Raw genomic sequence first — 43,194 nt, 5'->3', positions numbered from 1 at the left:
GCTTTTCATCTGGCTGACGGGCCGGTTTGTAAGCCGTTGTGCCGTGTCAGTGGAGGCGCAGTATAGGGATTTTCTGGACGCTGACAAGCATAAAATTCAAAAAACCTATCGTTCGCTCACTTTACAATCAACACGCCATCACAAAGCTTAATGTCGCCTGGTTTTTAAACAAAAACGAGCCCCAAAGGGCTCGTTTTATCTTTTTTGTGACTTACTGCACTGCCACTATATGATCATCTTTAACTTCTAGATGAACCATTTTTCCTGGAATCAGTTCCCCAGACAGGATTTGCTGAGCCAGCGGGTTTTCAATCTGCTGCTGGATAGCTCGTTTCAAAGGTCGTGCACCATATACTGGGTCGTAACCATTCTCGCTAAGCAGCTTCAATGCATCATCAGAGATAGTGACTTCATAGCCACGATCTTCAAGACGTTTATACAAACGTTGCAATTGAATCTGCGCAATAGAAGCAATATGTTGCTCACCCAGTGGGTGGAATACAACGACTTCATCTATACGGTTAACGAACTCTGGGCGGAAATTCTGGCTGACAACACCAAGAATCAGATCCTTCATATGACCATAGTCCAGATCGCCGAAGCGTTCCTGAATCAAATCTGAACCCAAGTTAGAGGTCATTATCACAACCGTATTACGGAAGTCGACTGTTCTCCCCTGCCCGTCAGTTAGACGCCCATCATCTAGTACCTGTAATAAGATGTTGAATACGTCCGGGTGTGCTTTCTCTACTTCATCCAACAAGATGACAGAGTAAGGACGGCGACGAACCGCTTCTGTCAGATAGCCACCTTCTTCGTAACCGACGTATCCAGGAGGCGCACCGACCAAACGCGAAACCGAGTGTTTTTCCATAAACTCGGACATATCGATACGCACCATCGCGTCATCGCTATCAAACATAAAGTTAGCCAGCGTTTTGCACAGTTCAGTTTTACCCACACCGGTTGGCCCAAGGAACAAGAACGAACCAATTGGGCGGTTCGGGTCGGACAAACCTGCACGGCTGCGACGAATTGCGTTCGATACGGCTTCTACAGCTTCATTCTGCCCGATAACACGGGTATGAAGTTGCTGCTCCATACGTAGAAGTTTATCGCGCTCACCTTCGAGCATGCGAGCAACAGGGATCCCCGTCCAGCGCGCCAACACATCTGCAATTTCTACATCGGTGACTTTGTTACGCAGCAGACGCATTGTTTTGCCTTCATTCTGCGTTGCAGCCGCAAGCTGTTTCTCAAGCTCTGGGATTTTCCCATATTGCAGCTCGGACATTCTGGCAAGGTCACCAACACGGCGAGCTTGTTCAATGGCAATTTTCGCCTGCTCCAGCTCCGCTTTGATCGTCTGCTCACCAGAAAGTGAAGCTTTCTCAGCTTTCCACTCTTCTTCCAGCACTGAATACTCACGCTCTTTCTGCCCTAATTCTTCCTCAAGCATACTCAAACGTTTTTGGCTCGCTTCGTCCGACTCTTTCTTCAATGCCTGCTGTTCCAGCTTGAGCTGGATAATACGGCGATCGAGACGATCTAACTCTTCTGGTTTCGAGTCAATCTGCATACGAATGCTGGAAGCCGCTTCATCGATAAGGTCGATGGCTTTGTCCGGCAACTGACGATCGGCAATATAACGATGCGACAAAGTAGCAGCCGCAACAATTGCCGGGTCAGTGATTTGTACATGGTGGTGCAATTCATAGCGCTCTTTCAGCCCACGCAAAATAGCAATGGTGTCTTCAACAGAAGGCTCCGCAACGAATACTTTCTGGAAGCGACGCTCAAGTGCCGCATCTTTTTCTATATATTGACGATATTCATCAAGCGTTGTAGCACCTACACAGTGCAATTCACCACGGGCCAGCGCAGGTTTGAGCATATTACCCGCGTCCATAGCACCGTCTGCTTTACCCGCACCAACCATCGTGTGCAATTCGTCAATAAATAGGATGACATTACCTTCCTGCTTGGAAAGGTCGTTCAGCACACCTTTAAGTCGTTCTTCAAACTCACCACGGTATTTCGCGCCGGCCACCAGCGAGCCCATATCAAGTGCCAGTACCCGACGGCCTTTCAGTCCTTCCGGTACTTCACCGTTAATGATGCGCTGTGCCAATCCTTCAACAATTGCGGTTTTACCTACACCAGGCTCACCGATTAATACCGGGTTGTTTTTGGTACGGCGTTGTAATACCTGGATGGTACGACGAATTTCTTCATCACGGCCGATCACCGGGTCAAGCTTGCCTTGTTCTGCACGCTCGGTCAGATCGACAGTATATTTTTTCAATGCCTGACGTTGGTCTTCGGCACCTTGATCATTCACGTTCTCGCCTCCACGCATTTGCTCAATTGCTGCTGTTACATTTGCCGTGGTAGCACCTGCTGATTTCAGTAAATCAGTTAATGTTCCGCGTGATTCAAGTGCTGCCAGAACAAATAACTCTGACGAAATAAAGTTGTCATTTCGTTTTTGCGCCAGCTTGTCACACAGGTTTAATGCACGGACTAAATCCTGCGAAGGCTGTACGTCACCGCCAGTTCCTTCAACTTGTGGCAAACGGCTTAATGCTTGCTCTATCGCTGTACGCAACTGGTCGGCATTTACGCCAGCAGATGTCAGTAAAGGACGCACAGATCCGCCTTCCTGATTGAGCAGTGCGCTCATCAAGTGAAGGGGTTCGATAAATTGGTTGTCGTGCCCGAGAGCTAAGGACTGGGCATCGGCGAGAGCAAGCTGGAATTTATTAGTAAGACGATCCAGACGCATAATTCCTCCCATATATAAACAGGTCAAATTCGCTACTGGAGATTAAATGAGGTCATCCCTCAATTATTCAAGGTTAATGACCTGAAATATTTGAAGCGTGAGTTACCCGCACTGGATCGTCTTGATTCAATAGGTTATATCAGCCAAATGAAACTTGCCATACGGCCAGTGGTTCTATCGCGTCGATATGAGAAAAAATCACCCGCTTCACTGTAAGTACAGCGGTCCCCCCCATAAATGTGTTTAACACCTACGGCAGACAAGCGCTGGCGTGCCAGAGTATAAATGTCAGCGATGTATTTTTCTCCTGACGGGTGAAATGCACTATCGGCTTGAATGTCTTTAGCCATAAACGCTTCACGTACTTCAGGACCAACTTCAAATGCTTCAGGGCCAATAGCCGGCCCAAGCCAGGCGATGATGTTTTCCGGCACATCGCTAAAGCAAGCAACCGTCTCTTCAAGCACGCCTTCGCATAAACCACGCCATCCTGCATGAGCAGCAGCAACTTCCGTCCCAGCCTTATTACAGAATAGCACTGGCAGACAATCTGCTGTCATTACCGCGCAAACAGTACCTGGCGTTGAGCTATAAGAAGCATCAGCACGCTTAGACAGATATGGCTCGCCGGTAAGTTTTAGCACGCCTTTGCCATGTACCTGCTCTAACCAAACGGGTTTCGAGGGCAAAGTGGCGGCAGCATAAAAAAGACAACGGTTTTCTTCGACATCACTCAAGACATCACCGCAGTGCGCCCCAAGATTAAGCGAATCGTAAGGCGGTTGACTAACACCGCCGATACGTGTCGAACTGCACGCAGCCACTCCCTCAGGAAGCGGCCAATGCGGGACGATCAATTTGCTCATAGCCAGTCCAGTTGATCCTTATGGATTTCTGTATCAGCGCGCAATGCTTCAATCAATTCAACCATATCTTGAGGAATCGGCGCATGCCATTCCATCAACATACCGCTGATTGGATGATGAAGGCGCAGCATAGTTGCATGCAGAGCCTGACGGTCAAACTTACGCAGTACGCTCACAAACTCTTCAGACGCACCTTTTGGCGGACGTGGGCGGCCACCGTAAAGCTGATCGCCAACCAATGGATGAGTAATGTGAGCCATATGCACACGAATCTGGTGTGTACGACCTGTTTCCAGACGCAAACGCAGACGCGTATGCACACGGAAATGTTCCATGATTCGATAATGCGTAACCGCCGGTTTACCCATCGGATGCACAGACATATGTGTACGCTTGGTAGGGTGGCGGCTGATTGGCTCTTCTACTGTGCCACCAGCGGTCATATGACCGATCGCAACCGCTTCGTATTCACGCGTGATTTCGCGTAATTGCAAAGCTTCAACCAAGTGAGTTTGCGCAGGAACAGTTTTCGCCACGACCATCAAACCGGTAGTGTCTTTATCCAGGCGATGAACAATACCTGCACGTGGAACATCTACAATCGGCGGATAGTAATGCAGTAATGCATTCAGTACGGTCCCGTCAGGGTTACCCGCACCAGGATGCACAACGAAATCACGCGGTTTGTTAATCACCAGAATATCATCATCTTCATAGACGATATTGAGCGGGATATCTTGTGGTTCCCAGCGCACATCTTCCTCAATTTCCGCATTGATAGTGACGCTTTCGCCACCCAACACTTTTTCTTTCGGCTTGTCGCTGATGTTGCCATTGATCAGCACTCGCTGATCAAGAATCCATTCTTTTATACGCGATCGTGAATAATCAGGGAACAATTCGGCCAAAGCTTGATCTAAGCGTTGACCGAGTTGAGATTCGGACACTGTTGCGTTGAGTTGTACTAGTTGTGCCATAGACAGCTTCTTCGTTAACGTTGGGTTTTACGGCAATGCCGTTTAATATAGTGTGCTATTGTAGCTGGTCTTTATCGGGAGCTGGAACTGCGAGCCTCCCGGATAACATTCTGAGGAAAGTCAAAACGTCATGACGCGTATGAAATATCTGGTGGCAGCAGCCACGTTGAGCCTGGCTTTGGCTGGTTGCTCCAGTTCCAAGGATGAGGTTCCTGATAGTCCACCTTCTGAGATCTATGCGACTGCCCAGCAAAAGTTGCAGGACGGTAACTTTAAAGCGGCGATAACGCAACTGGAAGCGCTGGATAACCGTTATCCGTTCGGACCTTACTCGCAGCAAGTGCAGCTAGATCTTATTTACGCTTACTACAAGAATGCTGACTTGCCATTGGCTCAGGCAGCAATTGATCGCTTTATGCGCCTAAATCCTACCCATCCAAACGTTGACTACGTACTTTACATGCGCGGTCTGACGGACATGGCGTTGGATGATAGCGCATTACAAGGTTTCTTTGGCGTAGATCGTTCAGACCGCGACCCACAGCATGCTCGTGACGCTTTCAACGATTTCTCTAAACTGGTGCGCGCTTATCCGAACAGCCAGTATGTCTCCGATGCCACCAAGCGTCTGGTGTTCCTGAAAGATCGTTTAGCGAAATATGAGCTTTCCGTGGCGCAATACTACACTAAACGCGGCGCGTGGGTTGCAGTAGTTAACCGTGTCGAAGGAATGTTACGTGATTTCCCTGATACTCAGGCCACTCGTGATGGTCTGAAGCTGATGGAAAACGCCTACCGTGAAATGCAAATGCCGGCTCAGGCCGACAAAGTTGCAAAAATTATCGCGGCCAACGGCAACAATACCTGATTGACTGATTTGCAAAAACAAAATGGCAGCCCTATGGCTGCCATTTTTATTACCTGAGCACGTCAAACTGAAACGGTTTAGCGTCAGGTCATCCAATCAAATATGGACGCTATTTTACCGTTCCACAAGCTTTAAAAACAGAGATCCTGTCCTGCCTCACAAAAAGTGTTTGCTGACAAAAAGTGACAAAATAGTGTGATTCACATCACACATTTTGACATTCAGAAAGGTATGCTGGAGTTACCAAGACGGGAAAGACAAGAGGTAACTTTTATGACAATGAACATTACCAGTAAGCAAATGGAAATCACCCCAGCTATTCGTCAGCACGTCGCAGACCGTCTATCTAAACTGGACAAGTGGCAAACTCATCTAATTAACCCACATATTGTTTTGTCCAAAGAACCGAAAGGTTTTGTGGCTGATGCCACGATTAACACGCCAAATGGCCAGCTCGTAGCGAGCGCCAAACACGATGATATGTATACAGCTATCAACGATTTGATCAACAAACTGGAGCGGCAGTTGAATAAAGTGCAACACAAGGGTGAGGCACGTCGCACAGCAGGTTCAGTGAAAGACGTTGCCTTCGCGGAAGAAATTGAAGAAGAGTAATGAATTAGCTTTATCAATCACTGCAACGCGCCTCCGGGCGCGTTTTTTATTGACAGAGCGAAAACAGACCGGGTACCTTACTTGTCTGACTTATCAGGAACCGATTATGAAATTATTGCCGTTTTTCTTCGCATTCTTTTTTACCTTCCCCTAAATGGGAGGCAATTCGTCGTGTGATAAAGAATGCGAAGACGAACAAACAGGCCTCCCCAAGCGGGAGGCCTTTTTTATGGCTTTCGAAAAGGTAGCGTTATGAGTGAGACAAACCCATTGCTGGCACTGCGCGATAAAATCAGCGCCCTGGATGTAAAATTGCTGGCATTGCTGGCAGAGCGTCGCTTATTAGCTGTAGAAGTCGGAAAAGCTAAGCTTGCAACTCACCGCCCGGTGCGTGACATCGACCGCGAGCGGGATTTACTGGAACGCCTGATTACTTTGGGTAAGACGCATAATCTGGATGCCCATTATATTACTCGTCTGTTCCAGCTGATCATTGAAGATTCGGTACTGACGCAGCAAACACTATTACAGCAGCATCTGAATAAAACTAATCCACAATCTGCTCGAATTGCTTTCCTTGGTCCGAAAGGTTCTTACTCGCATTTGGCCGCACGCCAGTACGCCGCACGTCATTTTGAACAGTTTATTGAAAGCGGCTGTGCCAAATTCCATGACATCTTCAATCAGGTTGAAACAGGCCAGGCTGATTACGCAGTCGTACCGCTGGAGAACACCAGTTCAGGCGCAATTAATGATGTCTACGATCTGTTACAGCACACCAGCTTGTCTATCGTTGCTGAAATGACCGTGCCTATCGACCACTGTGTGTTAGTCAAAGGCACCTCGGATTTAGACAGCATTCAGACGGTGTACAGCCATCCGCAACCTTTCCAACAATGCAGCCAATTTATTAACCGCTATCCAAACTGGAAAATTGAATATTGCGAAAGTACGTCTGCGGCGATGGAGAAAGTCGCACAGGCTAATTCGCCATATGTGGCAGCACTGGGTAGCGAAGCCGGTGGTGGGTTGTATGGGTTGCAAGTTCTGGAACGCAACCTGGCAAACCAGACACAAAACATTACCCGTTTCATCGTTCTGGCACGCAAAGCAATTGAAGTGACTGACCAGGTTCCAGCAAAAACCACTCTGCTCATGGCAACAGGCCAGCAAGCTGGTGCGTTGGTAGAAGCACTTCTGGTACTGCGAAACCACAATCTGATCATGACGAAGTTGGAATCACGACCAATCAACGGTAACCCATGGGAAGAGATGTTTTATCTGGATATACAAGCGAACCTGAATGATGAAGCCATGCACAGAGCGCTCCGTGAGCTTGGCGAAATTACTCGTTCAATGAAAGTGCTGGGTTGTTATCCAAGCGAGAATGTTGTACCTGTCGATCCGGCATAACACTGGTAGTAAGCCAGCGTCTCGCTGGCTTACTACATCTCTTTAAACTTCAGTTTCGGCAAACCCGCTACCGCGACATTCAGCGTAAAAATTGCCCCCGAAAGTGGTTTCTCTACTATCTCAGCATCATCCATATTTTCTCGAGTTGTTGTGATGAATAGCGTTTTCATATCATCACCACCAAAACAGACCATAGTTGGGCAACGCACCGGTAGCTCGTACTCTCCAAGTAAATCACCATCTGGCGATAAACGCGCAATACGATAACCATCAAATAGCGCGGTCCAGTAACATCCCTCTACATCTATTGCCGCACCATCAGGTATGCCCTCCCCCGGTTCAAAGCGTTTAAACACTTCACGCTCACCCGGCTCACCCTGGTCATCTAGCGGCGTTCTGTAAATCACCCGGTTTGGCGTGTCCGAGGTATACATCCATTTTTTATCTTCACTAAAAGCCAAACCATTGGCGCCATGGATATCATGCTGGATGACATGCGGAGTCAAATCGTTATCCACACGACACAACAATGCACCGTTGTAATCTCCCGGTCCCCAAAACGTTCCTGCATAAAAACGCCCGTCCCGGTCGGTTCCACCATCATTGAAACGAGCCAGAGCAGGGTTGTTCGGGTTATCACAAACTTTCTTGGTTATTAGCCCGGTGTGATTAGTAAGATAAATTCCGCTGCGCAGCGCGACAATAAACCCTCCTGTTTCGCACAAAGCAAAACATCCGACCTCTTCGGAAAACTGAATCACATCATGATTTTCGCTTGCGATGTTATAGCGATGAATTTCATTTTCGAGAATGTCCGTCCAATAGAGGCAATTTTCCTCAGCATTCCATGTGGGGCATTCAGGTAAGTGACCGGTGTAATCGAACAGAACTTGCAACTGGGCCATTTCTCTATCCTTAATCGCCAATAAAAAAGCCAACAGGTATTCCTGTTGGCTTTTGATTATAAAACCTTTTTGCAATTACGGACGGTTATCATTCGCTTGACGTAACAAAGTGCGACTTTCACTCTGGAAGCGCTGTGCATAATCGCCAAACCAGTGTTCCACTTTGCGGAAACTATCGATAAATGCTTGCTTATCACCTTGTTCCAGCAGGCCAATCGCCTCCCCAAACCGTTTATAGTAACGCTTGATAAGATCCAGGTTGCTTTCCGACGACATAATAATATCTGCGTAAAGCTGTGGGTCTTGTGCAAACAAACGACCTACCATCGCCAGCTCCAGGCGATAAATCGGTGATGAAAGTGCCAGTAATTGTTCAAGCTGAACATTCTCTTCTGCCAGATGCAAACCATAAGCAAAGGTTGCAAAGTGGCGCAGCGCCTGAATAAACGCCATGTTCTGATCGTGTTCAACTGCCGTAGAGCGATGCAAACGCGCACCCCAAACCTGAATTTGCTCCAGGAACCACTGATAGGCTTCTGGCTGGCGACCGTCGCAATACACTACGACTTGCTTCGCGAGACTGCCACTATCCGGCCCAAACATTGGGTGTAACCCGAGAACAGGCCCCTGATGTGCGGCCAGCATTGCTTGCAGCGGGCCATTTTTCACCGACGCCAGGTCGACCAAAATACAGTCATCAGGTAATGGCGGTAGCTGAGCGATAACTTGTTCAGTGATATGAATCGGCACACTCACAATGACCATACCCGCATCAGCCATCAACTCTGGAGCTTTAGCCCAATCCTCTTTCTCGAGAATACGCACCTGATAACCAGACAAGGTGAGCATCTTTTCAAACAAGCGTCCCATTTGACCACCGCCACCGACAATAACCACCGGGCGCAGCGCAGGGAACAGAGTTTTAAAGCCCTTGTCATTCTCGCTTGAGTAAGACTCACGCATTACACGGCGCAAGACATCTTCAATCAGGTCTGGTGGAACACCCAGTGTTTCCGCTTCTTTTCGACGTGAAGCCAGCATTGCAGCTTCACGTTCCGGGACATAAATCGGTAAACCATACTGGCTTTTGACTTCGCCAACTTCCGCTACCAGCTCCAGACGGCGTGCCAGTAACCCCAGCAACGCCTTATCTACTTCATCGATTTGATCGCGCAATGCGGTCAATTCAGCCACCATAGTAAAACCTCTTATGCCTGACGTGCCGCAAGCGTACCGTTCAGATCTTGATGAATCTCACGCAGTAAAGTTTCGGTAGTTTCCCAGTCGATGCAAGCATCTGTTACAGAAACACCGTACTTCATCTCACTACGCGATTGCTCTGAAGATTGATTACCTTCGTGGATATTACTTTCAATCATCAGACCAATAATCGAACGGTTACCATCTTTAATTTGAGCGACAGCTGATTCAGCTACGCCCGGCTGGCGGCGGTAGTCTTTATTTGAGTTGCCATGGCTGCAATCTATCATCAAGGCCGGACGGAGTCCCGCCTGCTCCATCTCTTTTTCACACTGCGCGACATCTGCTGGACTGTAGTTAGGCGCCTTACCACCACGTAAAATCACATGGCCGTCAGGGTTACCCTGAGTTTGCAGTAAGCAGACCTGGCCTGCCTGGTTGATACCGACAAAACGGTGCGGCATAGACGCAGCACGCATTGCATTAATCGCGGTGCCCAAGCTGCCGTCCGTACCATTTTTAAAACCAACAGGCATTGAAAGGCCGGAAGCCATTTCACGGTGTGTCTGGGACTCAGTGGTGCGAGCTCCGATAGCTGACCAGCTGAACAAATCGCCAAGGTATTGCGGGCTATTTGGATCAAGTGCTTCTGTCGCCAATGGCAGACCCATGCTTACCAACTCGACGAGCAAGTGACGAGCAATTTTCAGACCACCTTCGACATCAAATGAACCATCCATGTGTGGATCATTGATAAGCCCTTTCCAGCCCACAGTGGTACGTGGCTTTTCAAAATAGACGCGCATTACGAGGTACAGACTATCACTGACTTGTTCAGACAAAATTTTAAAACGACGAGCATATTCAATCGCAGCTTCTGGATCGTGGATCGAGCAAGGTCCACACACCACTAACAGACGCGGATCACGGCCAGCAATAATATTGGAAATCGTCTGGCGGGACTGTTCAATCTGCGCTTCTTGAGCAGATGTCAGCGGGAATTCCGCTTTCAGTTGATCCGGAGTGATTAATACCTGTTCGTCAGAAATATGAACGTTGTTCAGCGCGTCTTTTTGCATGATGGCGATCCTGTTAGCTCGTTTGCGATAGTCGTTTCCTCAGTGAGGATGGCACTACACTATCATCTTTAGTAAAGATTGCAATCCATATTACGTAAACAAAAAGTTACACCATTAAAATAAATGCCATATTAAGCACAAATTAAATTAAATATCGTAAATATAAATATACACCGATGTATAGAAATCCATTTTTCAGCGCAATCATACATTCTTTAAAAATAGCGGAGTACAAACTCATAAGCGCTCTATGCTCAGAGAGTACTCTTTGAAATGGATATCCTCCTCATGCGTTACATAGCTCTTATCCCGGTCTTATTTCTTTCGGCCTGTTATGTTGATCCCTATACACATGCCCCAACACCGGCTCCCACCGACTGGTACCAGGCGGGCTGGGATGATGCAATGTCCGGGCAACCCATAAGAAGTAATCTCGTCATTGCACATATGCACAACGACGACAAAGTGGATCGTCAGGAATGGTTAAAAGGATATGCGCAAGGCCAGCAGCGGATTTGTGATCCTAAGTTTCTGGTTATTCAGGGGCAAAGTGGGAAGTCATTCCCTGCCAGCTGCGAAACGCTGCCAGATGTTGCTGAGCTTCGCGCTCAATGGGATAAAGGCAGCCGGGCCGGATTTCAGGCATCGTTCTTGCGATAGATATAAAAAAAGGGCTGCCAAATGGCAGCCCTTGATATACGGATGTCGCTTAAGCGCCAAGACGCTCTTTGATACGAGCAGACTTACCGGTACGCTCACGCAGGTAGTACAGTTTAGCTTTACGAACGGCACCACGACGTTTAACAGCAATGCTGTCGATTACTGGGGAGTGAGTCTGGAATACACGCTCAACACCTTCGCCGTTGGAAATTTTACGAACAGTGAATGCAGAGTGCAGACCGCGGTTACGGATTGCGATAACCACGCCCTCAAATGCCTGCAGACGTTTTTTAGAACCTTCAACGACCCATACTTTCACTTCCACGGAATCACCCGGACGGAATGAAGGTACATCCTGTTTCATCTGTTCTTGTTCAATTTGCTTAATAATGTTGCTCATAATTTAATCTCTTATCCTGGGTAAACTGATGTATTGGGTGGTATTAACCTTGCCCATCATGTTTATGTTGCTGTTGTGCGTGTTCCCGTTGGAACTCTGCCAGCAACCTTGCTTGCTCTTCAGTCAGAGCCAGGTTTTCCAGAAGTTCAGGTCTTCTAAGCCAGGTACGGCCCAACGACTGCTTCAGGCGCCAACGGCGAATATCTGCATGGTTTCCCGACAGCAAAACTGGCGGAACCTCCATGCCTTCTAACACTTCAGGACGAGTATAGTGTGGGCAATCCAGCAACCCATCGGCAAACGAATCTTCACTTGCTGACGACTGATGCCCCAGAACTCCCGGAATAAACCGAGAAACCGAGTCAATCAGTACCATTGCGGGTAATTCACCACCGCTGAGTACGTAATCGCCGATTGACCATTCTTCATCAATTTCGGTTTGAATTACGCGCTCATCTATCCCTTCGTAACGGCCACAAACCAGAATTAACTTCTCATTTGTTGCCAGTTCGCTGACGCCAGCTTGATCAAGCTTGCGTCCCTGAGGTGAAAGATAGATAACCTTAGCACCTTCCCCTGCCGCTGCTTTCGCTGCATGGATGGCTTCCCGTAAAGGATTCACCATCATAAGCATACCCGGTCCGCCACCGTAAGGACGCTCGTCCACGGTACGGTGCCGGTCATAAGTGAAGTCACGCGGACTCCAGCTTTGGATGCTCAGCAGGCCATTTTTTACTGCCCGGCCAGTTACCCCGAAGTCGGTAATTGCACGGAACATCTCTGGAAACAGGCTAACTACACCAATAAACACAAGCCAATCCCCATTACGCCGTCTTTTACCGTTAATCCGGAGGTTTTAAAAACCAGGATCCCAATCTACTTCAATGGTTTGAGTAGCGAGATCGACTTTCTTGATAACCTGCCCATCGAGGAACGGAACCAGCCGCTCCTTGATACCGAACGCATCTTTCAGGTTTGCCTTAATGACGAGAACGTCATTGGAGCCGGTTTCCATCATGTCAATGACTTTACCAAGCTGATATCCCTCAGTGGTTACTACCTGGCAACCCATAAGGTCTTTCCAGTAATAGTCACCCTTTTCGAGATTGGGCAATTGCGTTGAATCAATCACAATTTCACAATTAGTGAGTAGATTCGCAGCATCCCGGTCATCAACGCCTTTCAGCTTGATAACCAAGTCCTGATTGTGGTGCTTCCAGCTTTCCAGCTGTACTTGCTGCCACTGACCCGCCTTCTGGATAAACCAAGGCTGATAGTCAAAAATGCTATCGGCGTCTTCGGTAGAGGAAAACACTCTGAGCCAACCACGAATACCATAGCAGGAGCCCATCTTTCCCAATACGATTGGGTTAACAGGTGCCTTTGGGGCGAGTTGATTGCTCATCATGACCACCGTGACAGATTAAGCTGCTTTTTTTGCTGCTTTGATCAGCGCAGATACGCGATCAGAAAGGGTTGCGCCTTGGCCAACCCAATGTTCGATACGATCCAGATCCAGGCGGGTAGCCTCGTCTTTTTCAGAAGCGATAGGGTTGAAGAAACCAACGCGCTCAATGAAACGACCGTTACGTGCATTACGGCTGTCAGTAACAACAACCTGGTAGAACGGACGCTTTTTAGCGCCGTGACGTGCTAAACGAATAGTAACCATAACATCCTCTTTAGTGAATAAAACACCGGGCCCCATCGAGGGAGGGAGCCCGGTGTCATATTAAAAGCCCGAAAATTTTACTCATTTCGGCGCAAAATGCAATCTAAATGAGCTTAACGACCTGGGAAACCTGGTGGCATCATACCTTTCATGCCACGCATCATTTTCGCCATTCCGCCTTTCTTCATCTTCTTCATCATGCGTTGCATGTCGTCGAACTGCTTGAGCAGACGGTTGACATCTTGCACCTGCATACCCGCACCCGTCGCGATACGACGTTTACGTGAACCTTTGATAATCTCTGGCTGCGCACGCTCTTTGAGCGTCATGGAGTTGATAATGGCTTCCATACGCACCAGAACTTTGTCATCCATTTGCGACTTAACGTTATCCGGCAATTGCCCCATACCTGGCAATTTGCTCATCATACTCGCCATACCGCCCATGTTTTTCATCTGCTTAAGCTGGTCAAGGAAATCGTTGAGGTCAAACCCATCGCCTTTCTTCAGCTTGCTGGCCAATTTTTCAGCCTGAGCACGGTCAACTTTGCTTTCAATATCTTCGATAAGCGAAAGAACATCGCCCATTCCCAGAATACGGGAAGCAATACGATCCGGATGGAATGGCTCCAATGCTTCCGTTTTCTCACCAACACCGAGGAATTTAATCGGTTTGCCGGTGATATGACGGATAGACAGGGCCGCACCGCCACGCGCATCACCGTCGACTTTCGTCAATACGACGCCCGTCAGTGGTAACGCTTCGTTAAAGGCTTTTGCAGTATTTGCCGCATCCTGGCCGGTCATGGCGTCGACAACAAACAGGGTTTCAACTGGGTTAATTGCAGCATGAACTTGTTTGATTTCGTCCATCATCGCTTCATCGACGTGCAAACGACCGGCGGTATCCACCAGCAGCACATCAAAGAACTTCAGCTTCGCTTCTTTCAGCGCTGCATTAACGATATCAACAGGCTTTTGCCCTGCATCGGATGGGAAGAAATCGACTCCGACTTGTTCAGCTAACGTTTCCAACTGTTTGATCGCCGCGGGACGATAAACGTCAGCAGAAACCACCAGCACTTTCTTCTTGTGCTTTTCGCGTAGGAATTTACCTAATTTAGCTACGCTAGTGGTTTTACCCGCGCCTTGCAGACCCGCCATCAGCACAACGGCTGGCGGTTGAGCGGCAAGGTTAAGGCTCGCATTTTCTTCGCCCATCGCAGCAACCAATTCGGTACGAACGATTTTGACGAACTCCTGACCAGGGGTCAGGCTTTTGTTAACTTCATGACCAACCGCTTTTTCTTTCACACGGCTGATAAAGTCACGCACGACAGGCAGCGCAACGTCCGCTTCCAGCAGCGCCATGCGCACTTCGCGCAAAGTTTCTTTTACGTTTTCTTCAGTCAGCCGCCCGCGGCCGCTGATATTGCGCAGCGTGCGCGATAGACGGTCAGTTAAATTATCAAACATTGTCTTTTGCCTAACGTGGTAACTTAGGGCCGCAGCTTGCGACACAAAACAGATTTTGGCGGATTATAACATGAAGCCGCCTTCGGTGTGATGCAACGGTTAGAGTTGGAGCAGGCGGCTGGTAACGTTATACTGTTTTTTTTCATCTCTGGCTAATTGACCGACACTTTATATGCCTGTTTTCGCAATCCTTGCGCTTGTAGCCTATTCCTGCAGCCTTGCGCTGATCATCCCCAGTCTGCTGACAAAGAACAGCGGATGGCGTCGCTTTGCTATTATATCGGCCATCGTTGCACTTGTAAGCCATGGTCTGGCACTTGAAGCGCGTATATTTTCCGCTGACGGAGGTCAAAACCTCAGTTTACTCAATGTAGGTTCGTTAGTAAGTCTGATGATATGCACCGTGATGACGATAGTTGCGTCGCGTAATCGCGGCTGGCTGTTGTTGCCAATTGTGTACGCCTTCGCCTTAATCAATCTGGCGCTGGCGACCTTTATGCCTAACGAATTCATCACCCATCTTGAAGGCACGCCCGGGATGATGGTGCATATCGGTTTGTCACTCTTTGCCTACGCCACTCTGATAATTGCGGCACTTTACGCACTGCAACTGGCCTGGATTGACTACCAACTCAAGAACAAAAAACTCGCCTTCCGCGCGGAAATGCCACCGTTGATGAGCATTGAGCGCAAAATGTTTCACATTACCCAAGTCGGCGTTGTGTTGCTGACGTTAACGCTTTGCACTGGCCTGTTTTATCTGAAAAATCTTTTCAGCCTGGAAAATGTCGACAAAGCTGTGTTGTCGATTCTCGCATGGTTTGTCTACATCGTTTTACTGTGGGGACACTATCATGAGGGTTGGCGAGGTCGCCGTGTGGTGTGGTTTAACGTCGCTGGTGCAGCGATTCTGACTCTTGCCTATTTTGGTAGCCGCGTCTTGCAACAATTTGTCGGCTGATGGTCGGCTAATATCGTTTTTATAAAGGAAAACCCTTTTGGAACAGATCTCAACTACTACTCTGATCGTCACGCTGATCATCATGGTAGTAGTTTCAGCGTACTTCTCCGGCTCTGAAACCGGCATGATGACGCTTAACCGTTATCGATTACGCCACCTTGCTAAACAAGGTAACCGTGCCGCTAAACGGGTCGAAAAACTTCTTCGCAAGCCAGACCGCCTCATTAGCCTGGTGTTAATCGGCAATAACCTGGTCAACATTCTGGCCTCGGCCATCGGTACCATCGTCGGTATGCGTTTGTACGGTGACGCGGGTGTCGCCATTGCCACCGGTATCCTCACTTTTGTCGTGCTGGTTTTCGCCGAAGTTCTGCCAAAAACAATTGCCGCGCTGTACCCGGAAAAAGTCGCTTTCCCTAGTAGTTTCCTACTTGGTCCACTGCAAATTCTGATGATGCCGCTGGTGTGGTTGCTGAATATCATCACACGTATGCTCATGCGCCTTATAGGGATTAAAACCGATACCGTCATTAGTAGTGCACTCAACAAAGACGAGCTGCGCACCCTTGTAAATGAGTCACATACAAAAATTTCCCGTCGCAATCAGGATATGCTTCTTTCGGTGTTGGATCTGGAAAAAATCAGCGTCGACGACATCATGGTGCCGCGAAATGAAATTGTCGGCATTAATATTAACGACGACTGGAAATCTATTGTTCGCCAGCTTACGCACTCCCCACACGGGCGCATTGTGCTGTACCGCGATACGCTGGACGATGCCATGAGCATGCTGCGCGTGCGTGAAGCCTATCGTCTAATGACAGAAAAGCAGGAATTCACCAAAGAAACATTATTGCGTGCCGCCGATGAAATTTATTTCGTACCGGAAGGTACACCGCTCAGCGTTCAGCTCGTAAAATTCCAGCGCAATAAGAAGAAAGTGGGCCTGGTGGTCGATGAATACGGTGATATTCAGGGGCTGGTCACCGTTGAAGATATTCTGGAAGAGATTGTCGGTGATTTCACTACCTCAATGTCTCCGACGCTTGCTGAAGAAGTGATGCCGCAAAACGATGGTTCAGTCATTATCGAAGGCAGCGCAAACGTTCGTGAAATCAACAAAGCTTTTAACTGGACGCTTCCGGAAGACGAAGCTCGCACGGTAAACGGCATGCTGCTTGAAGAACTGCAAGAGATCCCTGCAATCGACACGCGGGTACGTTTAAGTCATTACGATATCGATATTCTCGATGTACAAGACAACATGATAAAGCAAGTGCGCGTCACACCTGTGACCCCGCTACGCCAAAGCGTTGAAGAATAAATCGTATAAGAAATGTAGAGACAAAAAAGCCAGCCTCAAGGGCTGGCTTTTTACTTAAAGCAATTAAGTCTCAAACAAATTAATCTTTTGCTTTAGCAACAGAAACCATTGCTGCACGCAGTGTGCGGCCATTCAGGGTGTAACCCTTCTGCATCACCATCAACACATGGTTTGGTGCCACGTCTTCAGATTCAACCATCGCAATCGCCTGATGCACATCCGGGTTAAATGGCACATTGGTATCACCAACGACTTCAACACCGAATTTACGCACCACATCCAGCATCGATTTCTGAGTTAACTCAATGCCTTCAATCATGGCGGCTAAATCTGTGTTGGACTTATCTACCACTTCCAGAGCGCGGTCCAGGCTATCGATAACCGGCAGCAGTTCGTTGACAAATTTGTCCAAAGCGAACTTGTGTGCTTTCTCAATATCGAGCTCTGTACGGCGACGGAGGTTTTCCATTTCCGCTTTGTTGCGTAACACGCTGTCACGCTCGCGCTGCTGAACTTCTTCCAGTTGCGCCGTTAAATCGGCAATTTGTTCATCGCGCGGATCAACCACTTCGGCACCCTCTACGGCCTCGACTTCTTCGTGGCTTTCCATTGCAATTTCGTCCGAGACTTGCTCGTCTGGTGTTTTCTGATCTTTACTACTCATGAATTTCTCCGCGTTTTTAGCATTCATCTCGCTGGTTCGCTTATTATGGGGATCCGTTTCCGGGATTCAAGGGAACGTGACATATTGTCATAATACGACTGCATCTCTGCGCATAAGGACCATCAGCATAATGAACAAACATTTCAACTGCATTGGTATTGTCGGGCATCCTCGTCACCCCACAGCCCTGACCACGCATGAAATGCTGTATCGCTGGCTATGCACCAAAGGCTACGATGTCATTGTCGAGCAGCAAATTGCCCAGGAACTTAACCTCAAAAATGTAAAAACTGGCACGCTAGCAGAAATCGGCCAACAGGCTGATCTTGCCGTTGTTGTCGGTGGCGATGGTAATATGCTTGGCGCAGCACGCGTGCTTGCTCGCTACGATATCAAAGTCATCGGCATCAACCGTGGCAATCTCGGTTTTCTTACAGACCTTGACCCTGATAACGCACAGCAGCAACTTGCCGATGTACTCGAAGGACATTACATCGCCGAGCGCCGCTTCTTACTGGAAGCCCAGGTTTGCCAGCAAGATACGCCAACGCGCCTGAGCACTGCCATCAATGAGGTGGTACTTCACCCCGGTAAAGTTGCCCATATGATTGAATTCGAAGTCTATATCGATGAAATCTTCGCTTTCTCGCAACGCTCTGACGGGCTGATTATTTCGACACCAACTGGCTCAACCGCCTATTCACTCTCGGCTGGTGGACCAATACTCACACCGTCGCTCGATGCCATCACTTTAGTCCCGATGTTCCCGCATACGCTGTCTGCCCGCCCATTGGTGATAAACAGCAGCAGCACTATCCGCCTACGCTTTTCACACATGCGCAGTGATCTGGAAATCAGTTGTGATAGCCAGATTGCCCTACCTATACAGGAAGGTGAAGATGTGTTGATCCGCCGCTGCGATTACCACCTCAATCTTATTCACCCTAAAGATTACAGCTATTTCAATACATTGAGCTCAAAACTCGGCTGGTCGAAAAAATTGTTCTAAAAAGTCGCTCTGGCTCTTTACTGTATATAAAACCAGTTTATACTGTATGAAAACACAGTCATGTCTTTTCATACAGGAAAGCAATTATGCTGGCACAACTCACCATCAGTAACTTCGCAATCGTTCGTGAACTGGAAATTGATTTTCACCACGGCATGACCGCCATTACCGGTGAAACAGGTGCCGGTAAATCTATTGCAATTGATGCCTTAGGGTTGTGCCTCGGTGGCCGTGCAGAAGCCGATATGGTCCGCCAGGGCGCGACCCGCGCCGATCTCTGCGCCCGCTTCTCCCTGAAAGACACGCCAGCAGCCCTGCGTTGGCTGGAAGAAAACCAGCTTGATGATGGGCGTGAATGTTTGCTGCGCCGCGTCATCAGCAGCGATGGACGTTCACGCGGTTTCATCAATGGAACTGCTGTCCCACTTTCCCAGCTTCGCGACCTCGGCCAAATGCTGATTCAAATTCATGGCCAACATGCGCACCAGCTTTTGTTGAAACCAGAACATCAAAAAAATCTGCTGGATGGCTATGCGGGTGAGTCTGTGCTGCTGCAAAAAATGGCAGAAAGCTACCGCGAGTGGCATCAAAGCTGTCGCTCTCTGGCGCAGCATCAACAACTTGCTCAGGAACGTGCTGCACGTACTGAGCTGCTGAACTATCAACTGAAAGAACTCAATGAATTCTCCCCTATCGCGGGCGAATTTGAGCAAATTGATGAAGAGTACAAGCGCCTGGCAAATAGCGGGCAATTGATCTCTACCAGCCAGCAAGCGCTCGCAATTCTCGCTGATGGCGAAGACAACAATCTGCAAAGCCAACTATATTCTGTGCGCCATCTCATGGAAGAACTGGTGGGAATGGATGGGAAACTATCTGGCGTATTGAATATGCTGGAAGAAGCCAATATTCAAATCTCTGAAGCCTGCGACGAGCTACGACATTATTGTGATCGACTGGATCTCGACCCTAATCGTCTATACGAACTGGAACAACGAATCTCTCGTCAAATTACGCTGGCACGTAAGCACCATATTTCCCCGGAGGAATTACCACTCTTCCATCAACGGCTACTCGAAGAGTTACAACAACTCGACGACCAGGCAAGTTCACAGGATGAACTGATGCAAGAGGTAGATCTTCATCATCAACAAGCTCTCAGCTTTGCACACGAATTGCATCATCGCCGTGCATACTACGCAGCAGAGCTTTGTGAGTTGATAACCGAAAGCATGCACTCATTGTCCATGCCACACGGAAAATTGGCCATTGACGTAGAATTTAATGAAAATCATCTGACTGCTGAAGGCGCCGACCGCATCGATTTCCGTGTCAGCACCAATCCCGGCCAACCTTTGCAGCCATTGGCAAAAGTAGCCTCCGGTGGTGAGCTTTCACGTATCGCTCTTGCCATTCAGGTGATAACGGCCCGTAAGATGGAAACACCCGCACTGATTTTCGATGAAGTTGATGTCGGTATCAGCGGCCCGACAGCAGCGGTGGTAGGTAAATTACTGCGCCAGTTAGGTGAGTCCACGCAGGTCATGTGCGTAACACACCTGCCGCAGGTTGCAGGTTGTGGCCATCATCATTTTTATGTCAGTAAAGAAACTGACGGAGAAATGACAGAAACCCATATGCGACCACTGGATAAACGTTCGCGCTTACAAGAGCTGGCTCGTTTACTTGGTGGTAGCGAGGTAACACGCAATACACTTGCCAACGCAAAAGAGTTACTGGCAGCTTAACCTTATTGTTCGAAAAACAACCACTCAGTTACCTTGTTGTTAATTGAGTCGGTTTTAAGCCAACTTTTTTGCTGTACCAGGGTCAGAGTTAAGCGCCTTAATGTTTTAAACTGCGTAAAGGTTTATTATCATCGGCATATTATGAATGAGCCATGTGCTGCTCGGGCCCGAAAAGGAATCAAATCACTATGCGCTGTAAAACGCTGACTGCTGCCGCAGCGGTTCTTCTTATGCTGACCGCAGGCTGTTCCACTCTGGAGCGAGTGGTTTACCGCCCCGACATTAACCAGGGGAACTACCTGACACAAAATGATGTGTCAAAGATCCGTACTGGCATGACTCAACAGCAAGTTGCGTATGCTCTGGGTACGCCAATGATGACTGATCCATTCGGTACAAGTACCTGGTTCTATGTTTTCCGCCAGCAGCCAGGGCATGAAGTAGTGACTCAGCAAACGCTGACGCTGACCTTCAACAGCAGCGGTGTGTTGACCAACATCGACAACAAGCCGAAGCTGGAAAAAGAATAACCAACAAAAAAGGTGCCGATGGCACCTTTTTTTTGGCTACTTCTGAGCGGTTTTTTCTGCTCGCTGCCGTCTGAGCTCTTTTGGATCAGCTATCAGCGGTCGATAAATTTCCACTCGATCACCTTCGTTAACCACATCAGTCAATTTTACTGATCGGCTAAAAATCCCAACCTTATTTTTCGACAGGTCGATATCCGTACGCAGTTCAAGAATGCCTGACGCGGCAATCGCCTGCTCAACGGTGCTACCCTGTTCCAGCCGAACTTTGAGCAAATACTGCTTTTCCGGCAGCGCATAAACAACTTCGACCTTGATATCAGGCGACACTGTAGACCTCTTTGGCACGGACGGTAAACGCCTGAACCATGTTACCCGCAAGCTCTTTGAAGATACGGCCAAACGCCAATTCGATCAGTTTGTTAGTAAACTCAAAATCAAGCTGGAACTCGATACGGCATGCTTCGGCACTCAGTGGCGTAAACTTCCAGCCCCCTATCAATGACTTAAATGGCCCATCCACCAGATGCATCAAAATACTTTGATTACTGGTAAGCATGTTGCGCGTAGTGAAGGTTTTACTAATACCCGCTTTAGAAACATCAACCGCTGCTGTCATCTGATCTAGCGACGCATTAAGCACCCGGCTGCCAGTGCAACCCGGTAAAAAGTCTGGGTAGGATTTCACATCATTCACTAACTGATACATCTGCTCCGCGCTGTAAGGCACTAGCGCAGTACGGGTAATCTGAGGCATAGCATTTCCTGAGAGTCACAAAACGGACAAATAATAACATTTATCATCACGCAAAGAAAAACTCTTAGCCCTTAGCCGTGTTAAGATGTGCCTTCATCCTCGCAGCGAAGCGGGGTGTATTTGAACTCCTGGATTACTTATACTGAGCAGCACTATGACAAAGAAAAAAGCATACAAACCAGGTTCAGCCACCATTGCGCAAAACAAACGCGCCCGCCATGAATACTTTATCGAAGATGAGTTTGAAGCGGGACTCGTGCTACAAGGCTGGGAAGTAAAATCTCTGCGTGCTGGGAAAGCCAACATTGGTGATAGCTACGTCATTCTGATAGACGGCGAAGCATTTCTGTTCGGCGCCAACTTTATCCCGTTAAACGTGGCGTCAAGCCATGTGGTCTGCGACCCAACGCGTACTCGTAAACTTCTGCTTAACCAACGTGAGCTGGACAACCTTTACGGCCGTATTAACCGTGAAGGTTACACCGTTGTCGCCCTGTCGATGTACTGGAAAAATGCCTGGTGCAAAGTGAAAATCGGCGTCGCAAAAGGTAAGAAACAACACGACAAGCGTTCCGACTTGAAAGACAAAGAGTGGGCAGTGGATAAAGCGCGCATTATGAAACACGCTGGCCGCTAAACCCTTCTGTACCATCCAAACCTCTTACTGGTCCTTGCTTTGTGCCAAGGACCAGTACTGCTAAATCATGCAAATAATTTATTAATAACCCAATGGTCAGGTATCTTTTCGAGATAATTGGTTTCATAAGGTTATTATTTAAAAAATAGATTCCTCACTGTTATTAACTTAATGTCACCCCGATAACATACATGGCAAATGCATTATATTCTCTCGTTAATTTATAAATATATTTAGCAACGCTTCATATTTTTACAACTCTATTTTTAGCTATCTGAAATAATTAATTACCACAACATATATAACCACAATAAAATAATGGCAAATATTCTGTAGAATTCGAAGCACTCCCAACCTTAACACCTCACATACTCATTAGATAAAATCAATTACAATCAATACATTAAACTACAACCTCTTTATCCTGTGGTATGAAAAAAATTCATACATTCATAACAACTCAGGTAAGTCTGGCGTTATTAATCAATACTTAAATTTTTCTTTATCGGTGCTTAATTTGCACTTTCATACATTCCTGTCTATATCTTCAATATCCCCGAATGGAAATGATACAAAAGTATGAATTTTACATTTATATAAACTGATGCTCCGGTAGAAAATCAACATTTAACAATCATGTTAACCATCAATATTTTGGCGCTGGATCCGCTTGCTTTAAATTTTATCAATAGATGAGATCGCTATCACACTTTGTTCCGGGGAAATAATTTGCATGCATAAGCAGTCCTAATGACTACCCCAGTTCACACCGTATGGAGTGATAACAATGCGTTCAATATCAATCATCTCAAAACTTACTGGCGTAACGAATAATACTGAAGCTTCTGAAATTACGCTGGCCTCCCCTTCTATTGTAGAACTTAAAGCCGAACGCTCTGATATCGCAAGTATCGCGAGATCAAACCAGGATATGGTTATCACCCTGCGGGATGGCGAAGTCATTACCGTTAAAAATTTCTACGCTTTCGCCGATCAGGGCGGCAACCAGTTGGTGCTCGAAGACAGCAAAGGCGCATTGTGGTGGGTACAAGATACAGACTCAGCTTTTCACTTCGAGCATATCAACAACATTGATGAACTGATGGTTGCCACAGGAGCCGATTCGCATGGTGGCGCAGCTATTTGGCCATGGGTTCTGGGCGGTGTAGCTGTTGCTGGAGGGATTGCTCTTGCCGCAGGTGGGGGGGGCGGAGGCAGCGATAACTCGAACAATGGTGGTAATCCGAATCCTCCACCTCCGGCGGGTGATACAACTCCACCTGCGGCACCAACAAATCTGAATGTCTCGGCAGACGGTAAAACGATCACCGGTACTGCAGAACCGGGTAGCACGGTAACAATTACAGATAGCAACGGCCAGGTTATTGGGCAGGGCACAGCGGGCAGCGATGGAAATTTCTCGATTCCGCTCACCAACCCACAAATTAGCGGCGAAGATCTGACAGCGCACGCCACCGATCCCTCAGGGAATACAGGCTCTGATGCGGTCGTCGTTGCCCCAAATATTCCGTTACCGGACGCACCAGCACTCACCAACGTTGTCGATGACGTTGCACCAGTGACAGGTACCGTCCCGAATACTCAATCCACCAACGATAACACCCCTACGCTTCAGGGCATCGGCCAGGCTGGAACCACCGTTCATATTTATGATAACGGAACAGAAATCGGCAGCTTGGTAGTCGGTGCAGACGGTAGCTGGAGCTACACACCAACGGCAGCATTACCTGATGGTTCCCATACATTTACCGTCACAGCAATCAATGAAAAAGGTGAAAGCGTCCCTTCTGCAAGTTATACGATAATTATCGATACGGTCGCACCCGATGCCCCGGTATTGGATCAACTACAAGATAAAACCGGGATATTTACAGGCGCAATCGGCAGCGGGGACAAAACTGATGAGAATAGACCAGGGCTAAATGGAACGGGTGAACCTGGCGATACTGTCACCATTTTCGATAACGGTGTACAGGTTGGGCAAACGACAGTCGGTGATGACGGGAAATGGAACTTCACACCTTCCCAACCGCTGGCCGATGGTAGCCATACGATCACCATGGAACAGACCGATCCCGCAGGTAACGTCAGTAAAACGGTTACCAGCCCTGCATTTGTAGTTGATCACACTCCGCCTGATGCCGCTGTAATCACTGATGTGAGCGTGAATGGTACAACCGTTACCGGTACCGCTGAACCTGGCGCTACCGTCACTATAACGGACACCAATAACGAGTTGCTTGGAACTGCGCAGGTCGGCACCGACGGCACTTTCACAGTCGACATAACTCCTGCACAAACGCATGGAGAGTCTCTGACTGCGCACATTCATGATGCAGCAGGTAACGTTGGCCCCGATACCCCTTTTGATGCTTCTAACTCCCAACTCCCAACTGCACCAGAACTCGACACCATTACCGACGATGCAGGAGTGAGCGTCGGCACGCTAAATAATGGCCAGTCGACTGACGATACTACCCCAACGCTAAGCGGAACCGCCGAAGCTGGAAATACCGTCACTGTCTACGACAACGGTGTATTGATAGGAAGTGTGGTTGCTGATGGAACCGGTATCTGGAGTTTCACCCCAACAGCGTTATCCGATGGCCCGCATGAGTTCACGCTTGCAGCTACCAATACCTTCGGCATTAGCGGAACTTCGGCTGGATTTACCGTCACGGTTGATACCATCGCACCACTCGCACCATCCGATATGCTCGTTTCAGACGATGGCTTGCATGTTACCGGGAGTGCTGAGCCGAACAGCAAAATTACCATTACCGATGGCAGCGGTAATGTCATCGGCACTGGCATTACAGGCAGTGATGGTAAATTTGATGTCACTCCTTTAACGCCCGCACAAATCAACGGCCAAACTTTGCTTGCCACCGCAACAGATGCCGCTGATAACAAAAGTGATACTGCCGCCGCATTCGCACCGGACCACATCGCACCCGACGCACCGACAAATGTGCATATTAATAATGAAGGTACCGTCGTCACCGGCAACGCTGAGGCAGGTAGCACCGTAACAGTCAGCGACAGTAATGGTAATCCACTTGGCAGCAGCCAGGTGGGATCCGACGGCGCCTTTACCGTCACGATTACGCCAGCACAAACCAACGGTGAAACACTGGAAGTTTCAGCAAAAGATAATGGCGGTAATGTCGGCCCCAATACGCCTGTTGATGCGCCAGACACAACCACTCCAGTGCTGCCAGTTATCACCCACGTCATTGATGATGTTGCAAATCATACTGGCGATGTAGCCAACGGCGCGACAACCAACGACAGCAAGCCAGAAATTCAGGGCACTGCCGAAGAAGGCTCGACGGTAAAAATTTATGACAATGGTACGTTCCTGGGCAGCACTACCGCAGGTGCAGGGGGCGTCTGGAGCTTTACCCCAACTACTGATCTTGGCCAGGGTTTGCATAACCTGACGGTTACCGCGACTGACGCCGGAAATAACACGAGCCCGGCCGCCTCGTTCAGTGTAGTCGTTGACACAATTGCACCGCAGGCTCCAGCCATCACACTGGTCAACGACGACGCCAGTCCGATTACCGGTCCAGTCCAGAACAACGGGTCGACAAACGATCAAACTCCCACCCTCCACGGCACTGGTGAACCTGGTTCAATCCTCACACTTTTGGATGGCACAACGATACTCACTACGCTGACAATAGACGCGTCCGGTACCTGGAGTTATACCCCGACGAACCCACTGTCTGTTGGGAATCATACATTTACCGTCACAGCCGAAGATGCGGTGGGTAATGCCACCTTACCTTCAGCTGGATTCACCATTAATGTGGATATCACTGCACCAACCACGCCTGTAATTACGACAGTTCAGGACGACGTCGGCACAATCAAAGGCACACTGGCACCGAATGGTGCCACCGATGACATTCAACCGCAGGTTAACGGCACCGGAGAACCAGGTTCGACCGTCACCTTGTACGATGGCTCGACTGCTGTCGGCAGCGCCCTGGTAGGGCTTGATGGTAAATGGAGCATCACCCCATCGCAGCCGTTAAGTGAAGGGCCACATACGCTGAATGCTATTGCCACTGATGCAGCGGGCAACGCAAGTACTGCCGCCACCTTTAGCCTGACTGTGGATACGACTCCACCAGCCGCACCGTTTATTCTCACCGCTGAAGGTAACATTGGCGGCAGCCCCACTACATTAACCAGCGGCGGTAGCACCCAAAGCAGCGCCCCAACACTCACCGGTTCTGGGGAACCTGGGGCAACAATCAACATTTACGATAACAGTGGCACCACACTGATTGGTACGGTGATCGTTCCTGCTGGTGGCACATGGACATTTACCCCAACGTTTGGAGAAGGTTCCCATACACTAACCGCAGTCGCGACCGATCCTGCGGGTAACGTCGGCCTGCCTTCCACAGGATTTATCCTGACAGTCAACTCCACTCCACCAACAGCACCGGGCATACCGGCAGTCACCGATGACCAGGCTCCGGGGTTAGGCACAATTAGCAATGGTGGCAGCACTAACGACACCACGCCAACCATATCCGGAACGGACGGCACAGCTGGCGATATCATCACGATTCTCGATAACGGCGCGCCTATCGGCACCACAGCGGTCAGAGCGGATGGTAGCTGGAGCTTTACGCCAGTGACGCCTATTACTGGGCCAGATCATGTGATTAGCGTGACCGAAAGCGACCAGGCCGGTAACAAAAGCCCGGCATCCGGAACAGTTGCTTTCACCCTGGATACCACGCCACCCGACGCACCAACCATTACCACCGCGGACGATAACGCCGGCGCGGTGCAATTGCCGCTTGGAACCGGCAGCGTCACCGATGACAACACGCCAACGTTCCACGGCACCGGAGTAAATGGCGATACCATCACGTTGTATAGCGACAATACAGTTATAGGAACGGCAACGGTATCGGGTGGGGTATGGACGATTACAACAACACCACTTTCTGACGGGCCACAGGATATTACTGCAACAGCAACCGATGCTGCGGGCAACATGAGTATTCCGTCTGCCGACTTTACACTGACGGTCTACACCACGCCACTCACCGCCCCGGTTGTAACAGGAATTGTTGATAACGTAGGTGCAATTCAAACACCGTTGATGAATGGCAGTGTTACCGATGACACAACACCAACGTTCAACGGGACTGGTACCGTTGGCAGCACGGTGGCTATTTATGACAACGGTGGAACCACGCCGATTGGCACCGCAGTCGTCGGCGCGAATGGCACATGGACAATCACTCTGCCTGCACTGAGTGAAACCTCGCACTCGCTTACAGTGGGTGCCACCGATCCAGCTGGCAACTCCATTGGGCCATCTGCACCACTCGTTATCACTGTCGATTTAACCCCACCGTTAGCGCCAGATTCAGTTGTCATCTCCAACGACGGCACCGTGGTCACGGGCAACGCTGAGGCCAACAGCACCGTCATTATCAAAGACGCTGGCGGAAATGAAATTGGTCGGGGAACAACCACCGCTGGAGGGACGTTTACCGTCACTATTGCGCCAGCGCAAACGGGCAGCGAAGCCTTAACGGCGATTGCACAGGATCAGGCAGGAAACCAGGGGGCGGCTGCTGATTTCGCCGGTTCTGGCTCCGGTCTGCCGCCAGCACCTGTTATTACCGATGCCCTGGATGATGTTGGGGCTGTTACCGGCCCGGTCGCCAATGGTGGTAGTACGGACGACACAACACCGACACTGAACGGTACGGCAGTAGCCGGGGCTGAAGTCAGCATTTATCAGGACGGCATATTGCTCACCTTCATACCTCCCGTGATTGCCGATATTTCAGGTAACTGGAGTTACCAAATCCCCGCAGGCCTGTCCGAAGGTTCGCATACCTTTACCGTTAGCCAGACCGTTGGTAGTTTGGCCAGTGGTCAGTCACCCGTCTTTACTATCACTGTCGACACAACCGCGCCAACAGCTCCTGTTATCACCTCTGTCGCTGACGATGTGGCACCGATAACGGGCAATGTAACTAGTGGCCAGGCCACCAACGATCCACGCCCAACAATCACAGGATCAGGTGAAATTGGTTCAACTATCACGATCCTCGATAACAACATTTCGATCGGCACTGCACTAGTCGGCGCTGGCGGAACATGGACATTCACACCGTCAAGCGATCTGATTAACGGTTCGCACCCAATCACCGTAACCTCGACAGATGCCGCAGGCAACGTAAGCGCCCCCTCTACTCGCTTCTCGGTAAATGTGGATACCCTCACAACAGCACCAGTTATTACGACAGTCGCTGACAACGTAGGCACACCTGGTCCCGTTGTTTCCGGCGTGCCGACCAATGACAACATGCCAACCTTTACTGGCACGGCAGAGGCAAATTCCACTCTCACCATCAGCGACAACGGCAGTGTTATCGCTATTGTTCCGGTCGATGGCACAGGTAACTGGACCTACACCCCGAACCCAGCGTTAACAGATGGCAGCCACAACCTGACTATTACCGCCACCGATTCGGCTGGCAACGTCAGTTCAGCCACCACTTTTAATGCTGTCGTTGATACCTTTGCGCCTGTCGTCCCTGCGATTACGCTGGTAGTGGATGACCAGACGCAACTGGGCAGCAACCTGCCGTTGACCAACGGTCAGTTGACCAAAGACACCCTGCCAACCATCAGCGGAACCAGCGAAGCCAATGCCACCATCACCCTTTACGATGGGACAACCGTAATTGGCACCGTCAAAGCAGATGGCACTGGTACATGGACATTAGTGCCTGATGCACCACTGAATCAAGGCAGCAACATCCTGACGGTTACCGCTACCGACGCGGCGGGCAACATCAGTAATCCGTCGTCGTCATTCGTTGTGCAGGTAGATTCTGTCGCACCAACTCCACCAGCAATTTTGACCGTGACCGATAACACCGCGCCTAATATTGGGCCAATCACCAGCGGGCAGCCAACTAACGAAACGCGACCAGCAATAACCGGTTCGGGCGAAGTAGGTTCCACCATCACCGTTTACGATGGCAGCACTGCACTTGGCACGGCAACGGTTGGTACTGGCGGAAACTGGAGCTTTACCCCACCAACGGAACTGGGTAGCGGCTCGCATACTCTGACCGTCACTGCCACAGATCCCGCGGGCAATATCAGCGCACCTTCTGCGAGCTTTAACGTGGTGATCGATATCACCACGCCTGTCGCACCGGCTATAACGGCTGTTGCTGACGATGTGGGTGCAGTCACCGGTAATTTAACCAACGGTCAGACTACTGACGATACTCGTCCGGCAATTAGCGGCACGGCAGAGGACGGTTCTACTGTCACTCTTTACGACAACGGCACGCTAATTGGTACTGCAGTCGCAGCCGGCGGCGTGTGGAATTTCACGCCAGGTGCAGAGGCGCCACTTGGCAGCGGCAATCATGCGTTTACGGCCACCACCACCGATACTGCGGGTAACGTCAGTCCGCTATCGCCTGCATTTAATATCGTTATTGATACTACCGCGCCTACGGCACCGATCGTAATTCAGGCATTTGATGATGTCGGCCCGGTCACGGGTCCGCTGGTCAGTGGGCAGTCAACCAACGACAGCCAACCTGCACTGAGCGGAACGGCGGAAGCCAATTCCACGGTAAACATTTACGATAACGGCGCTTTTCTCGGCGCCACAACAGCCTCACCAACCGGCACCTGGAGCTTTACACCGTCAACACCATTGCCGAATCTCGTTCATGTCTTCACCGCCACCTCTACCGATGCGGCAGGCAACCTTGGTGCGGTGTCAGGAAGCTTCACGTTGACTATCGATACCGTTGCACCGACGACGCCAGTTCTGACTTCGGTAGTAGATGATGTGACGGGGGGCGTATTTAACAACCCACTCACCAGTGGACAAGTCACTAACGATGCCCGCCCAACGCTGAACGGCACAGCCGAAGTGGGCAGTACCGTCGCCATCTTTGACGGGGCTACACAAATTGGCAGTGTTACGGTTCCTGCTGGCGGCAACTGGACATTCACGCCAACGACCCCACTCACAACTGGCCTTCATACATTTACGATTACGGCGACCGATACGGCGGGTAACGTCAGTGGCACAACCACAGGCTTTGCCATAACGGTCGACACCACCGCACCTGGCACGCCAGTTATTACCTCAATTGTTGACGATGTTGCCGGCGGAGTGTTTAACAACCCGCTTGCCAATAACCAGACAACTAACGATAACCTTCCAACGCTTAACGGCACGGCAGAAGCCGGATCGACCGTCGCTATTTATGACAAAGGTGTATTTGTAACCAACGTCACCGCCAGCGGCACTGGTGCCTGGACTTATACCCCGACAGCGCCTCTGCCAGAGGGAAACCACTCATTTACCGTTACCGCAACTGACCTGGCTGGCAACATTAGTGCCCCTTCTCTACCTTCAGTGATTGTAGTGGACACTACACCGCCAGCAGCACCTGCGGCTCTTGCCGTTAACGCGACAGGGACAACCGTAATCGGGACTGCCGAAGCGGGTAGCACGGTGACTATTACTACCAGCGCTGGAACCGTTCTCGGCACTGCAACGGCAGATGGTACAGGCAGTTTCAGCGTGGCAATAACGCCTGCACAAACTAACTCGCAAGCATTGCTCGCTTATGCCGTGGATAGCGCAGGTAACCAGGGAGTATCTACAGGATTTACCGCGCCATCGACCGCACTACCGGGAGTGCCAGTCATCACCAGCGTCGTCGATGACACCGCTCCTGTGACCGGAAACGTGGCTAACGGGCAAAACACCAACGACAACACACCAACGATCAACGGCACGGCGGATGTCGGCGCAACCGTCAGCATCTATAACAATGGTGTATTGATGGGTACCACGATTGCGGGAGCTGGCGGTATCTGGACTTATACCCCAACCGCACTGGGCGAAGGCACTCACGCTTTTACCGCAACAGCCACGAACGTGAATGGCACCGGTAGCCCGTCAGCAGTAGCGACAGTTATCGTTGATACCATTGCACCACTCGCCCCAACGGCCACGATCAGCGCCGATGGTTTCACAATCAGCGGCACAGCCGAAGCAAACAGCACGGTGACGATTACTCTGCCTGGCGGAGCAACGGTTACCACCACAGCCAACGGCAACGGTGCTTACAGTACGACACTGCCAACCCGCGAAATTGGGGGCGAGCAGCTTTCCGTTGCAGCTACCGATGCGGCAGGAAACGTATCGCCATCCGTCACCGCAATCGCACCGATTCTGCCGCTTGCCGCAGACGACAACGTGATCAATCTGGCGCTAACCAGTACCGCAACCGTTGCGCCACCGGTCCATTATAGTGACTACGGTGCCTTGCTGGTGGGCGCGCTGGGCAACACGTTATCCGTACTCGGCAACGATACGGCGCAAGTTGGCTTCACCATTGCCGCAGGCGGAACCGGGAATATCACTATTGATGCAGCCGCCACAGGCGTTGTGCTTTCGTTGCTTAATACGTTGGAAGTCGCGGTTCAGAAATATGATTCCGCAACTAACAGCTGGAGCACGGTTATCGACTCGTCGTTACCGCAGTTTGCGAGCCTGCTCACGCAGGGAACCAGCAATGTCACGATGAACATAACTGGACTGCCAGAAGGCACTTATCGCGTGGTGAGTTACAACACCAACCTGGTAGCGACCGGTTCACTGACCAGCCTTAATGTGAGCGTTGAGCAAATTAGCGCAGGGACCATCACCGGCGGGACGACGCATCCAGGTAACGTGATTACCGATATTGACCCACACAGCGGCCAGGATACCGCCCCCGCAGGTACGCTCGTCACCGCTGTGACCAACGCTCAAGGCACAATTACACAGGTAGGCGCTGGCGGTGCGGATATCCAGGGGCAATACGGCACGCTGCATATTAATCAGGATGGCAGCTATACCTATACTTTAACCAACACGTCTGCTTCGGTGATTGGGCGCACCGAAAACTTCACCTACACCATCACCTACAATGGCACGACTGCATCGGCTCATCTTGTGGTAACGCTGGGTAACCCGACGCCAGCCAGCACCGTGACTGCTACGGATAACACGGCGTCGCTGACTTACAGTACTGACGTTGAAGCGGTAAACCACGGTGCCTCATCGCAAAATGGTGTATCCGTACTGAGTGTGGGAGTGGGCAATGTGTTGAGTGCGAATTTGCTCGCCAACATGTCCAACCCGATAATCTTTAACGTCGATGACGGGTCGACGCGCACCATGACGTTACAGGCGAGCGTGGGTGGAGTGGCCCTACTGTCTACCTTCGATTTATATATCTACAAATTCAACGACGTCACTCAGCAGTTCGAACAGTATCAGGTGCAAAAAGCCTGGCTTACTGCACCGTTGCTAGGCGGTACTTCGGGGCAATTAACATTAGCGTTGCCGGGCGGCGAGTATCTGTTCCTGCTCAATAATGCCAGTGGCGTGTCAGTGCTGACCGGTTATACGCTGAATATCCTGCAAGATCATACCTATGCCGTGGAAAGCGAGAGCGCGACGACGACTGGAAATGTGTTACAGGATGACATTGTCACGAGTGGCACCGGCCACGTCACCCAAGTGAACGGTGTTTCCATTGCCGCCACGGGCACGACAACGATTAATGGCGAATACGGGGTGCTGACCATTGATGCCAACGGTAACTACACCTATAAATTGAATGCGGGTGTGGGTGCAGATAGCATCAAAACGCCAGATAGCTTCGTTTATACCGTGACCGCAACAAACGGTGATACCGGCACCGCATCGCTGAATATCACCGCAACACCGCATGCTGTTGATGCGGTTAACGATACCAGCGCGTTAATGGCGGTTAGCACGGCGCAAAATACTGCGGTTTATTCGGATACAAGTGTTGGGTCGGCATCATGGGCGGCAAAACTACTTTCAGCAACATCAGGGAGTGGCAACGGCACTTTCGTGGTGGCAAACAACGACGTCCTGCATAACCCGGTATTGCATTTTACTGTGCAATCGCTGTTGTCCCTGGGGGGACTGAATGTTGACTGGAACATTACCAACAGCGCCGGCACGGTGGTAAAAAATGGCTCATTCAATGGTGGCCTGTTGTTAGGTGGTGTGGCAAACATTGATTTGAGCGGGCTGGATCTCCCGGCAGGGACCTATACGCTGAACTACACCGGGAACATGGGAGCGCTGGCGGCGGGACAAATCACCATAACCCCAACGATAACCGGCACCACCCTCGATATCGACAGCTATTCAACCATTGCCAACGCCGTTCACGGCAATATCTACGACGGTAGCGATGCTTCTGGCGCAGTAGACCAATTGGGTAGCGTTCACTCCCTGCTAAGCATCACCGGTTATAACGGTGTCACCACCACGCTTAATCCGCTGACCGATAGCAGCTCAACAGCTACGATTCAGGGGCATTACGGCACATTAGTGATGGGGATTGATGGCTCGTACACCTACACCCTCAACGCCGGTCTTTCACCTGCGGCAATTACCTCGAAGGAGACGTTTAATTACTCCCTGAACGACCAGAACGGTCATACCGACAACGCCACATTGACCATCAACATGAACCCGCAGTTTGTCAGCACCGCGCAAAGCGATGTGATTAACGGTTCGGTCTATGGCGACACATTGGTTTATCACCTGCTAAACAGCGCCGACGCCACGGGCGGCAACGGTGCGGATACCTGGAATAATTTCACACTGGCACAAGGTGACCAGATAAACATCCACGACTTGCTGGTGGGTTGGAACCCCGCGACATCCAACATCGCCAATTACCTGACCGTCACCACCAGCGGCAATAACACCGTTATTTCCATTGACCGCGATGGTACCGGCGCAACCTACCACACCACCACACTCGTTACCCTGGAGAACACACAAACCACGCTCGATGAGCTAGTACAGCAAAACCATATTGTTACCTGATAGTCGGCAAAAAATCCCCGGGCGCAAAGATGCCCGGGGAGAAAACTAAAACGTAGTGACATTTATTAGGGATAAATAATGGGAAAATTGCAGCCTGTAGCTTTATGGCTGGCGTATAGCCTGTGTGTAGCCCAGGCGTATGCCGATGACACTCCACAATTTATTTCGACTGAAGGAATTGCCCAACAACAAGAACTCCCCGCGCTTGATGGCTCTTCTTCGCTGCCGCTAAACGCCCCTGCGCCTGGAACGCTGACACTTAACGACGCGGTAAATCGCGCAGTCACCTGGCATCCCACCATCAGCGAGGCTATCGGTAAACTTGCAGGCCAGGCCGAACAGGTCAACGTTGCGAAATCGAAATACTATCCGCAAGTCACCGCTGGGGTGAATAACGGTTACAGCAACAGCTACACAGACAGCGGTTTTAGCCCATCCCTTTTGTTATCCATTTCTCAGATGCTCTACGACTTCGGTAAAGTTTCAAGCCAGGTTCGAGCTGAAAGCGCGGGGGTTGCGCAGGAACAAGCCAACGTACTGGTCAGCATTGATAATGTCGGCCACGACACCGCCATCACCATGGTTCAGGTGCAAATGTGGCAGCAAATGGTGAACATTGCGAAGGAACAGTTGGATGCCCTGAGCGCGATAGGCCGTTTGACTCAGCAGCGTAACGACGAAGGCGCCAGCTCAATGTCGGATGTGGTGCAGACCAATGCGCGTATTGAATCCGCACGTTCACAATTGATTCAGTATCAGGCCAATCTGGACAGCGCCCAGGCCACATTAATGAGCTGGCTGGGCTGGAACAACCTTAACGGCATCAGTAATGCGTTCCCGGACAAACTCGGCAAAAGTTGCGATATCAACAAACCGGATGACCGGCTAGTACCTGCCGTTCTGGCATCCTGGGCACAAGCCAGTGTTGCGCAGGCAAACCTGGATTACGCTAATGCGCAGATGACACCGACCATCTCGCTCGAACCCTCCGTTCAGCATTATATGAACGATAAATACGCCAGCCACGAAGTGCTGGATCGCACGCAATATTCTGCCTTTATTAAAGTCGAAATGCCCCTTTACCAGGGGGGCGGATTAACTGCTCGCCGCAACGCCGCAAGCCATGCAGTTGATGCGGCGCAGTCCGGCGTCCAGCGCACACGTCTTGATATTCGCCAGAAGCTAATGGAATCACGCGCTCAGGCGCTCAGCCTGGTAGGTGCCGTTCAGGTGTTGCAACGTCAGGAAGAGCTAAGCGCACGTACCCGTGAACTGTATCAGCAGCAATATCTTGATTTGGGATCCCGCCCGTTATTAGACGTGCTTAACGCAGAACAAGAAGTTTTTCAGGCGCGTTTCGCACAGTTGCAGACTGTCAGTCAACTTCATCAATTGCAGCTCAACTGTCTGTATAACAGTGGCCGGTTGCGCAACGCATTTGGTCTGGAACATCGCACCATCCAGTCACTGGAGATCCAGCCATGAGCAACATTCCTCCTGTTGATGAGTTACTTACCGAGCAAGCGCTGAGCAACTGGGCACAGGCTATCAGCCATGTCGCCGCCCATTATCGAGTCGTCTGCTCGCCTGGCGCGATTCAGGCTAACGCCCCGTGGTTTAAAGATAAAGGTCTGCTTTCTGCGCTTACGCAGTTATCGCGCCAGGCGGGGCTCTCTTTTCATCTGTTAAGCGCTCCTGAGCTTGCGATTTCACAATGGCGGCTTCCGGTGGTTGTGGACTTAAAAAGCGGGCAACTGGCGGTTATCGAGCATTTTGACGGCGAAGATACCGTGGATATATGCGTTATCGATGATGGGCGCCAAACCAACCGCGTAGCACTCAGCGAACTCCTGCCAGAAATCCGCTTCGTTGCTGCGTTACGCCCGCTTTCTGCGCTAAAAGACAGCCGCGTAGACGCTTATATTTCACGCTTTAGCCCAGACTGGCTGAAGCAGTTGGTGATGCGGGACTGGCGGCCCTACGGCCCGGTAATGCTGGCAGCGTTTTTGGTCAATGTCCTTTCGCTTTCTGGCATTCTTTTCTCAATGCAGGTCTATGATCGGGTGATCCCGGCGCAGTCATACCCCACGCTCTACGTACTCGCTTCAGGCGTAATGCTGGCGGTGATCTTTGGTTTTCTGCTGCGCGTGGCGCGTGGCCATATTATGGATGTGCTTGGCAAACGGGCGGATATGCGCGTTTCAGATCGCGTATTCAGCCATGCTTTACGTTTGCGTAACAGCGCTGTCCCCCGATCCACTGGCAGCTTTATTTCCCAGCTTCGCGAACTGGAACAGATCCGCGAAATGATCACTTCATCGACGATCTCAACGATCGTCGATTTACCCTTCTTTTTCATGTTTATCCTCGTTCTTGCGATCATCGCCCCGCAATTGGCCTGGATTGCCCCCGTCGCTGCCGTCCTGATGGTGTTGCCTGGCCTTCTACTGCAAAAGAAACTGGCCATGCTTGCCAACCAGTCCGCACATGAAGCCACGTTACGCAATGCGGTGTTGGTCGAGAGCGTGCAAGGGCTGGAAGATATCAAGCTGATGCAGGCGGAAAATCGCTTTTTGCAACAATGGAACAGTTACATCCGCATTACCGCTGAGTCCGGCCTGCGCACCCGCCAACTGACGCAAGGGCTTATCAGTTGGGGGATGACTATTCAAAGCCTGGTGTATGCGGCGGTGATTTTATTTGGCGCGCCGCTGGTGATTGAAGGTGACATGACAACCGGTGCAATGGTTGCCGCCTCCATGTTGGCGTCCCGCATGATTGCGCCGATGGCAAACTTGTGCGGCGTGCTGGCACGGTGGCAGCAAGTCAAAGCGGCGAAGCAAGGACTGGACAGCATTATGCAGTTGCCAGTCGAAACTCAGCGCGATGAAAGCCTGGTTCATCAGGACATTTTTCACGGCCACTATCTCTTTGAAAATGCACAATTTCGCTACCACAGCGACGATCAGATAATTCCTCTGCGCATCACCCGTCTGGAAATACTGCAAGGTGAACGAATCGCGGTGCTCGGACGCAATGGTGCGGGCAAATCGACACTACTACAGGCTTTAGCGGGCGGCGTAGATTTGGTGAGTGGCGATGTACGTCTCGACAACCTGAGCATGACGCAAATTGATATGGCCGATCTGCGGCGCAATATCGGTTTCCTCAGCCAAAACGCCCGCCTGTTTTATGGCACCCTGCGCGAAAATCTGACGTTGGGAGCACCACATGCCAGCGATGAATCCATTTTCGAAGTGCTTGAGATAAGCGGCGCGGGCAACTTTGTGAAGCACCTACCGAAAGGGCTCGACCACGGCATTATGGAAGGTGGCGCTGGGCTATCGGGCGGGCAACGACAGTCCATCTTGCTGGCCCGTATGCTGCTGCGCGCCCCCAATATTGTATTGCTTGATGAACCCACCGCTTCACTGGATGACCACACCGAACGCGAATTTATCCAGCGCCTGGGGCAATGGCTTGGTAACCGCACATTGATTGTCGCCACACACCGGCTACCAATGCTCGAACTGGTGGAACGTGTGCTGGTTCTGAAGGATGGGCAACTGGTGATGGATGCACCGAAGGCGCAAGCGCTGAGTAACAGCCGCGCGGCTGCACAGGCAAACGAACGGGGGTGGAAAAATGAAAATCAGTCAGCGTGATGTCGCCATCGACGACCCTGATATTCAGCGTGAAAATGAATTCTCGGGAGCCAGCCGTATTATCACCATCAGCGTCATACTCTTTATTTTACTCGGTATCTGGGCATGGTTTGGCAAGCTTGATGAAGTCTCAACCGGCACAGGGAAAGTCGTCCCCAGCTCGCGCGAACAGGTGCTGCAATCCCTCGACGGCGGTATTGTCACCGAAGTACTGGTACATGAGGGGGACAAAGTTGAAGCGGGGCAAATCGTCGCACGTCTCGACCCTACCCGTTCCGAATCCAACGTTGGCGAGAGTTCTGCACGTTATCGCGCATCACTCGCTTCCAGCGTGCGGCTTAACGCGGAAGTGAACGATCTTCAGCTTGTTTTCCCCGACTCACTGACAGCGTGGTCGGATTTAACCGCCTCCGAAACGCGGCTCTATAAAAGCCGCCGCGCACAGCTCAATGACTCAGCATCCGATATAAAAGACGCGCTGGTATCGGTCAACAAAGAGCTGGAGATAACCCAGCGCCTGGCAAAAAGTGGCGCCGCAAGCCATGTAGAAGTGCTGCGTCTGCAGAGACAGAAAAGCGACCTGCAGCTAAAAATTACTGATCTACGCTCACAGTATTACGTGCAAGCGCGCGAAGAGCTTTCCAAAGCTAACGCCGAAGTGGACATGCTTTCGGCGATTATCAAAGGCCGTGAGGATTCCGTGTCCCGCATGACTGTGCGTTCACCCATGCGCGGTATTGTGAAGAATATTCAGGTGACTACTATTGGAGGTGTAATCCCACCCAACGGCGAAATGATGGAAATCGTACCGGTTGATGACCATCTATTGATTGAAGCTCGCCTCTCCCCGCGCGATATCGCTTTTATCCACCCAGGACAGCGCGCATTGGTGAAAGTCACTGCCTATGATTACGCCATTTACGGCGGCCTTGAAGGTGAAGTGGAAACCATCTCCCCCGACACGATTCAGGACAAAGTTAAACCCGAAATCGTTTATTACCGGGTATTTATCCGCACCCATCAGGATTATCTGGTGAACAAATCTGGGTATCATTTCTCTATTTCGCCAGGGATGGTCGCCACCGTTGACATCAAAACCGGGCAAAAAACCATCGTCGATTACCTGATTAAACCGTTCAATCGCGCCCGTGAAGCGCTGCGCGAACGTTAACAAGGCTGAGGGGTAGTAAGTGGTGCTACAACTCTGTTATACTTACAAAACACTTGTGGGGCTGATTCTGGATTCGACGGGATTCGCGAAACCCAAGGTGCATGCCGAGGGGCGGTTTGCCTCGTAAAAAGCCGCAAAAAAATAGTCGCAAACGACGAAAACTACGCACTAGCAGCTTAATACCCTGCTTAGAGCCTTCTCTCCCTAGCTTCCGCTCTTAAGACGGGGATCAAGAGAAGTCAAACCCAAAAGAGATCGTGTGTAAACCTTGCCTGGGGTTGAAGCACTAAAACTAATCAGGATAGTTTGGTAATGGCGTGTCTATCCGCAGTTGCCCGGCGAATGTAAAGATATGACTAAGCATGTAGTACCGACGGTCTAGTAATTTCGGACGCGGGTTCAACTCCCGCCAGCTCCACCACTTAGGATAGGACAGTGCAAGGACTACACCTTGATAAACATGATGTTACGGCTCCAGACCGGACACTGTCGAGACACAAACGGGACTAAAAAGGATACGCAAAAGATACGCGGCTCCGGAGTCTCAGAAGAAACCCGCCTTGTGCGGGTTTTTTCGTTTCTGGGGCTTGCCCAAATCCCAAATAATTATTACTGTATAAAAACACAGTTAAATTATTGGAGAGTAACATGTACGTTGAACTCGTTTATGACAAACGCAATGTGGAAGGTCTGCCTGGCGCAAAAGAAATTATCCTGTCAGAACTGACGAAACGAGTGCATGGAATATTTCCTGCTGCTGATGTGCGTGTCAAACCGATGCAAGCCAACGCAGTAAACAGTGACTGCACGAAGACCGAAAAAGAAAAGATTAACCGGTTAGTTGAAGAGATGTTTGACGAGGCCGAGTTCTGGCTCGTTAGCGAGTAGCGCCTATGGACAACATGATCATTGGCGGAGTGAGAATTTACTTCCCGCGCCCTGGGGAAAAGCTCCCGGCGCCGTCTAACGACATTCGAACATTTGCTATCAAAAGCACATCAGGAACTCGCTGCTGCCTTCTGGAGTTTCGGCGCAGGGAATGGATTGTCCTGTCCCTGCCAGAATATGAAACCTCCGGAAAGGCGATTATGGAAGCTGTCCGGCAGGGTAAGTGTAACTGGCGGTAGTAAAAGTGCTAAAAGGATAATTCCCTCTTGCCAATTAGCACCAAAGGGGCTATTATTTATCACATGAGGTAGCGGAAAGGCCGCAGCCCAACCCCGAAAGGAAGAATGAGATGATAAATGACATGACCACAGCAGAACTTGAAAAAATCCATGCTGAAATTGCCAAACTGATGGCGGAAACAGCAAAGATTAACAGGGAAACGATGTGGTATCCGGTAGCATTAGCGACAGGGCTGATTGGCGCAGTAGCTACAGTGACAACCCTTCTCATCAAACTAGTTTAATAGGAAGCCCCGAAAGGGGCTTTTTGACAGGTGAACCATGCGATTAATCGACAATTACACTCCACCGACAGCAGACGATTTAAACCGTCTAAAAGAAACTCTCGGTTACACAGGTAACCAGATGGCTGACCTTGCAGGAGTTGCCAGCAACAGCCAGTGGAGGAAGTACACAGGAGGTGAAAGCCCTCGCGCAATGTCGCCTCATATTCTGTTCTACATGGCCGCACAGCAAGTGTTGAGTAAAAATGAACTCGACCGCGTATTAGACAAAATGAAAGAGATCGGGGCTTCATTCTAAGGATTTTATTAATGGATCGTAATAACATTAAATTGAGCATTATAATCCCATGTTATAATTCATCGGAATATATTGAAGAATGTTTGCTATCAGTCATTCAACACGCTAGGAACTCTATTGAAGTCATCATAGTTAATGATGGCTCAACCGATGATAGCTTCAAAGTTATCGAGAAAGTATTGGCTGGCTTTCCTGGAACAAATACCACACTGATAGACCAGGAAAACAAAGGCGTTTCTGTAGCACGAAACACCGGAATAGAACATTCCAGAGGCGAATACATCTGCTTTCTTGATGCGGATGATTTCTACTCCGATAAATTTTGGAGCATTGTACCTGATATAATTAACAATAGAAATTTTGACATTATAGAGTTTAACGGGAGTCAGTTTGAAGGAAGTACTGATAACATCGTGGAATATATAGATACCTGTTCAGTAACAGGCGAGATTGAGGTTTATAACTACAACGCATTGAGTCCAGTATTCAGGAAGTGCAAGTGGTACCCATGGACTAGAGTATTCAAAAAATCACTTTTCAGTAATATCTCTTTTCCCGAGAATCGGCTTTATGAAGATATGGTCACCATACCGAAGCTATACATCAAAAGCACAAGAATCATTGGGGTTAAAGAATCATTAGTATGGTATAGATTCCATAAAAATAGCATTACACAGACATTTAGAAAAAAAGACATCCCTGATTTATCTTATGTGCTAAGTGAGTATGTAAATATAGTTTCAGAGTGCAGAGACCCCAAAGAATTGAAATCGGTTATATACCCAACAGTGCATAGAGCATATAACCTTATCAAATATTTAATGGTAAACAACAAACATCATGAAATAACACCAGCGGATGTATCACTTATTAGAAAGTCACTAATGTTTTTCATACGTAATTTTAAAATCACAAAGCGAATTCAGATCTATTTTTTACCAATTTATTTCAGACTTATACTGGCTATTAGAAATAAATAGCCTATACAGAACTAACCGGCCAGTTGATATTCGGAGCTGCACTAATATCAACCCGACTCAACAGCACTCGGTGTTTTTTCCAGTTTCTCAGTGATGCAATTTCTTCATCAGTGGCCACTCCTAAATCTACAGCATCCTGAAGAGGTGCTATCGTGGCAGTTGCCTCTGCAAGAAGTTTCCGCCTTTTAATATCAGCCACCGCTACATTATCGATTGGTGCTGCTGTAATTCCCCCATCCTTATAAATAAACCCTCCACCAAGGGCTGTGTCTCCTGCATTTTTAAAATCCTCTGGTATGGTTTCTTTTTTCACTTCTACGACAATTTGGTTAATGGGGAATATTGCACTGGCATCAAATGAGAAATGGATAATTTCTCCTGTTTCAGGAGCGTATGATACCTTCAACGTTTCAGATGATAGCGTCTTTAACCATTTGTACCATTCATTACCTTGCTCATCTCTCAAGAAAGGAAAGTAAACCCCAGGTGATAATGCCACATAATATAAATCCATTTCCTCGGAAGACAGCATACGAACTTGATCAGCTGATAACTCCCTCATTGTTTCCATAGGATCGTATTGTTTAAAAATTCCAGATTTCATTATGCCACCCATGCTGTAATCCAGTTTCCATTGATGTCGTATTGAACATAACGGTATTGAATCGATGTGTAATCACTTTTTTGTTGTACTGCGGTTACCATTGCCCCATTAGGTGCATATGCAAATGCATCGTTATTATTCCCATTATTTGCAGTCCCTACTGAAGCAAGTCGTATACCAGCTTGAAGGAAGTTCGCTGCAACCCAACTTTGGGTTGCATATGGGCTTAAATCCTGCTGCGGTGGTATGTTGTTTGGGGAATACACGCGTACCCCTGGCGTATCGTATAATCCATTGCCCGCCTGAATTAAGCCCGCGCTGCTGATATTTCGTCCTGAGTAAATATCCTGTGTAGCACCAAGATAACCATTTACAGTAACATGTCCATCAGACTGGATATCTACTGATGGCCCCTGTCCGGCCCGCAGATGTAGGGTTTTATCATCTGAGGCATAGACTAGCCCCACTTCCTCGCCTGATGCGTTATGAAACCATAAATGTTTATTCCCACCGCCACGTATATAGATAGCGTTTTGAGCTAACTCT

35 protein-coding genes, 1 other RNA gene and 1 other annotated feature are annotated in these 43,194 nt (G+C 49.7%); of the genes, 20 read left to right on the top strand and 16 right to left on the bottom strand.

All coding sequences use genetic code 11. The annotated features are described in order from the left end of the window. Positions 1-211 precede the first annotated feature (211 nt). From clpB to rluD, 3 genes are all read right to left on the bottom strand, one after another. Positions 212-2,785 carry an ATP-dependent chaperone ClpB gene (gene clpB, locus FH968_RS20425; protein WP_139882761.1) on the bottom strand — a complete coding sequence of 858 codons (2,574 nt, stop codon included), beginning with the start codon at positions 2,783-2,785 and terminating at the stop codon, positions 212-214. 134 nt (positions 2,786-2,919) lie between these two features. Next, positions 2,920-3,651: a purine nucleoside phosphorylase YfiH gene (gene yfiH / locus FH968_RS20420; protein ID WP_139882759.1), complete on the bottom strand. Its 732-nt coding sequence runs from the start codon at positions 3,649-3,651 to the stop codon at positions 2,920-2,922. Continuing rightward, entirely contained in the window at positions 3,648-4,628 is a 981-nt protein-coding gene (gene rluD / locus FH968_RS20415) for a 23S rRNA pseudouridine(1911/1915/1917) synthase RluD (protein WP_139882757.1), read from the bottom strand. The genes yfiH and rluD overlap by 4 nt, the downstream gene beginning before the upstream one ends. A 130-nt stretch (positions 4,629-4,758) precedes the next feature. Here rluD and bamD point away from each other — a divergent pair, with 130 nt between their 5' ends. The 4 genes from bamD (at position 4,759) to pheA (ending at position 7,524) form a co-directional block, all read left to right on the top strand. Beyond that, positions 4,759-5,496, top strand: a complete 738-nt coding sequence (gene bamD, locus FH968_RS20410; RefSeq protein ID WP_139882755.1) for an outer membrane protein assembly factor BamD — start codon at positions 4,759-4,761, stop codon at positions 5,494-5,496. A gap of 273 nt (positions 5,497-5,769) precedes the next feature. Then, positions 5,770-6,111: a ribosome-associated translation inhibitor RaiA gene (gene raiA / locus FH968_RS20405; protein WP_139882753.1), complete on the top strand. Its 342-nt coding sequence runs from the start codon at positions 5,770-5,772 to the stop codon at positions 6,109-6,111. A 105-nt stretch (positions 6,112-6,216) separates the two neighbouring features. Further along, positions 6,217-6,342 (top strand) — a sequence feature (Phe leader region). Then, positions 6,218-6,265: a pheA operon leader peptide PheL gene (pheL, locus tag FH968_RS23945; protein ID WP_121497579.1), complete on the top strand. Its 48-nt coding sequence runs from the start codon at positions 6,218-6,220 to the stop codon at positions 6,263-6,265. It overlaps the preceding feature by 48 nt. Before the next feature lie 21 nt (positions 6,343-6,363). Beyond that, positions 6,364-7,524 carry a bifunctional chorismate mutase/prephenate dehydratase gene (gene pheA / locus FH968_RS20400; protein ID WP_139882751.1) on the top strand — a complete coding sequence of 387 codons (1,161 nt, stop codon included), beginning with the start codon at positions 6,364-6,366 and terminating at the stop codon, positions 7,522-7,524. Between the two features lie 32 nt (positions 7,525-7,556). On the opposite strand, the gene FH968_RS20395 is transcribed toward pheA, so the two are convergent. The 3 genes from FH968_RS20395 to aroF all read right to left on the bottom strand — a co-directional run bounded on the left by FH968_RS20395 (position 7,557) and on the right by aroF (position 10,708). Beyond that, entirely contained in the window at positions 7,557-8,429 is an 873-nt protein-coding gene (locus tag FH968_RS20395) for an SMP-30/gluconolactonase/LRE family protein (RefSeq protein ID WP_139882748.1), read from the bottom strand. Positions 8,430-8,504: 75 nt separating this feature from the next. Continuing rightward, the gene (gene tyrA, locus FH968_RS20390; RefSeq protein ID WP_139882746.1) at positions 8,505-9,626 is read right to left on the bottom strand and encodes a bifunctional chorismate mutase/prephenate dehydrogenase; all 1,122 of its coding nucleotides are present in this window, start codon (positions 9,624-9,626) and stop codon (positions 8,505-8,507) included. Between the two features lie 11 nt (positions 9,627-9,637). Next, on the bottom strand, positions 9,638-10,708 hold the full coding sequence (gene aroF, locus FH968_RS20385) for a 3-deoxy-7-phosphoheptulonate synthase AroF (protein WP_139882744.1): 1,071 nt from the start codon (positions 10,706-10,708) through the stop codon (positions 9,638-9,640). 288 nt (positions 10,709-10,996) lie between these two features. On the opposite strand from aroF, the gene FH968_RS20380 reads away from it, so the two are divergent. Then, positions 10,997-11,368 carry a DUF2799 domain-containing protein gene (locus tag FH968_RS20380; RefSeq protein WP_189389261.1) on the top strand — a complete coding sequence of 124 codons (372 nt, stop codon included), beginning with the start codon at positions 10,997-10,999 and terminating at the stop codon, positions 11,366-11,368. Positions 11,369-11,417: 49 nt separating this feature from the next. On the opposite strand, the gene rplS is transcribed toward FH968_RS20380, so the two are convergent. The 5 genes from rplS to ffh all read right to left on the bottom strand — a co-directional run bounded on the left by rplS (position 11,418) and on the right by ffh (position 14,915). Further along, the gene (gene rplS, locus FH968_RS20375) at positions 11,418-11,768 is read right to left on the bottom strand and encodes a 50S ribosomal protein L19 (RefSeq protein WP_139882740.1); all 351 of its coding nucleotides are present in this window, start codon (positions 11,766-11,768) and stop codon (positions 11,418-11,420) included. A gap of 43 nt (positions 11,769-11,811) precedes the next feature. Continuing rightward, positions 11,812-12,579 (bottom strand): tRNA (guanosine(37)-N1)-methyltransferase TrmD, encoded by a 768-nt coding sequence (gene trmD / locus FH968_RS20370; protein WP_139882737.1) that lies wholly within the window; start codon positions 12,577-12,579, stop codon positions 11,812-11,814. Between the two features lie 45 nt (positions 12,580-12,624). After that, positions 12,625-13,173 (bottom strand): ribosome maturation factor RimM, encoded by a 549-nt coding sequence (rimM, locus tag FH968_RS20365; protein ID WP_139882765.1) that lies wholly within the window; start codon positions 13,171-13,173, stop codon positions 12,625-12,627. Between the two features lie 18 nt (positions 13,174-13,191). Continuing rightward, positions 13,192-13,440: a 30S ribosomal protein S16 gene (gene rpsP / locus FH968_RS20360; RefSeq protein WP_139882735.1), complete on the bottom strand. Its 249-nt coding sequence runs from the start codon at positions 13,438-13,440 to the stop codon at positions 13,192-13,194. A 113-nt stretch (positions 13,441-13,553) separates the two neighbouring features. Beyond that, a complete protein-coding gene (gene ffh, locus FH968_RS20355) occupies positions 13,554-14,915 on the bottom strand; it encodes a signal recognition particle protein (protein ID WP_139882732.1) in 1,362 nt (453 codons plus the stop codon). 172 nt (positions 14,916-15,087) lie between these two features. Here ffh and FH968_RS20350 point away from each other — a divergent pair, with 172 nt between their 5' ends. Next, positions 15,088-15,876, top strand: a complete 789-nt coding sequence (locus FH968_RS20350) for an inner membrane protein YpjD (protein WP_139882730.1) — start codon at positions 15,088-15,090, stop codon at positions 15,874-15,876. Between the two features lie 37 nt (positions 15,877-15,913). Then, positions 15,914-17,200, top strand: coding sequence for an HlyC/CorC family transporter (locus FH968_RS20345; protein WP_139882728.1), 1,287 nt, complete (start codon positions 15,914-15,916; stop codon positions 17,198-17,200). 79 nt (positions 17,201-17,279) lie between these two features. Here FH968_RS20345 and grpE read toward each other — a convergent pair whose 3' ends face one another. Further along, on the bottom strand, positions 17,280-17,864 hold the full coding sequence (grpE, locus tag FH968_RS20340) for a nucleotide exchange factor GrpE (protein ID WP_139882725.1): 585 nt from the start codon (positions 17,862-17,864) through the stop codon (positions 17,280-17,282). Between the two features lie 130 nt (positions 17,865-17,994). Here grpE and nadK point away from each other — a divergent pair, with 130 nt between their 5' ends. The 3 genes from nadK (at position 17,995) to bamE (ending at position 21,151) form a co-directional block, all read left to right on the top strand. Beyond that, the gene (nadK, locus tag FH968_RS20335; protein ID WP_064544292.1) at positions 17,995-18,873 is read left to right on the top strand and encodes an NAD(+) kinase; all 879 of its coding nucleotides are present in this window, start codon (positions 17,995-17,997) and stop codon (positions 18,871-18,873) included. Between the two features lie 86 nt (positions 18,874-18,959). After that, a complete protein-coding gene (gene recN / locus FH968_RS20330; RefSeq protein WP_139882723.1) occupies positions 18,960-20,621 on the top strand; it encodes a DNA repair protein RecN in 1,662 nt (553 codons plus the stop codon). Between the two features lie 188 nt (positions 20,622-20,809). Continuing rightward, positions 20,810-21,151, top strand: coding sequence for an outer membrane protein assembly factor BamE (bamE, locus tag FH968_RS20325; protein ID WP_139882721.1), 342 nt, complete (start codon positions 20,810-20,812; stop codon positions 21,149-21,151). Between the two features lie 36 nt (positions 21,152-21,187). Here bamE and FH968_RS20320 read toward each other — a convergent pair whose 3' ends face one another. Beyond that, positions 21,188-21,478: an RnfH family protein gene (locus FH968_RS20320; RefSeq protein WP_139882719.1), complete on the bottom strand. Its 291-nt coding sequence runs from the start codon at positions 21,476-21,478 to the stop codon at positions 21,188-21,190. Further along, positions 21,468-21,905: a type II toxin-antitoxin system RatA family toxin gene (locus FH968_RS20315; RefSeq protein ID WP_139882716.1), complete on the bottom strand. Its 438-nt coding sequence runs from the start codon at positions 21,903-21,905 to the stop codon at positions 21,468-21,470. The genes FH968_RS20320 and FH968_RS20315 overlap by 11 nt, the downstream gene beginning before the upstream one ends. A 154-nt stretch (positions 21,906-22,059) precedes the next feature. On the opposite strand from FH968_RS20315, the gene smpB reads away from it, so the two are divergent. From smpB to FH968_RS20270, 10 genes are all read left to right on the top strand, one after another. Continuing rightward, positions 22,060-22,542, top strand: coding sequence for an SsrA-binding protein SmpB (gene smpB, locus FH968_RS20310; RefSeq protein WP_139882714.1), 483 nt, complete (start codon positions 22,060-22,062; stop codon positions 22,540-22,542). 787 nt (positions 22,543-23,329) lie between these two features. Then, positions 23,330-34,519 carry a BapA/Bap/LapF family large adhesin gene (locus tag FH968_RS20305; protein ID WP_139882712.1) on the top strand — a complete coding sequence of 3,730 codons (11,190 nt, stop codon included), beginning with the start codon at positions 23,330-23,332 and terminating at the stop codon, positions 34,517-34,519. 78 nt (positions 34,520-34,597) lie between these two features. Further along, positions 34,598-36,004 carry a TolC family outer membrane protein gene (locus FH968_RS20300; protein ID WP_139882710.1) on the top strand — a complete coding sequence of 469 codons (1,407 nt, stop codon included), beginning with the start codon at positions 34,598-34,600 and terminating at the stop codon, positions 36,002-36,004. After that, positions 36,001-38,184, top strand: coding sequence for a type I secretion system permease/ATPase (locus FH968_RS20295; protein WP_139882708.1), 2,184 nt, complete (start codon positions 36,001-36,003; stop codon positions 38,182-38,184). The genes FH968_RS20300 and FH968_RS20295 overlap by 4 nt, the downstream gene beginning before the upstream one ends. Before the next feature lie 7 nt (positions 38,185-38,191). Continuing rightward, positions 38,192-39,355: an HlyD family type I secretion periplasmic adaptor subunit gene (locus tag FH968_RS20290; protein WP_139882763.1), complete on the top strand. Its 1,164-nt coding sequence runs from the start codon at positions 38,192-38,194 to the stop codon at positions 39,353-39,355. Between the two features lie 57 nt (positions 39,356-39,412). Next, positions 39,413-39,776: a transfer-messenger RNA gene (gene ssrA / locus FH968_RS20285) on the top strand. 227 nt (positions 39,777-40,003) lie between these two features. Beyond that, positions 40,004-40,243 (top strand): DinI-like family protein, encoded by a 240-nt coding sequence (locus FH968_RS20280; RefSeq protein ID WP_139882706.1) that lies wholly within the window; start codon positions 40,004-40,006, stop codon positions 40,241-40,243. Between the two features lie 349 nt (positions 40,244-40,592). Continuing rightward, positions 40,593-40,766 carry a hypothetical protein gene (locus tag FH968_RS23720; protein ID WP_189389268.1) on the top strand — a complete coding sequence of 58 codons (174 nt, stop codon included), beginning with the start codon at positions 40,593-40,595 and terminating at the stop codon, positions 40,764-40,766. 37 nt (positions 40,767-40,803) lie between these two features. Next, positions 40,804-41,064, top strand: a complete 261-nt coding sequence (locus tag FH968_RS20275) for an XRE family transcriptional regulator (protein ID WP_139882704.1) — start codon at positions 40,804-40,806, stop codon at positions 41,062-41,064. Positions 41,065-41,075: 11 nt separating this feature from the next. After that, positions 41,076-42,044 (top strand): glycosyltransferase, encoded by a 969-nt coding sequence (locus FH968_RS20270; RefSeq protein ID WP_139882702.1) that lies wholly within the window; start codon positions 41,076-41,078, stop codon positions 42,042-42,044. 1 nt (position 42,045) lies between these two features. Here FH968_RS20270 and FH968_RS20265 read toward each other — a convergent pair whose 3' ends face one another. Together FH968_RS20265 and FH968_RS23715 are read right to left on the bottom strand one after the other, a co-directional pair. Then, positions 42,046-42,648, bottom strand: coding sequence for a tail fiber assembly protein (locus FH968_RS20265; protein WP_189389258.1), 603 nt, complete (start codon positions 42,646-42,648; stop codon positions 42,046-42,048). Continuing rightward, on the bottom strand, positions 42,648-43,194 hold a 547-nt coding region (locus FH968_RS23715; protein WP_223271352.1), incomplete at its 5' end, for a hypothetical protein. The genes FH968_RS23715 and FH968_RS20265, both read right to left, overlap by 1 nt.

It is taken from the genome of Buttiauxella sp. B2, from assembly GCF_006376615.1.
GTDB lineage: Bacteria > Pseudomonadota > Gammaproteobacteria > Enterobacterales > Enterobacteriaceae > Buttiauxella.
Note: the sequence above shows the minus strand (reverse complement) of the source record. Positions and strands in the feature narration are given on the sequence as shown.

Bases quoted from the DNA above. Each gene is read 5' to 3' on its own strand.
- clpB (WP_139882761.1), bottom strand. From the start codon at position 2,785: ATGCGTCTGGATCGTCTTACTAATAAATTCCAGCTTGCTCTCGCCGAT.
- yfiH (WP_139882759.1), bottom strand. From the start codon at position 3,651: ATGAGCAAATTGATCGTCCCGCATTGGCCGCTTCCTGAGGGAGTGGCT.
- rluD (WP_139882757.1), bottom strand. From the start codon at position 4,628: ATGGCACAACTAGTACAACTCAACGCAACAGTGTCCGAATCTCAACTC.
- bamD (WP_139882755.1), top strand. From the start codon at position 4,759: ATGACGCGTATGAAATATCTGGTGGCAGCAGCCACGTTGAGCCTGGCT.
- raiA (WP_139882753.1), top strand. From the start codon at position 5,770: ATGACAATGAACATTACCAGTAAGCAAATGGAAATCACCCCAGCTATT.
- pheA (WP_139882751.1), top strand. From the start codon at position 6,364: ATGAGTGAGACAAACCCATTGCTGGCACTGCGCGATAAAATCAGCGCC.
- FH968_RS20395 (WP_139882748.1), bottom strand. From the start codon at position 8,429: ATGGCCCAGTTGCAAGTTCTGTTCGATTACACCGGTCACTTACCTGAA.
- tyrA (WP_139882746.1), bottom strand. From the start codon at position 9,626: ATGGTGGCTGAATTGACCGCATTGCGCGATCAAATCGATGAAGTAGAT.
- aroF (WP_139882744.1), bottom strand. From the start codon at position 10,708: ATGCAAAAAGACGCGCTGAACAACGTTCATATTTCTGACGAACAGGTA.
- FH968_RS20380 (WP_189389261.1), top strand. From the start codon at position 10,997: ATGCGTTACATAGCTCTTATCCCGGTCTTATTTCTTTCGGCCTGTTAT.
- rplS (WP_139882740.1), bottom strand. From the start codon at position 11,768: ATGAGCAACATTATTAAGCAAATTGAACAAGAACAGATGAAACAGGAT.
- rimM (WP_139882765.1), bottom strand. From the start codon at position 13,173: ATGAGCAATCAACTCGCCCCAAAGGCACCTGTTAACCCAATCGTATTG.
- rpsP (WP_139882735.1), bottom strand. From the start codon at position 13,440: ATGGTTACTATTCGTTTAGCACGTCACGGCGCTAAAAAGCGTCCGTTC.
- ffh (WP_139882732.1), bottom strand. From the start codon at position 14,915: ATGTTTGATAATTTAACTGACCGTCTATCGCGCACGCTGCGCAATATC.
- FH968_RS20350 (WP_139882730.1), top strand. From the start codon at position 15,088: ATGCCTGTTTTCGCAATCCTTGCGCTTGTAGCCTATTCCTGCAGCCTT.
- grpE (WP_139882725.1), bottom strand. From the start codon at position 17,864: ATGAGTAGTAAAGATCAGAAAACACCAGACGAGCAAGTCTCGGACGAA.
- nadK (WP_064544292.1), top strand. From the start codon at position 17,995: ATGAACAAACATTTCAACTGCATTGGTATTGTCGGGCATCCTCGTCAC.
- recN (WP_139882723.1), top strand. From the start codon at position 18,960: ATGCTGGCACAACTCACCATCAGTAACTTCGCAATCGTTCGTGAACTG.
- bamE (WP_139882721.1), top strand. From the start codon at position 20,810: ATGCGCTGTAAAACGCTGACTGCTGCCGCAGCGGTTCTTCTTATGCTG.
- FH968_RS20315 (WP_139882716.1), bottom strand. From the start codon at position 21,905: ATGCCTCAGATTACCCGTACTGCGCTAGTGCCTTACAGCGCGGAGCAG.
- smpB (WP_139882714.1), top strand. From the start codon at position 22,060: ATGACAAAGAAAAAAGCATACAAACCAGGTTCAGCCACCATTGCGCAA.
- FH968_RS20305 (WP_139882712.1), top strand. From the start codon at position 23,330: ATGCGTTCAATATCAATCATCTCAAAACTTACTGGCGTAACGAATAAT.
- FH968_RS20300 (WP_139882710.1), top strand. From the start codon at position 34,598: ATGGGAAAATTGCAGCCTGTAGCTTTATGGCTGGCGTATAGCCTGTGT.
- FH968_RS20295 (WP_139882708.1), top strand. From the start codon at position 36,001: ATGAGCAACATTCCTCCTGTTGATGAGTTACTTACCGAGCAAGCGCTG.
- FH968_RS20280 (WP_139882706.1), top strand. From the start codon at position 40,004: ATGTACGTTGAACTCGTTTATGACAAACGCAATGTGGAAGGTCTGCCT.
- FH968_RS23720 (WP_189389268.1), top strand. From the start codon at position 40,593: ATGATAAATGACATGACCACAGCAGAACTTGAAAAAATCCATGCTGAA.
- FH968_RS20275 (WP_139882704.1), top strand. From the start codon at position 40,804: ATGCGATTAATCGACAATTACACTCCACCGACAGCAGACGATTTAAAC.
- FH968_RS20270 (WP_139882702.1), top strand. From the start codon at position 41,076: ATGGATCGTAATAACATTAAATTGAGCATTATAATCCCATGTTATAAT.
- FH968_RS20265 (WP_189389258.1), bottom strand. From the start codon at position 42,648: ATGAAATCTGGAATTTTTAAACAATACGATCCTATGGAAACAATGAGG.